The organism is Siccirubricoccus soli, assembly GCF_024178315.1.
Classification (GTDB): domain Bacteria; phylum Pseudomonadota; class Alphaproteobacteria; order Acetobacterales; family Acetobacteraceae; genus Siccirubricoccus; species Siccirubricoccus soli.
Window position 1 is genome coordinate 1 of sequence record NZ_JAMZIK010000057.1, and the last position, 54,829, is coordinate 54,829.

General features: G+C 71.0%; 55 protein-coding genes (1 of these 55 cut by a window edge). 30 read left to right on the plus strand and 25 right to left on the minus strand.

Features of this window, described 5'->3' with window-relative positions:
- The 3 genes from rpoD to NJ376_RS09400 all read right to left on the minus strand — a co-directional run.
- The coding region (gene rpoD, locus NJ376_RS09390) for an RNA polymerase sigma factor RpoD (RefSeq protein WP_252952986.1) at positions 1–1,815 on the minus strand (1,815 nt) is incomplete at its 3' end.
- A 101-nt stretch (positions 1,816–1,916) separates the two neighbouring features.
- On the minus strand, positions 1,917–3,713 hold the full coding sequence (gene dnaG, locus NJ376_RS09395; RefSeq protein WP_252952987.1) for a DNA primase: 1,797 nt from the start codon (positions 3,711–3,713) through the stop codon (positions 1,917–1,919).
- Positions 3,714–3,865: 152 nt separating this feature from the next.
- On the minus strand, positions 3,866–4,330 hold the full coding sequence (locus NJ376_RS09400; protein ID WP_252952988.1) for a GatB/YqeY domain-containing protein: 465 nt from the start codon (positions 4,328–4,330) through the stop codon (positions 3,866–3,868).
- 194 nt (positions 4,331–4,524) lie between these two features.
- Between NJ376_RS09400 and carA the strand changes: the two genes are divergently transcribed.
- From carA to NJ376_RS09435, 7 genes are all read left to right on the plus strand, one after another.
- Positions 4,525–5,904 carry a glutamine-hydrolyzing carbamoyl-phosphate synthase small subunit gene (gene carA / locus NJ376_RS09405; RefSeq protein WP_252952989.1) on the plus strand — a complete coding sequence of 460 codons (1,380 nt, stop codon included), beginning with the start codon at positions 4,525–4,527 and terminating at the stop codon, positions 5,902–5,904.
- A 3-nt stretch (positions 5,905–5,907) separates the two neighbouring features.
- On the plus strand, positions 5,908–6,666 hold the full coding sequence (locus NJ376_RS09410) for an SDR family NAD(P)-dependent oxidoreductase (RefSeq protein ID WP_252952990.1): 759 nt from the start codon (positions 5,908–5,910) through the stop codon (positions 6,664–6,666).
- Positions 6,667–6,668: 2 nt separating this feature from the next.
- Positions 6,669–7,304, plus strand: a complete 636-nt coding sequence (locus tag NJ376_RS09415) for a LysE family translocator (protein WP_252952991.1) — start codon at positions 6,669–6,671, stop codon at positions 7,302–7,304.
- Positions 7,301–7,561, plus strand: a complete 261-nt coding sequence (locus NJ376_RS09420) for a hypothetical protein (protein WP_252952992.1) — start codon at positions 7,301–7,303, stop codon at positions 7,559–7,561. The genes NJ376_RS09415 and NJ376_RS09420 overlap by 4 nt, the downstream gene beginning before the upstream one ends.
- Before the next feature lie 12 nt (positions 7,562–7,573).
- Positions 7,574–10,819, plus strand: coding sequence for a carbamoyl-phosphate synthase large subunit (gene carB / locus NJ376_RS09425; RefSeq protein WP_252952993.1), 3,246 nt, complete (start codon positions 7,574–7,576; stop codon positions 10,817–10,819).
- A gap of 177 nt (positions 10,820–10,996) precedes the next feature.
- Complete coding sequence (gene greA / locus NJ376_RS09430) at positions 10,997–11,470, plus strand: transcription elongation factor GreA (protein WP_252952994.1); 474 nt, start codon at positions 10,997–10,999, stop codon at positions 11,468–11,470.
- A gap of 7 nt (positions 11,471–11,477) precedes the next feature.
- Complete coding sequence (locus NJ376_RS09435) at positions 11,478–12,731, plus strand: threonine ammonia-lyase (protein WP_252952995.1); 1,254 nt, start codon at positions 11,478–11,480, stop codon at positions 12,729–12,731.
- An 84-nt stretch (positions 12,732–12,815) separates the two neighbouring features.
- Here NJ376_RS09435 and NJ376_RS09440 read toward each other — a convergent pair whose 3' ends face one another.
- Both NJ376_RS09440 and NJ376_RS09445 read right to left on the minus strand, forming a co-directional pair.
- Complete coding sequence (locus tag NJ376_RS09440) at positions 12,816–13,289, minus strand: DUF2171 domain-containing protein (protein ID WP_252952996.1); 474 nt, start codon at positions 13,287–13,289, stop codon at positions 12,816–12,818.
- Between the two features lie 137 nt (positions 13,290–13,426).
- Entirely contained in the window at positions 13,427–13,900 is a 474-nt protein-coding gene (locus tag NJ376_RS09445; protein ID WP_252952997.1) for an Lrp/AsnC family transcriptional regulator, read from the minus strand.
- 138 nt (positions 13,901–14,038) lie between these two features.
- Between NJ376_RS09445 and trxB the strand changes: the two genes are divergently transcribed.
- Together trxB and NJ376_RS09455 are read left to right on the plus strand one after the other, a co-directional pair.
- Positions 14,039–15,016 (plus strand): thioredoxin-disulfide reductase, encoded by a 978-nt coding sequence (gene trxB / locus NJ376_RS09450; RefSeq protein WP_252952998.1) that lies wholly within the window; start codon positions 14,039–14,041, stop codon positions 15,014–15,016.
- A gap of 7 nt (positions 15,017–15,023) precedes the next feature.
- On the plus strand, positions 15,024–15,914 hold the full coding sequence (locus NJ376_RS09455; RefSeq protein WP_252952999.1) for a LysR family transcriptional regulator: 891 nt from the start codon (positions 15,024–15,026) through the stop codon (positions 15,912–15,914).
- 363 nt (positions 15,915–16,277) lie between these two features.
- Here the strand turns inward: NJ376_RS09455 and NJ376_RS09460 are convergent, their stop codons facing one another.
- Positions 16,278–17,246 (minus strand): Bug family tripartite tricarboxylate transporter substrate binding protein, encoded by a 969-nt coding sequence (locus NJ376_RS09460; RefSeq protein ID WP_252953000.1) that lies wholly within the window; start codon positions 17,244–17,246, stop codon positions 16,278–16,280.
- A gap of 162 nt (positions 17,247–17,408) precedes the next feature.
- Positions 17,409–18,485, minus strand: a complete 1,077-nt coding sequence (locus NJ376_RS09465) for a tartrate dehydrogenase (RefSeq protein WP_252953001.1) — start codon at positions 18,483–18,485, stop codon at positions 17,409–17,411.
- Between the two features lie 141 nt (positions 18,486–18,626).
- On the opposite strand from NJ376_RS09465, the gene NJ376_RS09470 reads away from it, so the two are divergent.
- The 6 genes from NJ376_RS09470 (at position 18,627) to pdxA (ending at position 24,812) form a co-directional block, all read left to right on the plus strand.
- Positions 18,627–19,322 carry a GntR family transcriptional regulator gene (locus NJ376_RS09470; protein WP_252953002.1) on the plus strand — a complete coding sequence of 232 codons (696 nt, stop codon included), beginning with the start codon at positions 18,627–18,629 and terminating at the stop codon, positions 19,320–19,322.
- A gap of 163 nt (positions 19,323–19,485) precedes the next feature.
- The gene (locus NJ376_RS09475; protein ID WP_252953003.1) at positions 19,486–20,436 is read left to right on the plus strand and encodes an aspartate carbamoyltransferase catalytic subunit; all 951 of its coding nucleotides are present in this window, start codon (positions 19,486–19,488) and stop codon (positions 20,434–20,436) included.
- A gap of 4 nt (positions 20,437–20,440) precedes the next feature.
- Complete coding sequence (locus NJ376_RS09480) at positions 20,441–21,715, plus strand: dihydroorotase (RefSeq protein WP_252953004.1); 1,275 nt, start codon at positions 20,441–20,443, stop codon at positions 21,713–21,715.
- A 1-nt stretch (position 21,716) separates the two neighbouring features.
- A complete protein-coding gene (gene plsY, locus NJ376_RS09485) occupies positions 21,717–22,349 on the plus strand; it encodes a glycerol-3-phosphate 1-O-acyltransferase PlsY (RefSeq protein ID WP_252953005.1) in 633 nt (210 codons plus the stop codon).
- A 352-nt stretch (positions 22,350–22,701) separates the two neighbouring features.
- Positions 22,702–23,796 carry a four-carbon acid sugar kinase family protein gene (locus NJ376_RS09490; RefSeq protein ID WP_252953006.1) on the plus strand — a complete coding sequence of 365 codons (1,095 nt, stop codon included), beginning with the start codon at positions 22,702–22,704 and terminating at the stop codon, positions 23,794–23,796.
- Positions 23,793–24,812: a 4-hydroxythreonine-4-phosphate dehydrogenase PdxA gene (gene pdxA, locus NJ376_RS09495; protein WP_252953007.1), complete on the plus strand. Its 1,020-nt coding sequence runs from the start codon at positions 23,793–23,795 to the stop codon at positions 24,810–24,812. The genes NJ376_RS09490 and pdxA overlap by 4 nt, the downstream gene beginning before the upstream one ends.
- Positions 24,813–24,926: 114 nt before the next feature.
- Here the strand turns inward: pdxA and NJ376_RS29255 are convergent, their stop codons facing one another.
- From NJ376_RS29255 to NJ376_RS09510, 3 genes are all read right to left on the minus strand, one after another.
- Positions 24,927–25,223: an ATP-binding cassette domain-containing protein gene (locus NJ376_RS29255; RefSeq protein ID WP_370288132.1), complete on the minus strand. Its 297-nt coding sequence runs from the start codon at positions 25,221–25,223 to the stop codon at positions 24,927–24,929.
- A gap of 250 nt (positions 25,224–25,473) precedes the next feature.
- Positions 25,474–26,322, minus strand: coding sequence for a CmcJ/NvfI family oxidoreductase (locus tag NJ376_RS09505; protein WP_252953008.1), 849 nt, complete (start codon positions 26,320–26,322; stop codon positions 25,474–25,476).
- Between the two features lie 451 nt (positions 26,323–26,773).
- Positions 26,774–27,016, minus strand: a complete 243-nt coding sequence (locus NJ376_RS09510) for a DUF3072 domain-containing protein (RefSeq protein ID WP_252953009.1) — start codon at positions 27,014–27,016, stop codon at positions 26,774–26,776.
- Between the two features lie 176 nt (positions 27,017–27,192).
- Here NJ376_RS09510 and NJ376_RS09515 point away from each other — a divergent pair, with 176 nt between their 5' ends.
- The 5 genes from NJ376_RS09515 to NJ376_RS09535 all read left to right on the plus strand — a co-directional run bounded on the left by NJ376_RS09515 (position 27,193) and on the right by NJ376_RS09535 (position 31,505).
- On the plus strand, positions 27,193–28,140 hold the full coding sequence (locus NJ376_RS09515) for an aldo/keto reductase (RefSeq protein ID WP_252953010.1): 948 nt from the start codon (positions 27,193–27,195) through the stop codon (positions 28,138–28,140).
- A gap of 91 nt (positions 28,141–28,231) precedes the next feature.
- Positions 28,232–28,777, plus strand: a complete 546-nt coding sequence (locus NJ376_RS09520; RefSeq protein WP_252953011.1) for a YciE/YciF ferroxidase family protein — start codon at positions 28,232–28,234, stop codon at positions 28,775–28,777.
- Between the two features lie 120 nt (positions 28,778–28,897).
- Complete coding sequence (locus NJ376_RS09525; protein WP_252953012.1) at positions 28,898–29,770, plus strand: manganese catalase family protein; 873 nt, start codon at positions 28,898–28,900, stop codon at positions 29,768–29,770.
- Positions 29,771–29,866: 96 nt separating this feature from the next.
- Positions 29,867–31,024 carry an acyl-CoA dehydrogenase family protein gene (locus NJ376_RS09530; protein ID WP_252953013.1) on the plus strand — a complete coding sequence of 386 codons (1,158 nt, stop codon included), beginning with the start codon at positions 29,867–29,869 and terminating at the stop codon, positions 31,022–31,024.
- Between the two features lie 145 nt (positions 31,025–31,169).
- A complete protein-coding gene (locus NJ376_RS09535) occupies positions 31,170–31,505 on the plus strand; it encodes a hypothetical protein (RefSeq protein WP_252953014.1) in 336 nt (111 codons plus the stop codon).
- Positions 31,506–31,524: 19 nt separating this feature from the next.
- Here the strand turns inward: NJ376_RS09535 and NJ376_RS29260 are convergent, their stop codons facing one another.
- Both NJ376_RS29260 and NJ376_RS09545 read right to left on the minus strand, forming a co-directional pair.
- On the minus strand, positions 31,525–31,851 hold the full coding sequence (locus tag NJ376_RS29260) for a ribbon-helix-helix domain-containing protein (protein ID WP_370288135.1): 327 nt from the start codon (positions 31,849–31,851) through the stop codon (positions 31,525–31,527).
- A complete protein-coding gene (locus NJ376_RS09545) occupies positions 31,848–33,284 on the minus strand; it encodes a class II fumarate hydratase (protein WP_252953015.1) in 1,437 nt (478 codons plus the stop codon). The genes NJ376_RS29260 and NJ376_RS09545 overlap by 4 nt, the downstream gene beginning before the upstream one ends.
- Positions 33,285–33,396: 112 nt before the next feature.
- Here NJ376_RS09545 and NJ376_RS09550 point away from each other — a divergent pair, with 112 nt between their 5' ends.
- Positions 33,397–33,969, plus strand: a complete 573-nt coding sequence (locus NJ376_RS09550) for a carboxymuconolactone decarboxylase family protein (RefSeq protein WP_252953016.1) — start codon at positions 33,397–33,399, stop codon at positions 33,967–33,969.
- 127 nt (positions 33,970–34,096) lie between these two features.
- Here NJ376_RS09550 and NJ376_RS09555 read toward each other — a convergent pair whose 3' ends face one another.
- On the minus strand, positions 34,097–34,582 hold the full coding sequence (locus NJ376_RS09555) for an NAD(P)H-dependent oxidoreductase (protein WP_252953017.1): 486 nt from the start codon (positions 34,580–34,582) through the stop codon (positions 34,097–34,099).
- A 45-nt stretch (positions 34,583–34,627) separates the two neighbouring features.
- Between NJ376_RS09555 and NJ376_RS09560 the strand changes: the two genes are divergently transcribed.
- Positions 34,628–35,830, plus strand: a complete 1,203-nt coding sequence (locus tag NJ376_RS09560; RefSeq protein ID WP_252953018.1) for a CinA family nicotinamide mononucleotide deamidase-related protein — start codon at positions 34,628–34,630, stop codon at positions 35,828–35,830.
- 48 nt (positions 35,831–35,878) lie between these two features.
- On the opposite strand, the gene NJ376_RS09565 is transcribed toward NJ376_RS09560, so the two are convergent.
- The 3 genes from NJ376_RS09565 to NJ376_RS09575 all read right to left on the minus strand — a co-directional run bounded on the left by NJ376_RS09565 (position 35,879) and on the right by NJ376_RS09575 (position 39,573).
- The gene (locus tag NJ376_RS09565) at positions 35,879–36,781 is read right to left on the minus strand and encodes a dihydrodipicolinate synthase family protein (protein ID WP_252953045.1); all 903 of its coding nucleotides are present in this window, start codon (positions 36,779–36,781) and stop codon (positions 35,879–35,881) included.
- Positions 36,781–38,208: a M20 family metallopeptidase gene (locus tag NJ376_RS09570; RefSeq protein ID WP_252953019.1), complete on the minus strand. Its 1,428-nt coding sequence runs from the start codon at positions 38,206–38,208 to the stop codon at positions 36,781–36,783. Before NJ376_RS09570 ends, NJ376_RS09565 begins: the two co-directional genes overlap by 1 nt.
- Before the next feature lie 375 nt (positions 38,209–38,583).
- The gene (locus NJ376_RS09575) at positions 38,584–39,573 is read right to left on the minus strand and encodes a Bug family tripartite tricarboxylate transporter substrate binding protein (RefSeq protein WP_252953020.1); all 990 of its coding nucleotides are present in this window, start codon (positions 39,571–39,573) and stop codon (positions 38,584–38,586) included.
- Positions 39,574–39,704: 131 nt separating this feature from the next.
- On the opposite strand from NJ376_RS09575, the gene NJ376_RS09580 reads away from it, so the two are divergent.
- From NJ376_RS09580 to cysG, 3 genes are all read left to right on the plus strand, one after another.
- Entirely contained in the window at positions 39,705–40,295 is a 591-nt protein-coding gene (locus NJ376_RS09580) for an ANTAR domain-containing response regulator (RefSeq protein WP_252953021.1), read from the plus strand.
- A 218-nt stretch (positions 40,296–40,513) separates the two neighbouring features.
- The gene (locus tag NJ376_RS09585) at positions 40,514–41,629 is read left to right on the plus strand and encodes a CmpA/NrtA family ABC transporter substrate-binding protein (protein WP_252953022.1); all 1,116 of its coding nucleotides are present in this window, start codon (positions 40,514–40,516) and stop codon (positions 41,627–41,629) included.
- A 160-nt stretch (positions 41,630–41,789) separates the two neighbouring features.
- The gene (gene cysG, locus NJ376_RS09590; protein ID WP_252953023.1) at positions 41,790–43,070 is read left to right on the plus strand and encodes a siroheme synthase CysG; all 1,281 of its coding nucleotides are present in this window, start codon (positions 41,790–41,792) and stop codon (positions 43,068–43,070) included.
- On the opposite strand, the gene cnbZ is transcribed toward cysG, so the two are convergent.
- On the minus strand, positions 43,071–43,826 hold the full coding sequence (gene cnbZ, locus NJ376_RS09595; protein ID WP_252953024.1) for a 2-amino-5-chloromuconate deaminase CnbZ: 756 nt from the start codon (positions 43,824–43,826) through the stop codon (positions 43,071–43,073). It abuts the gene before it with no gap.
- Between the two features lie 390 nt (positions 43,827–44,216).
- Here cnbZ and NJ376_RS09600 point away from each other — a divergent pair, with 390 nt between their 5' ends.
- Both NJ376_RS09600 and NJ376_RS09605 read left to right on the plus strand, forming a co-directional pair.
- Positions 44,217–45,092 carry an MBL fold metallo-hydrolase gene (locus tag NJ376_RS09600; protein ID WP_252953025.1) on the plus strand — a complete coding sequence of 292 codons (876 nt, stop codon included), beginning with the start codon at positions 44,217–44,219 and terminating at the stop codon, positions 45,090–45,092.
- Between the two features lie 7 nt (positions 45,093–45,099).
- Complete coding sequence (locus NJ376_RS09605) at positions 45,100–45,861, plus strand: enoyl-CoA hydratase (protein WP_252953026.1); 762 nt, start codon at positions 45,100–45,102, stop codon at positions 45,859–45,861.
- Between the two features lie 150 nt (positions 45,862–46,011).
- Here the strand turns inward: NJ376_RS09605 and NJ376_RS09610 are convergent, their stop codons facing one another.
- Genes NJ376_RS09610 through pqqA form a run of 6 tightly spaced genes read right to left on the minus strand, consistent with a single transcriptional unit; the run spans position 46,012 to position 49,437 of the window.
- A complete protein-coding gene (locus NJ376_RS09610) occupies positions 46,012–46,242 on the minus strand; it encodes a hypothetical protein (RefSeq protein WP_252953027.1) in 231 nt (76 codons plus the stop codon).
- 5 nt (positions 46,243–46,247) lie between these two features.
- Positions 46,248–47,381, minus strand: a complete 1,134-nt coding sequence (gene pqqE, locus NJ376_RS09615) for a pyrroloquinoline quinone biosynthesis protein PqqE (protein WP_252953028.1) — start codon at positions 47,379–47,381, stop codon at positions 46,248–46,250.
- Complete coding sequence (pqqD, locus tag NJ376_RS09620) at positions 47,378–47,650, minus strand: pyrroloquinoline quinone biosynthesis peptide chaperone PqqD (RefSeq protein ID WP_252953029.1); 273 nt, start codon at positions 47,648–47,650, stop codon at positions 47,378–47,380. Before pqqD ends, pqqE begins: the two co-directional genes overlap by 4 nt.
- Positions 47,647–48,390: a pyrroloquinoline-quinone synthase PqqC gene (gene pqqC / locus NJ376_RS09625; RefSeq protein ID WP_252953030.1), complete on the minus strand. Its 744-nt coding sequence runs from the start codon at positions 48,388–48,390 to the stop codon at positions 47,647–47,649. The genes pqqD and pqqC overlap by 4 nt, the downstream gene beginning before the upstream one ends.
- Positions 48,387–49,316 (minus strand): pyrroloquinoline quinone biosynthesis protein PqqB, encoded by a 930-nt coding sequence (gene pqqB / locus NJ376_RS09630; RefSeq protein WP_252953031.1) that lies wholly within the window; start codon positions 49,314–49,316, stop codon positions 48,387–48,389. The genes pqqC and pqqB overlap by 4 nt, the downstream gene beginning before the upstream one ends.
- 40 nt (positions 49,317–49,356) lie before the next feature.
- On the minus strand, positions 49,357–49,437 hold the full coding sequence (gene pqqA, locus NJ376_RS29265) for a pyrroloquinoline quinone precursor peptide PqqA (protein ID WP_370288139.1): 81 nt from the start codon (positions 49,435–49,437) through the stop codon (positions 49,357–49,359).
- A gap of 224 nt (positions 49,438–49,661) precedes the next feature.
- Between pqqA and NJ376_RS09635 the strand changes: the two genes are divergently transcribed.
- The 3 genes from NJ376_RS09635 (at position 49,662) to NJ376_RS09645 (ending at position 52,630) form a co-directional block, all read left to right on the plus strand.
- Positions 49,662–50,696 carry an aspartate-semialdehyde dehydrogenase gene (locus NJ376_RS09635; RefSeq protein ID WP_252953032.1) on the plus strand — a complete coding sequence of 345 codons (1,035 nt, stop codon included), beginning with the start codon at positions 49,662–49,664 and terminating at the stop codon, positions 50,694–50,696.
- A 146-nt stretch (positions 50,697–50,842) separates the two neighbouring features.
- Complete coding sequence (locus tag NJ376_RS09640; RefSeq protein ID WP_252953033.1) at positions 50,843–52,060, plus strand: NADP-dependent isocitrate dehydrogenase; 1,218 nt, start codon at positions 50,843–50,845, stop codon at positions 52,058–52,060.
- A gap of 150 nt (positions 52,061–52,210) precedes the next feature.
- A complete protein-coding gene (locus tag NJ376_RS09645; protein WP_252953034.1) occupies positions 52,211–52,630 on the plus strand; it encodes a hypothetical protein in 420 nt (139 codons plus the stop codon).
- 109 nt (positions 52,631–52,739) lie between these two features.
- Here NJ376_RS09645 and NJ376_RS09650 read toward each other — a convergent pair whose 3' ends face one another.
- Both NJ376_RS09650 and NJ376_RS09655 read right to left on the minus strand, forming a co-directional pair.
- Positions 52,740–54,233, minus strand: coding sequence for a M81 family metallopeptidase (locus tag NJ376_RS09650; protein ID WP_252953035.1), 1,494 nt, complete (start codon positions 54,231–54,233; stop codon positions 52,740–52,742).
- A gap of 3 nt (positions 54,234–54,236) precedes the next feature.
- Positions 54,237–54,829, minus strand: partial view of an allantoate amidohydrolase gene (locus tag NJ376_RS09655; RefSeq protein WP_252953036.1) — the 3' portion only. Its footprint extends 649 nt past the window's final position; the window shows 593 of its 1,242 coding nt (coding positions 650–1,242); the start codon falls outside the window, past its right edge; its stop codon occupies positions 54,237–54,239.

Here is a 54,829-nt window from a genome sequence, read left to right on the forward strand (position 1 = left end):
TGTCACGTTGAACTGCTGCCCGACCTCCTCCAGCGTGTGGTCGGTGTTCATGCCGCTGCCGAAGCGCATGCGCAGCACCCGCTCCTCGCGCGGCGTGAGGGAGGAGAGCACCCGCGTCGTCGCCTCCCGCAGGTTGGACTGGATGGCGGCGTCCAGCGGGATGATGGCGGCCTTGTCCTCGATGAAGTCGCCGAGATGGCTGTCCTCCTCGTCGCCGATCGGCGTCTCGAGGGAGATCGGTTCCTTGGCGATCTTCAGCACCTTCTCGAGCGGCATGCCGAGCTTTTCCGCCAGCTCCTCCGGCGTCGGCTCGCGGCCGATCTCGTGCAGCATCTGGCGGGAGGTGCGGACCAGCTTGTTGATCGTCTCGATCATATGGACCGGGATGCGGATGGTCCGCGCCTGGTCCGCGATGGAGCGGGTGATCGCCTGGCGGATCCACCAAGTGGCGTAGGTGCTGAATTTGTAGCCGCGGCGGTACTCGAACTTATCCACCGCCTTCATCAGCCCGATATTCCCCTCCTGGATCAGGTCGAGGAATTGCAGGCCGCGATTGGTGTATTTCTTGGCGATGGAGATGACGAGGCGGAGGTTCGCCTCGATCATCTCCCGCTTCGCCTGGGTCATGTCCCGCTCCCCGCGGGAGACGGTGGCATAGACCCGGCGGAACTCGCCGATCGGCAGGCTGGTCTCGGTGGCGATGGTGGCCATCTGCGCCCGCACCGCCTCCACATCCTCGCGCGAGCGGGCGATAAAGGCCTTCCAGGATTTGTGCGTCAGCTTGGACAGGCGGTCGAACCAGGCGGGGTCCAGCTCATTGCCGCGCCAGTGCTGCAGGAAATCCTCCCGCTTCACCTTGGCGGCTTCCGCCATGCGCAGCACCTGGCCTTCCAGCGCCGTCAGCTTGCGGTTGATCTGCTTGAGCTGCTCGACCAGTTCCTCGATCCGGTTGTTGTGGAGATGCACTTTCTCCACCAGGGCCACCAGCTCGGTCCGCGCCTTCTCGTAGGTCTTCTCCGACCGGCCGGCGAAGTCCTCGCCCGCCGTATAGGCCTCCATGCGCTTCTGCTGCAGCTTCTGCAGCTTGGCATAGGCGGCCTCGATCGCCTCGAAGGCGGCCAGTGCCTCCGGCTTCAGCTTCTCCTCGAGCGCCGAGAGGGAGAGGCCCATGCCCTCGCCTTCCTCGCCCTCCTCGAACTCCTCGTTCGGGTCCGGTGCGGCGGCATCCGGGTTGTCCCCGGCATTGGTCGCCTCCAGATCGATCACGTCGCGCAGCAGCATGCGGCCTTCCTTCACCGCATCATGCCAGGCGATGATCGCCTTGAAGGTCTGCGGGCTCTCGCAGAGCCCGCCGATCATCATGTCCCGCCCCGCCTCGATCCGCTTGGCGATGGCGATCTCGCCCTCGCGGGAGAGCAGCTCGACGCTGCCCATCTCCCGCAGATACATCCGGACGGGGTCGTCGGTGCGGCCGAGATTCTCCTCGTCCACATTGCCGCCGCCCTCCTCGTCCTCCTTCTCCTCCTTGTCCTCGGCGGCGGGCTTGGCGGCGACCTCGCCCTCATCGGCCTCCTCGCCCTCGACGACGGTGATGCCGATCTCGGAGAGGTTCGCGAGCGTGTCCTCGATGAGCTCCGAGGAGACCTGGTCCTGCGGCAGTGCCGCATTCACCTCGTCATAGGTGACGTAGCCGCGCTCCTTGCCCCGGGCGATCAGCTTCTTCACCGAGGCCGTCATGGTGTCGAGCAGCACACCATCGACCGCCTCGTCGCGGCTTTCGACCGTATCCGTGCCGTTCGCGACCTTGCTCGCCATGCCGTACGCTCCGTTCCGGCGCCATGGCCCCACCGGGGCTGGCGCGACTCCCCTACCCTATGTCGGTGCCCGCGCCGCCCCTGGGGGGCAACGGCCGGGCACTACACCCTCAGCCCCTGCTCGGGGTCGCCGCCGCGGAGCGCGGCCAGCGCCTCGGTCAACCGGATCAGCCGCGCCTGCGCGGTGGCATCGTTGGTTTCCGCGAGCAAAAGCTGGGCCGCATCACGATCCGCGACCAATTCCGCCTCGCCCCGCAGCAAACCGAAGAAGTGCCACCACCCGTCCAGCGCCTCCGCCGGTTGTGCCTCCTGCAGGGAGGCGGCCGAGAGTCCCTGGGGCCGCAACGCCCAGGCCATGGCCGCACCAAGCCCATATTGATCGAGTTGGTCCATTAACGCGGCGGAGTCAAGCAGGGGCGCCTCCGCCAGGAAGCGCAGCATGCCGGCCCGCAAAGCCGTGCAATCGCCCTCCGGCAGGTCCAGCGCGGCGAAGGGCTCCTCCACCTCCGGCAGCAGGGCGGGGTGGCGCAGCAGGATGGCCAGCAGGTTGCGCGCGCGCTCCAGCCGGATGGCCTCGGGGTCGACCGGCGACCGGCGCGGCGGCGCCGCGCCGGGGCGGGCGGGACCGCCGCGGCGGCTGCCGGCGAAGAGCCGGTCCAGCAGGGCGCGGCGATACTCGGCGGCCAGCGCCTTGTCCGGGATGGCGCGCGCCGCGGCTTCCAGCCGGTGCCGCAGCGCAGCCCGCTGCTCCGGCGTCTCCAGGCGCCTGCCCTCGGCCAGCAGGTCGTAGAGCGCGACGGAGAGCGGCCGCGCCGCCTCCAGCACCGCCGCGAAGGCGCGGCTGCCGCCCTTCAGGATCAGCGTGTCCGGGTCCTCGCCGCCGGCCAGCATCGCCAGCTTCAGGCTGCGCTCCGGTGCCAGCAGGGGCAACGCCAGCTCCGCCGCCCGCGCCGCGGCCCGGGCGCCGGCGGCATCGCCGTCGAAGCTCAGCACCGGCTCGGGCGAGATCTGCCACAGCGCCTCGAGCTGCTCGGCGGTCAGCGCCGTGCCGAGCGGCGCGACGGCCCCGGTGAAGCCCGCCTGGTGCAGCGCGATCACGTCCATATAGCCCTCGACCACCAGCAGCACGGCGCCGCGGAACACCCCTTCCCGCGCCTGGTCCAGGCCGTAAAGGCTGCGGCGCTTCTGGAACAGCGCGGTCTCCGGACCATTGACGTATTTCGGCTGGCCGTCGCCCAGGATGCGGCCGCCGAAGGAGATGGTGCGGCCGCGGCGGTCGCGGATCGGGAACATCACCCGGCCGAAGAACATGTCCGAAAGCCCGGCCTCCGGCCGGTCCGGGTCGCGCGGCTTCATCAGCCCGGCCTCGACGAGCTGGGCGGGCTCGATGCCCTCCGCCCGCAGCTCGGCCGCCAGCGCCCCCCGCCCCTCCCCGGACCAGCCGAGGCCGAAGCGCTCGATCGTCTCCTCGGTCAGGCCGCGGCGGCGCAGATAGTCCAGGGCGGCGCGGCCCTCGGGTTGGCGGAGACGGCGGCGATAGGCGGCCTCGGCGGCGGCCAGCACGGCATGGAGGTCCCGCGTCCGGCGCTCCCGCGCTGCCGCCTCGGGCGTCGGCTTCGGCACCTCCAGCCCGGCCTCGCGGGCCAGGCGCTCCACCGCTTCCGGGAAGCTCGCCCCCTCCCCGCGCATGAGGAAGGTGATGGCATCGCCATGCGCGCCACAGCCGAAGCAGTGGAAATGGTCGTCATAGACATAGAAGGAGGGCGTCTTCTCGTTGTGGAAGGGGCAGCAACCCTTCCATTGCCGGCCATTCCGGGCCAGCCGCGTCTTGCGGCCGATGAGCTGGGCCAGCGGGGTGCGGGCACGAAGCTCTTCAAGAAAGGCAGGGGGGAGAGCCATGGCGTGGGGTCAGCATAGCGCCGGCGGGCGTGATTCCGAGGGGGACTTTGTCCCCCTCGGGCTCCCCCTACCGAAGGCCGAAGGGCCTTTGGAGACCATGAATCTGGGAGCCGGCGGGCGAAACTGCCGGCTCAAGGGGCCAGGGCGTTCTGTCAGCTGCCCAGCGCCGCCTTCACCAGCGGCCCGGCCTTGGCCATGTCCAGCGCCGCGGCGTGCTTCGCCTTCAGCGCCGCCATCACCTTGCCCATCTCCTTCACGCTGGTGGCGCCGGTCTCCGCCACCGCCGCGGCCACCGCCGCGCGCATCGCCGCCTCGTCCATCTGCTGCGGCAGGAAGCTCTCGATGACGGCGATCTCCGCCTCCTCCTTCTCCGCCAGCTCCGGTCGGTTGCCCTGGCGGTAGAGCTCGACGCTCTCGCGGCGGGACTTCGCCATGCCGCGCAGCATGGCAAGGATCTGCTCATCCGGGACCTTGTCCACGCCGGAAGGGCGGGCGGCGATGTCCACATCCTTCAACTTCGCCGTGATCATGCGAAGGGTGGAGGTGCGGGCGGTATCCTTGGCCAGCATCGCTTCCTTCAGGGCTGCCGTGAAACGGCTGCGCAGATCCTCGGCCATGGCGGTCTCCTCTGAGCGCGACGGATGGCGGCCAACCGGGCCGGGGCATCCGGATCACGCATCCAAATCACCGGCGGGAGGTAGCATGCGGCGCCTGGGAGGCAAGGCAGGCGGGACATGGCCCGGGCGGGAAAATAGTTCCCAGCCACTCCGTCAGCCTTGAGATGGGAAATGTCTTCCCACATAATGGCGCCATGCGCACCGTCGAAGACATCATCGCCCAGCTCGGCGGCCCGGAAGCCGCGGCGCGGCATTGCGGCATCGGCACCGAAGCGGTGCGCAAATGGCGCCAGACCAAGGCCATTCCGGCCCGGCACTGGCCGGCCATCCTGGCCGCCACCGGCCTTGCCCTGGGCGACCTGCCCGGCGCCCCCGAACCCCGCGCGGAGACTCCGATGAAAGATGACCTCCCCCCCGAGGGCGCGACAGCCTGCCTGGTCCTGGGGGATGGCAGCGTCTTCTGGGGCCGCGGCTTTGGCGCCCATAGCCCCTCCGGCGGCCCCATGCCCGCCGAGATCTGCTTCAATACCGGCATGACCGGCTATCAGGAGACGCTGACCGACCCCTCCTATGCCGGGCAGATCATCACCTTCACCTTCCCGCATATCGGCAATGTCGGCGCCAACCCCGAGGATATCGAGGCGGTGACGCCCGCCGCCCGCGGGCTGGTGGTGAAGCAGGAGGTGACGGAGCCGGCCAATTACCGGGCGACGCGGCACCTGGAGGATTGGCTGAAATCCCATGGCGTGCCGGGCATCGCCGGGGTGGACACGCGGGCGCTGACCGCCCGCATCCGGGATGGCGGGCCGCCCAACGGCCTCATCGCCTACCCGGCCGACGGCCAGTTCGACCTCGCCGCCCTGCGCGCCGCCGCCGCCGCCTGGCCGGGGCTGCAGGGCATGGACCTCGCCAAGGAGGTCTCCTGCCGCCAGGCCTATCACTGGGACGAGACGGTCTGGGCCTGGCCGGAGGGCTTCGGTCGCCAGGCGGCGCCGAAACACAAGGTCGTCGCCGTGGATTACGGCGCCAAGCGCAACATCCTGCGCTGCTTGGCCTCGGCCGGCCTCGACGTAACCGTGGTGCCGGCGACCGCGACGGCGGAGGAGATCCTGCGACACAAGCCCGATGGCGTCTTCCTCTCCAACGGCCCCGGCGACCCGGCGGCGACCGGCGAATACGCCGTGCCCGCCATCCGCGCGGTGCTGGAGAAGAAGGTGCCGGTCTTCGGCATCTGCCTCGGCCACCAGCTCCTCGGCCTCGCCCTCGGCGGGAAGACCTACAAGCTGGAGCGCGGGCACCGCGGCGCCAACCAGCCGGTGAAGGACCTGACCACCGGCAAGGTGGAGATCACCAGCCAGAACCATGGCTTCGCGGTGGACGAGAAGAGCCTGCCGGGCAACGTCAAGGTGACCCATATCTCGCTCTTCGACGGCTCGAATGAAGGGCTGATGGCAACCGACCTGCCGGCCTTCTCCGTGCAGTATCATCCGGAAGCCAGCCCGGGGCCGACGGACAGCCACTACCTGTTCCACCGCTTCGTGGCGCTGATCGAGAAGCACAAGACGGGAGGATAACGGATGTTCGAGCTGAAGGGCCGGGTCGGCCTCGTCACCGGCGGCAATGGCGGCATCGGCCTCGGCTTCGCCCGCGGCCTGGCCCGCGCCGGCGCCGCGGTGATGGTGGCGGGGCGCAACGCCGCGAAGAACGAGGCGGCGGTGGCGGAGCTGCGGGCCCTGGGCGCCACGGCCGAGGCCGTGGTGGTGGACGTGACCGACGAGGCCAGCATCAACGCCATGGTCGCGGCGACGGTCGCGCGCTTCGGCCGGCTCGACATCCTGGTGAACAATGCCGGCATCAACATCCGCAACCGGCCGGAGGTCTACGAGCTGGCCGATTGGCACCAGGTGATCGCCACCAACCTGACCAGCACCATGCTGGCCAGCAAGGCGGCGCATCCGCATCTGAAGGCGGGCGGCCATGGCCGTGTCATCAACAACGGCTCCATGCTCTCCATCTTCGGCCTGCCGCTGCACGCCGCCTACGGCGCCAGCAAGGGCGGGGTGGTGCAGCTCACCAAGAGCCTCGCTGTCGCCTGGGCGCCGGATGGCATCACGGTGAACTGCATCCTGCCCGGCTGGATCGACACCGACCTGACGCGCAAGGCGCGGGCCGACATGCCGAAGCTGAACGACAACGTCCTCTCCCGCACGCCCAGCCTGCGCTGGGGCACTCCGGCGGATTTCGAGGGCGTGGCAGCCTTCCTCGGCTCGGATGCCAGCGCCTTCATCACCGGCGTCGCGATCCCGGTGGATGGCGGGTTCTCGGTGAACGGCTAGCCTTGCCCTCGCTCCACACCCTCCTCGTTTTCGCGGCGCTGTCGCTCGGCCTGGCGCTCACACCCGGGCCGAACATGCTCTACCTCGTCTCGCGCTCCCTCGCGCAGGGCACGGCGGCGGGGATGGTCTCGCTGCTCGGCTGCCAGGCCGGGTCGCTCGCCATCATGCTGACGGCCGCCGCCGGCATCACCGCGGCGCTGCTGGCCATACCCTATGCCTGGGACGTGCTGCGCCTCGGCGGCGCCGCCTATCTCGCCTGGCTGGCCTGGCAGAGCCTGCGGCCGGGCGGCCAGCCCCTCTTCGCCCCGCGGCCCATGCCGAGGGACCCGGGCTGGCGGCTGTTCGGCGTCGGCGCCGCCACCGCGGCGCTGAACCCGAAGGTCGCGCTGTTCTACATGGCGGTGCTGCCGCCCTTCATCGACCCGGCGCAGGGCCATGTCTTCCTGCAGGGCGCCGTGCTCGGCGCGGTGCAGATCGCGGTCTGCACCTTGTTCGATGCGGTGCTGGTCTGGGGCGCGGCGGCCACCGCCCGCTTCCTCGGCACCCGCCCGATGTGGATGGCGGCGCAGCGCTGGGTGCTGGGCGCCGCGCTCGGCCTGCTGGCGGTGAAGCTGGCGACGCAGCGCGGCGCAACATGACCCTCGCCCTGCTCGCCCTGCTGGCGCTGTCCTGGACCGGCCTCTCGCTCGCCCTGCTGGCCATGCTGTTCCGCCGCATGATGCCGCCGCGCCAGGCGGCCTGGCGGGCCTTCGGCATCGGCCTCGTGGTGAACGGCCTCAGCGCCTGGTACGCCGCGCCGGGCGAGCCCTTCGCCGCCCTCGCCCTCATCCTGCTCTGCCACCTGCTGCTGCTGCCGCCCCTGCTGCTGGCGGCACGGCGCGAACCCCTTGCCTGAACCGGACCCGCCATGCCGAAGCGCACCGACATCTCCTCCATCCTCATCATCGGCGCCGGCCCGATCGTCATCGGCCAAGCCTGCGAGTTCGACTATTCCGGCGCCCAGGCCTGCAAGGCGCTGCGGGCGGAGGGCTACCGCGTCATCCTGGTGAACTCCAACCCGGCGACGATCATGACCGATCCCGGGCTGGCGGATGCCACCTATATCGAGCCCATCACCGTGGAGATGGTCGAGAAGATCATCGCCAAGGAGCGTCCGGATGCGCTGCTGCCCACCATGGGCGGCCAGACCGCGCTGAACACCGCGCTGAAGCTGGCGGAAGCCGGGGTGCTGGCGAAGTATGGCTGCGAGTTGATCGGCGCCAAGGCCGAGGTGATCGACAAGGCCGAGGACCGGCAGAAATTCCGCGATGCCATGGCGAAGATCGGCATCGAGAGCCCGCGCAGCGCCATCGCCCACACCATGGAGGAAGCCCGCGCGGCGCTGGAGGAGGTGAAGCTGCCCTGCGTCATCCGCCCTTCCTTCACCCTGGGCGGCACCGGCGGCGGCATCGCCTACAACCGCGAGGAATTCGAGCAGATCGTCGCCGCCGGCCTCGACGCCTCCATGACCAGCGAGGTGCTGGTGGAGGAGAGCGTCCTCGGCTGGAAGGAGTATGAGATGGAGGTGGTCCGCGACAGCGCGGACAATTGCATCATCATCTGCTCCATCGAGAATCTGGACGCCATGGGCGTGCATACCGGGGACAGCGTGACCATCGCCCCGGCGCTGACGCTGACGGACCGCGAATATCAGCGCATGCGCGATGCCAGCATCGCATGCCTGCGGGAGATCGGCGTCGATACCGGCGGCTCCAACGTCCAGTTCGGCATCAACCCGGCGGATGGCCGCATGGTCATCATCGAGATGAACCCGCGCGTCTCGCGCAGCTCGGCGCTGGCCTCCAAGGCCACCGGCTTCCCCATCGCCAAGGTCGCGGCGAAGCTCGCCGTGGGCTACACGCTGGACGAGCTGGCGAACGACATCACCCGCGTCACCCCGGCCTCCTTCGAGCCGACCATCGACTATGTGGTGGTGAAGATCCCGCGCTTCACCTTCGAGAAATTCCCCGGCACGCCGGCGACGCTGACCACCAGCATGAAGTCGGTCGGCGAGGCGATGGCGATCGGCCGCAGCTTCGCCGAGGCGCTGCAGAAGGGGCTGCGCAGCCTGGAGACCGGCTTCTCCGGCCTCGACGAGGTGGCCGCGCCCGGCGATGGCAGCTTCGGCGCCTATCACGCCGCGCTGGCGACGCCGCGGCCGGACCGCATCCTGATGGCGGCGCAGGCGATGCGTGCCGGCATGCCGCTCGAGGAGATCGCCGAGGCGAGCAAATTCGACTCCTGGTTCCTGCGCGAGGTGGAGAAGATCGTGCGGGCGGAGGCCGAGATCCGCGCCCATGGCCTGCCGAAGAGCGCGACCGCGCTGCGCCGGGTGAAGGCGCTCGGCTTCTCCGACAAGCGCCTCGCGCAACTCACCGGCCAGACGGAGGCGGCGGTGGCGCAGGCGCGGCACGCCCTCGGCGTCACCCCGGTCTACAAGCGCATCGACACCTGCGCGGCCGAGTTCACTTCCGAAACGCCCTATATGTATTCCACCTATGAGGGCGGCTACGGCACGCCGGTCTGCGAGAGCCGGCCGACCGACAAGCGGAAGGTGGTGATCCTCGGCGGCGGGCCGAACCGCATCGGCCAGGGCATTGAGTTCGACTATTGCTGCGTCCATGCCTGCTACGCGCTGCGCGAGGCGGGCTTCGAGACCATCATGGTGAACTGCAACCCGGAGACGGTCAGCACCGACTACGACACCTCCGACCGCCTGTATTTCGAGCCGCTGACGGCGGAGGACGTTATCTCCCTCATCCGCAAGGAGCAGGAGAGCGGCGAGCTGCTCGGCTGCATCGTGCAGTATGGCGGGCAGACGCCGCTCAAGCTCTCCCAGGCGCTGCACAAGGCGGGCATCCCGATCCTCGGCACCAGCGCGGAGGCGATCGACATCGCCGAGGACCGCGAGCGCTTCCAGCACCTGCTGAAGGGCCTCGGCCTGAAGCAGCCGCAGAACGGCACGGCGCGCACGCTGGAAGAAGCGGTGACCGAGGCCGAGCGCATCGGCTACCCGGTCGTCGTCCGCCCCTCCTACGTCCTTGGCGGCCGCGCCATGGAGATCGCCTATAACCGCGAGCAGCTCCTGCGTTTCGGGCAGGAGGCGGTGAAGGTCTCGGGCGAGAACCCGATCCTCATCGACCAGTACCTGCAGGACGCGATCGAGGTGGATGTGGACTGCATCGCGGACAGCGCGGGCGAGGTCTATGTCGCCGGCGTCATGGAGCATATCGAGGAAGCCGGCATCCACTCCGGCGACAGCGCCTGCTCCCTGCCTCCCTATTCCCTGCCGCCCGCCATCGTCACCGAGCTGAAGGCCGAGACGGAGGCGATGGCCAAGGCGCTGAAGGTGCAGGGGCTGATGAACGTCCAGTACGCGGTGAAGGACGGGGAGATCTACGTGCTGGAGGTCAATCCCCGCGCCTCCCGCACCGTGCCCTTCGTCGCCAAGGCCACCGGCGTGCCGGTGGCGAAGATCGGCGCGCGGGTCATGGCCGGCACGTCGCTCCGGGAATTCGCGCTGGATGACGAGGCGATCAACCGCCATGTCGCGGTGAAGGAAGCGGTCTTCCCCTTCAACCGCTTCCCCAATGTCGATGTCATCCTCGGCCCGGAAATGAAATCCACCGGCGAGGTGATGGGGCTGGATGCCAGCTTCGAGCGCGCCTTTGCCAAATCCCAGCTCGGCGCCGGGGTGAAGCTGCCGGTCGCCGGCACCGCCTTCATCTCGGTGAAGGACGGGGACAAGGCGGCGGCGGTGGTGCTGGCCAGGCGTCTGACCGATATGGGCTTCGCCGTCATGGCTACGCGCGGCACCGCGGCGCGGATCCGGGACGCCGGCCTCGCCTGCCAAGTGGTGAACAAGGTGCTGGAAGGCCGGCCGCATTGCGTCGATGCGATCAAGTCGGGCGAGATCCAGCTCGTCATCAACACCACCGGCGGTGGGCAGAGCGTGGCGGACAGCTTCGACATCCGCCGCTCCGCCCTGACCCATGGGGTGCCGCACTACACGACGGCAGCGGGAGCGCGGGCGGCGGTGCATGCCATTGCCGCGCTGAAGGCCGGAACCCTTGATGTAGCCCCCCTTCAGTCCTACTTTAGTCACTCTTTCTGAGCGCGACGGGTGCGGCAGGTCCGCGGCCCCGCTTGGTCATGCCCTGGCATGGGCAGCCGGCGGGGAGGACCCAGGTATCCGGCGCCGGAGTTCCCCCTTGCCGCAGAAATTCGCTTGGCCGGCTCAGCCGGGCCTCTGCGATAGTCAGGCAGGGTTTGTGCGAAGGAAGGGCTTGCCGTGCAGAAATTCCCCATGACCGCGGAAGGTCTGGCGAAGCTGGAGGAGGAGCTGAAGGTCCTGAAGTCCGAGGAGCGGCCGGCGGTCATCCGCGCGATCGCCGAGGCGCGGGCCCATGGCGATCTTTCGGAAAACGCCGAGTACCATGCGGCGCGGGAGAAGCAGTCCTTCATCGAGGGCCGGATCGCCGAGCTTGAAACCATCATCCCGGCCGCGGAGGTCATCGACGTCTCCAAGCTGTCCGGCGACCAAGTGAAGTTCGGCGCCCGCGTCACCGTCGTCGATGAGGAGACGGAGGAGGAGAAGACCTACCGCATCGTCGGCCAGCATGAGGCCGACATGAAGGTGAACTCCATCTCCATCTCCTCGCCCCTGGCCAAGGCGCTGATCGGCAAGAAGGTCGGCGACAGCGTGGAAGTGCCCGCCCCCGGCGGCGCCCGCGCCTACGAGATCACCAACGTCGCCTTCCGCTGAGGCGACCATGCCCCTGCGGAACCTGACGGGCGCCACCGCGGCGCCGATCCCCGCGCTCGTGCCGCTCGGCCTGGAGGAAATCCGGGCCGCGGCGGCGCGCATCCAGGGCAGCGTCATCCGCACGCCTACTCTCTACTCGGATGCGGTGAGCCGCGCGACCGGCGCCAAGGTCTGGCTGAAGCTCGACAATCTCCAGGCCACCGGCGCCTTCAAGGAGCGCGGCGCCGCCAACCGCATCGCCCTGCTCTCGGCGCGGGAGCGGGCGGCGGGCGTCATTGCCATGTCCGCCGGCAACCATGCCCAGGCGGTGGCGCGGCATGCCGCGCTGGCCGGGATCCGCGCCACCATCGTCATGCCGAGATTCACCCCGGCGACCAAGGTGGTGCGCACCGAGGGCTGGGGCGCCCATGTGGTGCTGCATGGCGAGAGCCTGGCCGAAGCCGCCGCCCATGCGCATGACCTGGCGCTGCGCGAGGGGCTGACCTTCATCCATCCCTATGACGATCCCGGCGTCATCGCCGGCCAGGGCACGCTGGCGCTGGAGATGCTGGAGGATGCGCCGGAGATCTCCGTGCTGGCCGTGCCGGTGGGCGGCGGCGGGCTGCTGACCGGCTGCGCCGCCGCGGCGCTGGAGCTGCACCCGGGCATGACGGTGTTCGGGGTGGAGGTGGAGGCCTATGGCGCCATGGCGCAGCGCCTGGGCGGCCAGCCGGTGGCGGTCGGCGGGCCGACCGTCGCCGAGGGCATCGCCGTGCGCGATGTGGGCGAGCTGCCCTTCGCCTGGCTGAAGCGCCAGGGGGTCGAGGTGCTGGTGGTGCCGGAGCGCGCGGTGGAGGAAGCCATCGCCCTGCTGGCCGAGGGTGCCAAGGTGGTGGCGGAAGGCGCCGGCGCTGCCGCCCTGGCCGCGGTGCTGACTTATCCGGAACGCTTCGCCGGCCGCGCCGTCGGCCTGCCGGTGACCGGCGGCAATATCGATGCCCGCGCGCTCTCCAACGTACTGCTGCGGCAATTGCTGCGGGATGGCCGCATCCTGCGGCTGCATTTCGACATTCCGGACCGCCCCGGCATGCTGGCGGATATCTCCGCCCGCATCTCGGCGCTGGGTGGCAATGTCATCGAGGTCCAGCACCAGCAGCTCTTCGGCGCGCCGACGGTGCAGAGCACCGAGCTGCACCTGATGGTGGAAGTGCGCGACGCCGCCCAAGGCCAAGCCATCATCGCGGCCCTGGAGGCGGGGAATTACGTGGTGCGGCGCGGCTGACCAGGCCGCGGCTCACCGGCCCGGAGGCGGGCCTCCTGGCCGGGATAGCTGGGCGGGTAGCCCCCTCGGCCGGCCCGCCGGGCCTCAGCGCGTCGGGTCGCTGCCGCCATGCCGGTCCATGTTCGGGTCGTCCGGGAAGCCCGGGCCGGCCGTGCGCTGGCCGGTGCCCCAGCCGGGCAGGCTGCCGGGCCCGGTGGTGCCGCCGCCATGGATCGTGCCGGTACCGGCCTGATCCTCCATGGCGGAGCTCTGGGCGCCGCCCGCATTCTCCCCCGGCTCGTCGTCGCTTGGCACCCCGTCCTGGACATCCTGCGGCCGCAGCCCGCCCACGGCCATGGCCCGGGCCTGCTGCGCCGGCATGGTCAACCGCACCTGCCCCGCCTCCACCCGGTCGATCGCGCTGAGCGGGATATGGTGGTGATGCGCCCCGCTGCCATCCGGGTCGTCCCGGCGGGTGAGGCGGATATGGCCGAGTTCCATCCGGTCCACCGTGCCGACATGGCCGCCATCCGAGCCGACCACCTCCATATGTTCGCGGATCTGTTCCGATTCGGCCATGCGCCTGCTCCCTGCCCTGGCCGCGCGTGGCGACCCGGAGCTGAGAACGGGGGGCGCCGGGCTTCGTTCACGCGCCCCGCGCCTGGGCTTCGTCCAGGGAAGCGGTGCGGGGCAGGCGGCGCCGCCGCGGCCTGGGCCTAGACCGGCACCCCCGCCGCGTCCTTCGCCGTGCGGATGGTCTGCAGGGTCTGCACCCGCGCCACCTCCGGCGCCGCGGTCAGGCGGGAGGTCAGCGCATTCTCATGCGCCGTGTCCCGCGCCACCAGCCGCAGCAGGAAATCCCCGCCGCCGCGGATCATGTGGCACTCCCGCACCTCCGGCCATTCCCTCACCATTCCCTCGAAGGCGGAAAGCACCGCCTCCTTCTGGCTCTCCAGCCCGACCAGGGCGAAGAAGGTGATCTCATAGCCCAGCGCCACCGGGTCCAGCTCCGCATGGTAGCCGCGGATGATCCCTTCCTCCTCCAGCCGCCGCACCCGGCGGAGGCAGGGCGGGGCGGAGAGGCCGACTCGGCGGGCCAGCTCCACATTCGTCATCCGGCCATCCTGCTGGAGCTCGGCCAGGATCTGGCGGTCCACCTCATCGAGGGAAAAGTCCGGGTCCGTCTGCATGCTCTCGGGTTTCGTTGCCGGCGCTGGGCTTGGCGCGCAATATCATTGCTCGACCCCGAAGCTGCAAGCCGGGTGCTTGTGGCGGAGCCATCCCCGACGAATATGCATGGCTGAACCGATTTGCCGGGAACCCTTCGCGTGCCAGAGACCCACCGCACCCGCCTGCTCATCCTCGGCGCCGGCCCGGCCGGCTACACGGCGGCGATCTATGCTGCCCGCGCAGGGCTCAAACCGCTGGTGGTGGCGGGCCTGCAGCCGGGCGGCCAGCTCACCATCACCACCGATGTCGAGAATTATCCGGGCTTCGCCGAGCCGATCCAGGGCCCCTGGCTGATGGAGCAGTTCCGCGCCCAGGCCGCGCATGTCGGCGCCGGCATCATCCAGGACGTCATCACCGGGATCGACCTCTCGGCCCGACCGATCCGGGCGACGGGCGATTCGGGCGACACCTACCTGGCCGAGTCGCTCGTCATCGCCACCGGCGCGCAGGCGCGCTGGCTCGGCGTGCCGGGGGAGGCGGCGCTGTCGGGCTTCGGCGTCTCCGCCTGCGCCACCTGCGACGGCTTCTTCTTCCGCGGCAAGTCGGTGGCGGTCATCGGCGGCGGCAACAGCGCGGTGGAGGAGGCGCTCTACCTGTCCAACCTCGCCGCCAATGTTACGGTCATCCATCGCCGGGACGCCTTCCGGGCGGAGCGCATCCTGCAGGAGCGCCTCTTCGCCAGGCCGAATGTCCGCGTCCTGTGGAACCGGGTGGTGGAGGAGATGTTGGCGACCGAGGGCAAATTCCGCGCCCTCCGCGCCCTCCGCACCCGGGATGTGCGGAGCGGCGCCATCGAGGACCTGCCCTTCGACGGCGCCTTCGTCGCCATCGGCCATGACCCGGCGACCGCGCTCTTCCGCGGCCAGATCGGCATGGATGCGGATGGCTATATCCTGACCGAGCCGGGCAGCACCCGCACGAGCATCCCCGGCGTCTTCGCCGCGGGCGATGTGCAGGACCGCATCTACCGCCAGGCCGTCACCGCCGCCGGCACCGGCTGCATGGCGGCGCTGGAAGCGGAGAAGTGGCTCGCCCACCTGCCGGCCGAAGCGCCGGCCGTCGAAGCCTGGACCTGAGGCGCCCATGCCGCTCGACTGGGACAAGCTGCGCGTCTTCCACGCGGTCGCGGAAGCCGGCTCCTTCACCCATGCGGGGGAGACGCTGAACCTCAGCCAATCCGCCGTCTCCCGGCAGATCCAGGCGCTGGAGGAGGCGCTGCAGGTGCCGCTCTTCCACCGCCATGCGCGGGGGCTGATCCTGACCGAGCCGGGGGAGACGCTGAACCGCACGGTGCGGGAGGTCTTCGCCAAGCTGGCGATGACCGAAGCCCTGCTGACCGAGAGCCGGGAACGGCCGGCGGGCCGGCTGAAGGTGACCTGCACCACCGGCTTCGGCAGCACCTGGCTGGCGCCGCGGCTCTCGCGCTTTCTCACCCTCTACCCGGATGTCAGCGTGACGCTGCTGCTGGATGACAGCGACCTGGATCTGGCGATGCGGGAGGCGGACGTGGCCATCCGCATGCACCCGCCGCGGCAGCCGGATCTGATTCAGCGGCACCTGACCAGCTTCGGCTGGCGGGTCTGCGGCGCGCCGAGCTACCTGAAGGCCGTGGGCATTCCGCAGCGGGCAGAGGATCTGGACGCCCACCGGCTGATCGTCTGGGGCGACCACCGGCCGCCGATCGACGAGGTGAATTGGCTGAGCGAGGCCGGCCGCCGCCCTGGCGCGCCGCGCCGCGCCGCGGTGGAGGTGAACAGCCTGACGGGCATGTTGCGGGCGGTGCAGAGCGGCCTCGGCCTGGCGGCCCTGCCCGACTACATGGGCGCCGAGCTGGACGACCTGCTGCAGGTGCTGCCGGACCTCAAGACCCCGCGGCTGGATGCCTATTTCGTCTATCCGGAGGAGATGCGGCATTCCAAGCGGGTGTCCGTCTTCCGCGACTTTCTGGTCGCGGAACTGACCGCCTCTGGGTGATATGCACACGCCGCATAGGTGATGGCAGCTTTCACCAAAGCTGCATGGCGAAACGAGGCGTAGGGTAGCTTCATTCCGATGGATGACATCGGAACAGGGTTTCGGGGTCTTTCCCGAACTCCTTCGTCTCCCAGACGTGAAGCCTCCCTGTTGACTTGGCCCGCCGCCCCAAGGGGTTGGCGGGCTTTCTTTTTGGCGGCCCATCGGCAGAGTTAGCGTTGCGGCGGCAGGGACCGCGCCGCCATTCCACGCGCTCCCGAGCCCGCCACGGCCGCGCATGGGCGACCGGTGCCACGGCGAGGCCCGCATCGGATGGCGCCGCCGCACCTGCCAGGGTCATGGGACGACCTCCCAGCGGCGCCGCTATTCCACCCGGATGCCGCCGGCGCGGGCGATGGCGCCGTATTCCGCCTTTTCCGCACGGATGAAGGCCAGCATCTCCTCCGGCGTCGAGACGCGGGGCGAGGCGCCCAGGTCGCGGATCCGGGTCGCGATCGGCGCCTCCTGCACCGCTTGGTTGATCGCCGCGTTCAGCCGCGCGATCGCCTCGGGCGGCGTGGCTTTCGGTGCCATGAAGGCGTACCAGGCCACCCATTCGCGCGTATCGAGCCCGGTCTCCATCGCCGTCGGCACCTCCGGCAGCCGGTCCGACCGGGTGCGGGAGGTGATGGCAAGCGGCCGCAGCCGCCCGGAGACCAGATGGCCATGGCTGGCGCCCAGGCTGTCCACCGTCACCGGCACCTCGCCGGCAATCACCGCCATCAGCGATTGCGGCGTGCTGCGATAGGGCACCGCCGGCAGGTCCAGCCGGTGGCGCCGCTTGAAATCCTCCGCCACCAGATGCGGGATGCTGCCGGAGGCGGGCAGTCCGTAGCGCCAGGCCCCCGGCTCCTCCTGCACCCGCGCCACCATCTCCGGCAGGGTGCGGAAGGGGGCGGCGGGATTGGCCGACCAGACCAGCGGCGAGGTTACGGCAACCGCGATGGAGGCCAGATCCTCCACCGGGTCCAGCGGCATGTTCGGATAGATGCTGGTGCCGATGGAGATGGCGCCGACATGGGCGAACATGAATGTGTAGCCATCGGGCGGGCTGCGCTGCAGCTCCTGCATGCCGATGGTGCCATTGGCGCCGGGCTTGTTGTCCACCACCACCGGCTGGCCGAGCAGCTCCGAAAGCCGCGGGGCCAGGATCCGGGCATAGACCTCATAGCCGCCGGCGGCGCTGGGCACGATGCAGCGCAGGGACCGGTTGGGCCAGGGGCGGGGCTGGGCATGGGCTGCCGTCGGCAATGCGGCGAGCAGCCCGAGCGCCGTGCGGCGCATCAGGGGCATGGACGTCTTCTCCCGTTTGCCCAATCGAAGCAGGAATGCTCGCGGTTGGGAACGGGGCTTGCGACGGCCGGCCTGGCACACGCGGCCGGCTGGCGCCGACGGGCAAGAGCCGCGGCGGCGCCAAACCCTGCGCCCCGGTGCCGGGTTCAGCGCCCGCCGCGCTCAGTCATTCGCCTGGCGCAGCGCCGCGCAGACCGCCCCCGTCACCTGCCGCGTCGTCGCCCTGCCGCCCAGATCCGGCGTGTGCAGGGCGGGGTCGGCCGTCACCCGCTCCACCGCCTTCATCAGCCGCGCGGCGGCCGGCGCCTCGCCCAGATGCTCCAGCATCATCACCGCGGTCCAGAAGGTGGCGATGGGGTTGGCAATGCCCTTCCCGGCGATGTCGAAGGCCGAGCCGTGGATCGGCTCGAACATCGAGGGGGCGTCGCGCTCCGGGTTGATATTGGCGGTGGGGGCGATGCCGAGGGAGCCGGCGAGCGCCGCGGCGAGATCCGAAAGGATGTCGGCGTGCAGGTTGCTGGCGACGATGGTGTCCAGGCTCTGCGGCCGCAGCACCATGCGCATGGTCATGGCGTCCACCAGCATCTTGTCCCAGGTAACATCGGGGAATTCCCCGGCGACCTCCACCGCCACCTCGTCCCACATCACCATGGCGTGGCGCTGGGCGTTGCTTTTCGTCACCACGGTCAGCAGCTTCCGCGGCCGCGACTGCGCCAGGCGGAAGGCATAGCGCATGATGCGCTCGACGCCGGCGCGGGTCATGATGGAGACGTCGGTCGCCACCTCGATCGACAGGCCCCGATGGGCGCGGCCGCCGACGCCGGAATACTCCCCTTCCGAGTTCTCCCGCACGATCACCCAGTCCAGCTCCGGGCCGGAGACGTTGCGCAAAGGGCTGGTGATGCCGGACAGGATACGCGTCGGGCGCACATTCGCGTACTGGTCGAGCGGCTGGCAGATGGCGAGCCGCAACCCCCAGAGGCTCAGATGGTCCGGGATGTCCGGCGCACCGACCGAGCCGAACAGGATGGCGTCATAGGCGCGGAGCTGCGCCACGCCGTCCGCCGGCATGAAGACGCCATGCTTGCGGTAGTAGTCGGAACCCCAGTCGAAATCGGTGAATTCCAGGGTGAAGCCGCCATCGCGCTCGGCGCAGACCTTGAGGGCCTCGACCCCCGCCGCGACCACTTCCGGCCCGATGCCGTCGCCGCCCATGGCGGCGATCCGATAGCTGCGCATCGCGTTCTCCTATCCCCTGGCCGCTCTGGCGCACCAGCTTCCATGCAAGTTGCCATCGCACTGAACCGAAGCCGCGCCACAGCGTCAAGGCTTGGAATTTCATCTTGCATGGAAGACGGCGCCCGCAGATTCTGCCCGGGCATGATCGGCCCCCTCCCTGCCCCGACCGAGCGCAGCCCCACCCCCTCCCTGGTCGAGAGCGCCTATGCCGCGCTGAAGCACGCCATCCGCACCAATGTCTTCGCCCCCGGCTACCAGGGCTCGGAGCAGGAGATCGCGGCCCAGCTCGGCATGAGCCGCACCCCGGTGCACGAGGCCATCATCCGGCTGCAGGAGGAAGGGCTGGTCCGCGTCCTGCCCCGCCGCGGCGTGGTGGTCTGTGCCCTCTCGCCCGAGGATATGCGGGAGATCTACGAGGTCGTCATCGCGCTCGAGAGCGCCTCCGCCGGACTCATCGCCGCCCGGGAGGATCGGGAGGCCGCCGCGGCGACGCTGGAGGCAGCGAATGCCGAGATGGCCTCGGCCCTGGCGCGGGAGGATCTGGTGGCCTGGGCCGAGGCGGATGAGCGCTTCCACCAGCGCCTGGTGGAAGGCAGCGGCAATCGGCGCCTGGCCCGGATATTCGAGACGGTCATGGACCAGTCGCACCGGGCGCGGCTGCTGACCCTGCGGCTGCGCCCGAAGCCGGTGCTCTCGGTGGAGGAGCACAAGGGCATCGTGGCGGCGATCCGGACGGGAGAGGTGGCGGCGGCGGAGGGGTTGGCCAGGGCGCACCGGGCGCGGGCGCGGGACCAATTGCTGCCCCTGCTGCGGCAGCTTGGGATGCGGCACCTGTAGTCGAGAGGGGCGCCGCCCCTCTCGCGCTCTCCCCGCCAAAGGCCGAAGGGCCTTTGGAAACCGGGGGTCTGGGCTTCGCGGGGCCCAGCCGCGCATCTTCCGGGATGCAGCCCGCGGCCGCTGGCGCTACACCCTTCCGCCACCCGGCCGGACGATTCGCAGCATGTCCTTTTCCTTCCCCATCCTCCCCGACGGCCACCTCCTGGCGATCGAGGGTCTGGAGCCGCCGCATATCGGCGCGCTGCTCGACCTCGCCGAGAGCTATGCCCTGCTCAACCGTTCCGGCAAGACGCAGCGGGACCTGCTGAAGGGGCGGACCCTCATCAACCTCTTCTTCGAGGATTCGACCCGCACCCGGACCAGTTTCGAGCTGGCCGGCAAGCGGCTCGGCGCCGATGTCATCAACATGTCCGTCTCCACCTCCTCGGTGAACAAGGGGGAGACGCTGATCGACACGGCGCAGACGCTGAACGCCATGCACTGCGACCTGCTGGTGGTCCGCCACGCGCAATCCGGCGCGCCGGCCCTGCTGGCGCAAAAGGTTTCTGCAAGTGTCATCAATGCGGGGGATGGAACCCACGAACATCCCACCCAGGCGCTGCTGGACGCGCTGACCATCCGCCGCCGCAAGGGCCGGCTGGAAGGGCTGACGGTGGCCATCTGCGGCGACGTGCTGCACAGCCGCGTCGCCCGCTCCAACATCCATCTGCTGACGGCCATGAATTGCCGCGTGCGGGTCGTCGGCCCCCCCACCCTGCTGCCGGCGGAGGCGACGCGGCTGGGCGTGGAGGTCTTCCACGACATGAGGGCCGGCCTCGCCGGCGCCGATGTGGTGATGATGCTGCGGCTGCAGAAGGAGCGCATGACCGGCGGCCTCGTCCCCTCCTCCCGCGAGTTCTTCCGCTTCTACGGGCTGGATCGCGAGAAGCTGGCCTGGGCCAAGCCGGATGCCATCGTCATGCATCCCGGCCCGATGAATCGCGGCATCGAGATCGACAGCGCCATCGCCGACGACCCGGAGCGCAGCGTGATCGGCGAGCAGGTGGAAATGGGCGTCGCCTGCCGCATGGCAGTGCTGGACGTGTTGGCGCGGGATCTGCGGCGGAATGTCTGAGCCCATGACCGATCTTCTCTTCGCCGGCGCCCGGCTGCTCGACCCGGCCACCGGCCTCGACACCACCGCCGACCTGCTCGTGCGGGACGGGCTGATCCTCGACCACGGCGCCAATCTCGGTCGGCCGGAAGGCGCCACGGTGATCGCGGCGGAGGGGCTCTGCCTCGCCCCCGGCCTCGTCGACCTCCGCGCCGATATCGGCGAGCCGGGGCACGAGCACCGCGAGACCATCGCCTCCGCCGCCCTCGCCGCCGCCGCCGGCGGCATCACCACCTTCTGCGCCCTGCCGGATACCGACCCGGCGCTGGACGACCCGGCCCTGGTGCAATTCGTGCTGCGGAAGGGGGAGGCGACGGGCGGCCTCACCCTCCTCCCCTATGGCGCCGCCACCAAGGGCTGCACGGGGAAGGAGCTGGCCGAGTACGGGTTGTTGCGGGAGGCCGGGGCCATCGCCTTCACCGACGGAAGGCGGCCCATCGCCAATGCCCGCACCATGCGCCTGGCGCTGAGCTATGCCCGCGCCTTCGGCAGCTTCGTGGTGCAGCACCCGGAGGAGCCGAGCCTCGCCCAGGGCGGCGCCGCGACGGAAGGCGAGCTGGCGACGCGCCTTGGCCTCCCCGGCATCCCGCCCGCCGCCGAGAGCATGATGGTGCAGCGGGACATCGCGCTCGCCCGGCTGACCGGCGGCCATGTGCATTTCGCCCATGTCTCCACCGGCGCGGCGCTGGCACTGATCCGCGCGGCGAAGGCGGAGGGGCTCCGCGTCACCTGCGACACCGCCCCGCCCTATTTTGACCTGAACGAGACCGCGATCGGCGACTACCGCACCTATGCCAAGCTCTCCCCGCCGCTGCGGCCGGAAGCCGACCGGCAGGCGGTGGTAGCGGCGCTGGCCGACGGCACCATTGATGCCATCGCCTCCGACCACCAGCCGCGCGACGCCGACGACAAGCGCCTGCCCTTCGCCCAGGCGGAGGCGGGCGGGGCCGGGTTGGCCACGCTGCTCGGCATCACCCTCGCCCGCTTCCATGGCGGCGACCTGAAGCTGCTGGACGCGCTGGCCCTGCTGACGGTGAAGCCGGCGACGCTGCTCGGCCTGCCGGTGGGGCGGCTGGCCAAGGGGGCGGCGGCCGACCTCGTGCTGTTCGACCTTGAGCGCGGCTGGCAGGTGAAGGCCGGCCAGTTGCCGGGCAAGGCGCAGAACTCGCCCTTCGATGGCCGCGCCCTGGAAGGCCGCGTGGTCGGCACCTGGAAGGCCGGTCGGCGGGTCTTCGGCTGAGATGGACGCGCTGCACCTCACCCTGCCGACCCTGCTGGCCGGCTACCTGCTGGGCAGCATCCCCTTCGGCCTGCTGCTGACGCGGCTGGCCGGGCTGGGCGATCTGCGGCAGATCGGCTCCGGCAATATCGGCGCCACCAATGTGCTGCGCACCGGCCATAAGGGGCTGGCGGCGGCGACGCTGATCCTGGACCTGCTGAAGGGCGTGGCGGCGGTGTGGCTGGGCGATCTCGGCGGGCCCTTCGGCCTGTTCGCCGGGGCCGGCGCGACCACCCTGCCCTATCTCGGCCTCATCGGCGGCTTCGGCGCCATGCTCGGCCATGCCTTTCCGGTCTGGCTCGGCTTCAAGGGCGGCAAGGGCGTGGCGACGGGCGGCGGCGTGCTGCTGGCCGGCGCCTGGTGGCTGGGCCTCGGCAGCTCGCTGGTCTGGCTGGCCACGGTGGTGCTGACGCGCATCTCCTCCGCCGGCGCCATCGCCGCCTGCGCCGCGGCGCCGCTCATCGCCCTGGCGGCGGGGCGCTGGGACCTGGCGCTGTTCAGCGCCGGCATCGCGGCGCTGGTGATCTACCGGCACAAGGGGAATATCCAGCGGCTGCTGGCGGGGACGGAGCCGAAGGTCGGGCGGAAGGGTTGAGGGGGACGCCGTCCCCCTCAAGCTCCCCTTCCAAAACCCGAAGGGCCTTTGGAAACCTTGAGTTTTTGAGCCGGCTGTACGGCCACCGCCACAAGGGCAGCAAGCAGGCACGGGCTTGTTGACTTTCTCCCGCTCGCGGCCGCAGCACATGGGCGGATCCGGTCAAAGGGCGTGACGTGGGAAAGGCACAAGCAGAACGCCCCATCGATGCCCTGAGGGGCCACCCGCAGTCGGGTGCGATCGGCACTCGCCTGGGCCCTAGCGCCAGCCCTGTTGCGAACCGCATCCTGCTTGCCCTTCTCCGCCCCGCCATCCACGGCCAGAGCACCATCGGCGCCGAGGAGATTGAGGGATGATCCGCCCGATGCTGCGCCTGCTGGCGGATGACCTGACCGGCGCGCTGGACACGGCGGCGGAGTTCTCCGCCCTTTGCGGTCCGGTGCCGGTGCGGTGGGACGGCGCCGCCCCGGCGGGCAGCCTCGCCCTCTCCTCCGCCACGCGGGAAGCCTCACGGGAGGCGGCCGTCGCCGCGGTGCAGGCCCTCGCCCCGGCGCTCGCCGGCGCGGATATCGCCTATCGCAAGCTGGACAGCCTGCTGCGCGGCAAGGTGGCGGCGGAGCTGGCCGCCTGCTGGGCGACCGGCGCCTGGCGCCATGCCATCATCGCCCCCGCCTTTCCGGCGCAGCGACGCATCGCCCGCGGCTGTCAGGTCTTCGCCGGCACCGCTGGGGGCGGCTGGGCGCCGGTCGCCATGCCGAACTGGGCGGCAGAGGGGCTGGAGCTGCGCCCCGGCCGGCTGGACGCCCCCCTACCCCCTGGCCTCGCCTGGTTCGACGCGGAGAGCGAGGCGGAGATGGAGTGCATCGCGGTACTCGGCCGTGCCGCCGCCGGCCCGGTGCTCTGGTGCGGCAGCGGCGGCCTGGCCCGCGCCCTGGCCGGCGAGGCCCGCGTGACGCCGGCGCCCGGCTTGGAGCCTCCGGTGCTCGGCCTCTTCGGCTCTAACCAGGCGGTGACGGCACGGCAACTCGCCGCCTGCGGCGCGGCCTGGATGCCGATCCGGGATGCCGGGGAGGCACCGCGCGTCGCGCGGCAACTGGAACGCCTCGGCGTTGCCCTGGTCAGCCTCGACCTGCCCACGGGCCTTGCACGGGCGGCAGCCGCGGCGCGCATCGCCGAGGTGTTCACTGCGCTGCTGGCCGCCCTGCCCCGCCCCGGCACGCTCCTCGTGGCGGGCGGGGAGACGCTGGGCGCGGTCTGCGCCGCGCTCGGCGCCGAGGCGCTGCTCGCCCATGGCTTGGTGCAGCCCGGCGTGCCACGCTCCCGGCTGCAAGGCGGAAGCTGGGACGGGCTGCCCGTCATCTCCAAATCCGGCGCCTTCGGCGGAGATGCGCTGTGGTGCGACCTGCTGGCCGCCAACACTCTGCTGCCCGGGAGCATCGAGGCATGACTCGGCATCTGGCCATCACCATGGGCGACCCCGCCGGGATCGGGCCCGAGATCATCGTCAAGGCCTGCCGCGCCCTGGCGCCGCGCCTCGCCAGCGGGACGCTGAAGCTGCTGGTCATCGGCCATGGCACGGCGCTGGAGACGGCCCGCGCCGGCTTCGCGCCGGCGGTCACGATTCCGGCCGTCACGCCGGAGGGCGAGTGGCCGAACCTCGCCTTCCTGCCGGCCGGGGAGGAGCAGGCGCCCATCGCGCTCGGCCAATTGTCGCCCGAGGCCGGCCGCTTCGCCTATCTCGCCATCGAACGCGGGGTGCGGCTGGCGGAGGCCGGCCGCGTCGCCGCGCTGGTAACCGCGCCGCTGAACAAGGAGGCGCTGAACGCCGCAGGCTACCACTATGCCGGCCATACCGAGCTGCTGGCCGAGCTGACCGGCCGCCGCGGCAGCGTGATGATGCTGGCCCATGGCAACATGCGCGTCAGCCATGTGACGACCCATGTGGCGCTGGAAGACGTGCCGAAGCGCGTCACGCCGGAGCGCATCCGGCTGGTGCTGGAGCTGACGCAGGAGGCGTTGCGGCGCCTCGGCATCGCCCGCCCGCAGATCGCCGTCGCCGCGCTGAACCCGCATGCCGGCGAGGGCGGGCTGTTCGGCCGGCAGGATATCGAGGTGGTGGCGCCGACCATCGCGCAGGCCAATGCCGACGGGATGCGCGTCACCGGCCCGGTCCCGGGCGACACCGTCTTCGTCAAGCTCCGCGCCGGCCAGTTCGACGCGGTGGTGGCGATGTATCACGACCAGGGCCACATCCCGGTGAAGCTGCTCGGCTTCCAGGTGGATCCGCAGACCGGGAAGTGGGAGGCGCTCTCTGGCGTGAACATCACGCTGGGGCTGCCGGTGATCCGCACCTCGGTCGATCACGGCACGGCCTTCGACATCGCGGGTCAGGGCATCGCCAGCGAGACCAGCCTGATCGAGGCGATCGAATACGCCGAACGGCTCGCCGCAGGCCCGACCTAGAGCATTCTCGGTTCACATGCGTTCACCGCAGGCGCTCTACGCCTTGGTTTGTAGAGCAGATTCACGCCTTCGGTCGATGCCGCCCTACGACGATCTGCTCTAGAGTTGGCAGCTTCAACCCACGGGACCAGACTCAGACCGGGGTCCGGGGCCAGGTCCTGGCCCCGGCGGGGTGCAGGGGCAGAGCCCCTGCCAGTTGAAACGCTGGACACCATGCCGATGCCGCGCTTGGCGCAACCCCGCCTCCTCCAGCGCCAGCAGATCCTGGCCGAGCACCCGCACCTGGCCTTCATCCGGCCGTTCCAGCAGGTTCACGCAACGGATCAGGGTGGATTTGCCGGCACCGGAACGGCCGACGATGCCGAAGATCTTGCCCGTCTCGACGCGCAGCGACACGCCGTCGAGCGCCACCGCCCCGCCCGCGGCGAAGCGCTTGCGAAGGCCGGTCTGGCGACGGCGGGCGGGGCAGCGGGATCGGTCATGGCCTCGGGGCGAAAGGGCGCGGCCCGGTAGCCGGCTGCTTCCGCACCGCAATCGCGGTCACGCGCGGGTCGCCCCTTCGGTCACGGCATGGCCAGGCCGCTCAGCCGCAGCAGCGCAACCAGCGCCGCGCCGGCCAGCGCCAGGCGGAGCAGCTGCCCCGCCAGGCTGGAGGCCGGCCTCACGCGCGGGGCGCGTGGAAGACCAGGCTGCGGATCTCGATGCTCTCCCGCGGCGGGGCATCTTTTGGCGCCGCCGGGTTCTCGAAGGCGGTGTGCGCCACGAAGCGGGCGCGGCCATCCGTCGCGCTGTCATAGCATTTGATCAGCAGCGCTTCCTCGCGCCGCATCTCCGGCACGTAGTACCAGCGATGCGCCGGGTTGTAGCGCACCGAATAGATCTCCCCGACGCGGTCCGGATAGACAAGGTCGGTCGGCACGTAATCCTCGAAGGGGAAGTAGCGCGCATCGGCGAAGGCCAGCGGGCTGTCCAGCACCGGGCCGCGGATCGGCCGCCAGAGATTGACCACCTGCACCCGCCCCTGCAGCAGCGCCTCCGCCTCCTCCGGCAGCAGGTCGCGGACGCGCTGCGGACCGGACCGCTCGGTCTGGTCCACATGGATGCGGGTGGCGGGCTGGCGCGGGCCGCCGCCGCGATCCTCCGCGCCGGTGACGCGGCGGCGGACAGTGTGGTCGAAGATGAAGACCCGGTCGGCGCCGGTGGCGCGGCGGATGATCTCGGCGCTCTCCGGGTAGTAGGTCTCGCGGATCGCCGCCTCGTCGCCGAAATCCACGATGGCGGTGGGGGCTTCCAGCCAGGCGAAGCCCTGGCGGTCCAGGCTGAATTGCTCGCCGGCCTTGCGGGCGTCATGGATCGTCACCGCATGCGGCTCCGGCAGCGCCGTGCTGCGGGGCTCGCCGGCGGGCGGGCCGTAAGTGTAGGTGCGGGGGCGGCCCTGGACGGGTGCCAGATAGTTCAGCACCGCGGTCACGGTGCGGTCGGCGATGGGGCGGTCGAGGGTGATGCTCATGGCGTTGGCTCCTCCATCCCAGTCAGGAGGGGATGCAAACACCCATTTCCAATAGGGCAAAGAAAAATATGGCGCGGGTTATGCACGATCCGTCATGTGCTTTACGCATGGCTTCGCGGCGGCTTTTCCTGCCAGCCGCGACGCAGCGCCCCGGGGACCGGCGCCCTGCCGCGCAGGCAAGGCGCTGGCCGGCGCCGTGCCCGGCTCCGACGCCGCCGGGCCCGACCCTGACCTTGAGCGGGGCCCTGCCCGGACCTCCGCCATCGGCGGCGTCGCCGGCCGGATGGGCGGGGCCTGACGCTCTCCCAAACTACGCCGCCCGGTGCCCTGGTCCCGAAGTCCCGCGGGCCTCGCTCTCGGCCCATCGGGTTTGCCGTCAGCGGTCCGCGTGTCCGCTCACCCGACCAGCTCCAGCGGATATCGCGGGCGGGAGGCTGCTCTGGATCCTGCTCTAGCGCCCCCGCCCGGTCCTGGCCTGCAATTCGTCGATCCGGCGCGACGCCTCGGCCTTGCTCAGCTTCGGGTCGAGCTCCTCCCCTGCCTCCTCCGAGAGGGTCTTCAGATAGCTGGCCTGGGCCCCCGTCATCGCCTCGTCCCCGGTGGTCCAATCCTCCGGATCCTTGATGGTGTTGGAGCCCGGCTCCGGGTTGAGCTTCGGATTCTCCGCCTGGTGGTCGTCCTGCCGCTTGGCCATGAGGCGCTGCTCCCTGAGGTGAGTTCGCTAAACGTTCATCCCCGCCCGCCGTTGCGCCCTGGCCCGCCCGATCCGGGGAGGAAGGCCCGGGTGCGGCCGACGCCCCCGATCCATCCCCCCTCGACGGCCCCACCGCCGCCCGGCATCCTTCCCGCACGAACAGGGGAGAAATCCGGATGGAACAGCGCCAGCTCGGCCGCTCCGGCATCGCGGTGCCGCCCATCGTCTTCGGCGGCAACATCTTCGGCTGGACGGCGGACGAGGCCGCCTCCCACCGCCTCCTCGACCGGCTGGTAGAGGTCGGCCTCAACGCCATCGACACGGCGGATGTCTATTCCTACTGGGTGCCCGGCCACCAGGGCGGGGAGAGCGAGGCGATCATCGGCTCCTGGCTCGCCAAGCGCGGCAACCGGGACAAGGTGAAGATCTTCACCAAGGTCGGCATGCGGATGGGCAATGGCCGCTCCGGACTCTCCCGCGCCTGGATCGAGGAGGAGATCGACGCCTCCCTCAAGCGCCTCAACACCGACCATGTCGATCTCTACCAGGCGCACAAGGACGACCCCGACACCCCGCTGGAGGAGACGCTCGAAACCTTCGCCCGGCTGATCAAGGCCGGGAAGGTGCGCGCCATCGGCGCCTCCAACTACTCGGCGCCGCGCCTGGCCGAGGCGCTGGCGGTCAGCGCGAAGCTCGGCCTGCCGCGCTACGAGACGCTGCAGCCGCTCTACAACCTGATGGACCGCGCCGAATTCGAGGCCGGGCTCGGCCCGCTCTGCGAGAAGGAGCAGATCGGCGTCATCAACTACTACGCGCTGGCCTCCGGCTTCCTGTCCGGCAAGTACCGGTCGGAGGCGGATTTCGGCAAAAGCAAGCGCGGCGCCGGCATGGCCAAGTACCTGACACCGCGCGGCCACAAGGTGCTGGATGCGCTCGACGCCGTGGCGCGGGCGCGCGGCGCGACCCCGGCCCAGGTGGCGGTCGCCTGGCTGCTGGCCAAGCCGGCGGTGACGGCGCCGATCGCCAGCGCCACCAGCGAGGCGCAGATCGACGATCTTGTGAAGGCGGCCTCCCTGAAGCTCGGCGCCGCGGAGGTCGCGGCGCTCGACGCCGCCAGCGCATAACCGGGATGGCAACGAGCAACCCGGGGCGGATCCGTCGCTTAGAGGGGCGTGGTGCGCGGCCATCCCGGCCGCGCCGGCGAGGAATGCCCCGATGGACGAGATCATGAAGCTGATGATCGAGCAGCTCCGCGACGCCTACAGCGCGGAGAAGCAGGCGTTGCGCGCCATGGCGCGGCTGCAGAAGAAGGCCAGCACCCAGTCGCTGCGCGACGCCGTGCAGATGCATATCGACCAGACCGAGACCCAGGTGGAGCGGCTGGAGAAGGGGCTGGAGATGCTCGGTGGCCGGCCGGGCCGCAAGGTCTGCGAGGGCATGCGCGGCATCATCGAGGAAGCCCAGACCGAGCTGGAGGACCATGACAAGGGCCCGCTGATGGATGCGCTGATCATCGCCGGGCTGCAGCGCGTGGAGCATTACGAGATCGCCGCCTACGGCACCATGGCCGCGCTGGCCAAGGCCGCCGGCCAGCAGGAGCTGGCCGACCTGCTGGCGGAGACGCTGGCGGAGGAGAAGGCGACCGACGAGAAGCTCAGCCAGCTCGCGGAAAGCGAGGTGAACCCCGCGGCGATCCAGGGCGCGCAGGCCGAGGAGCCGGCGAATGACCGGCGCGGCGGGCGCCGCGGCACGGCGGCCTGAGCGGGAGACCGGACGGCTCCGGCATCACGGCGCGGTGAGGGAGCCGCCTCGTTCTCGCCCCGCGCCCGAACCGGGGCGGGGCAGGCGGGTTCCTCCCGCACCGCCAACCGGGAGGCCCCGATGTTCTATACCGACGGCAAGCTGCAATACCCTGTCCGCGTCGAGACTCCGAACCCGATCTTCGCCCGCGCCCTGCAACAGGCCATCGGCGGCGTCGAAGGCGAGATCCGCGTCATGATGCAGTACCTCTTCCAGGGCTGGGGCAGCCGCGGGCCGAAGAAGTACCGCGACATGCTGATCAACACCGGCACGGAGGAGATCGGCCATATCGAGATGCTCGCCACCGCCGTCGCGCTGAACCTCGAGGGCGCGCCGCTCTCGCTGCAGGAGGATGTGGCGCGGGACGGCGTCGCCGGCGCCGTGCTGGGCGGCATGAACCTGCGGCACATCCTCTCCACCGGCCTCGGCGCGACGCCGGAGAACGCCAATGGCGTGCCCTTCAACGCCAGCCACGTCTATGCCAGCGGCAACCTCGCCGCCGACATGCTCGCCAATGCGACGGCGGAGGCGACCGGCCGGGCGCTGGCGGTGCGGCTCTACGGCATGACGGACGACCCGGGCATGAAGGACATGCTCTCCTTCCTCATCGCGCGGGACACCATGCATCAGCAGCAATGGCTGGCGGTGATCGAGGAGCTGGGCGGCATGGAGAAGGTGCTGCCGATCCCGAACAGCTTCCCGCAGGAGATGGAGGCGAACCGCTTCTCCTACGCCTATTTCGGCCACCGGACGGACAAGCAGATCCCGATGGGCCGCTGGACGGAGGGCCCGTCCCTCGATGGCAACGGCACCTTCCAGCCGATGATCAGCGAGCCGCTGGGCGGCGAGCCGGTGCTGGCGCCGCCGCGGCCGGATGGCGGGGCGCAGCAGGAGCAGACCATGGCCGGCCCCGCTGCCAACGATCCCACCGGCACCACGCCCAACGTGGCCTGACGGCCTGCCGGCGGGGCACCGCGCTGCGGCGCTCCGCCGGTCCCGCCCGTGGCAAGCCCCCGCCCCGCTGGTATGCTGGCGGGAGGAGGATTGCCGATGATCGCCGATGCCGCTTTCGCCCTGCCCGAGGCCACCGAGGCGCTGCGTGAGACGGCGCTGGCCTTCGCCGCCGAACACTTGGCGCCGCACGCCCTGGCCTGGGACGCCGAGCGCTACTTCCCGGTGGAGGCGATGCGGGAAGCCGCCGCCCTCGGCATGGCCGCGCTCTATGTGCGGGAAGAAAGCGGCGGCGCCGGCCTCACCCGGCTGGACGCCGCGGTGGTGTTCGAGGCGCTGTCCACCGGCTGCCCGACGACGGCCGCCTACCTTTCCATCCACAACATGGTCGCCTGGATGATCGACCGCTTCGGCAGCGACGCCCAGCGGGCGGAATGGCTGCCGCATCTCATCCCGATGACCAAGGTCGCCTCCTACGCCCTGACCGAGCCCGGATCGGGCTCCGACGCCGCCGCGCTGCGGACGCGGGCGCGGCGGGAGGGCGACCATTATGTGCTGGACGGGACCAAGCAATTCATCTCCGGTGCCGGCGCCTCGGATCTTTATCTGACCATGGTCCGGACCGGCGGCGAGGGGCCGGGCGGCATCTCCGCCTTGTTGATTTCAAAGGAGACGCCGGGCCTTTCCTTCGGCGCCAACGAGAAGAAGATGGGCTGGAACGCCCAGCCGACCCGGCAGGTGATCTTCGACGGCGCCCGCGTGCCGGTCAGCGCCCTCCTGGGCGAGGAGGGCCAGGGTTTCCGCTTCGCCATGGCGGGCCTTGATGGCGGGCGGCTGAACATCGCCGCCTGCGCGCTGGGCGGCGCCCAGGCGGCGCTGGACAAGGCGCTCGCCTATGTCCAGGAGCGCCGGGCCTTCGGCAAGGCGATCGCCGATTTCCAGAACACCCAATTCCGCCTGGCGGACATGCAGACGGAGCTGGAAGCGGCCCGCAGCCTGCTGTGGCGTGCCTGCGCCAAGCTGGATGCGAAGGCCCCGGACGCCACCGCCTTCTGCGCCATGGCCAAGCGCTTCGTGACGGATACCAGCCACCGCGTGGCGGATGAGGCGCTGCAGCTCCTCGGCGGCTACGGCTACCTGGCGGAATACGGGATCGAGAAGCTGGTCCGCGACTTGCGGGTGCACCGCATCCTGGAAGGCACCAATGAGGTCATGCGGCTGATCGTGGCGCGGCAGATGCTGGGGCGGCGGGGCTAGAGCAATATCCAGAGCAGCTTATCTCCGAGCTGATGGATCACGCCATGCTCCATCAGCTCGGAGGCTGCTCTAGGCGAGGACGGCGTCGCCGGGCGACATCAGGTATTCCTTGCAACCATCAGGTGCATTCCGCCACACTATCGGAATGTTACGATTATTCTCCAGCCTGCTCCTCGCCTGCGGCCTCGCCCTGCCGGCGGCGGCACAACGGGCCGTGGTGGTGGGGCCTCAGGACCAGGTGGTGATCGCACCGCGCGGTGCGCCGCAGCAGCAGCGGCCGGAGCCGGCCGCGCCAGCCACCGCCCGCATCCGGCTGGCGCCGAACGGGCCCGTGCCGATGAGAGGGCTCGGGCTGAACTGGTCCACCCTCGGGCCCCTGGCCGCGGCTGCGGCCCTGGCCATCCTGCTGCCGACGAGCAGCGGCGGTGGCGCGGCGGCCGGGGGCGGCCTTGGCGCCCCGACCGGCACCGTCGCCCGCTGAGCGCAGCCCGATCGGAAACTCAGACCGGGGTCCGGGGCCAGGTCCTGGCCCCGGCGGGAGCGCAGAGGGCAGAGCCTTCTGCCGGGGGTTCGGGGGCAGCGCCCCCGATCCTTTCCCCCGGCGCCCCCTGCCCCACCTCCCGCAACGCGAAAACCCGCAACGCGCTGGCCAGAGGCTGCGCCCTCTCCCGGTCCACCGCCGTCACCAGCCCCGCCAGGCTCTGACGGCGCCCGCGCGCCACCGCCTCCAGCGCCGCCCAGAATTCCGGCTCCAGCGCCACGGAGGTGCGGTGGCCGGCAAGCTGGAAGCTGCGCTTCCTGAGATGCCGCTCCGCCGCCTCGCTCACCCGCCGCCATCCAGCGTCGCGCCCGGCTCCACCATTTCCTCCGGCCGTACCCAGCGATCGAAATCCTCCGGCGAGACATGGCCGAGGCGCTGTGCCGCCTCCTTCAAGGTCAGGTTCTCCGCCAGCGCCTTCTTGCCGATCTGCACCGCCTTGTCATAGCCGATCCGCGGGTTCAGCGCCGTCACCAGCATCAGCGACCGCGCCAAGTTCTCGGCGATCCGCTCGCGGTTCGGCTCCAGCTTCAGCACCATGTGCTCGGCGAAGCTCTCTGCCGCGTCGGAGAGCAGCGTGGCGGATTGCAGCACGGCCTGGATGATGACCGGCTTGAAGACGTTCAGCTCCAGATGCCCCTGGGCGCCGGCCACGCTGACCGTGGTGGTGTTCCCCAACACCTGGGCGCAGACCATGGTCAGCGCCTCGGACTGGGTCGGGTTGGTCTTGCCTGGCATGATGGAGGAGGAGAGGCCATCCGCCGGGATCACCAGCTCCGAGAGGCCGGAGCGCGGGCCGCTGCCGAGCAGGCGGATGTCATTGGCGATCTTGTTCAGCGAGACGGCGATGGTGTTCATCGCCCCCTGCAGCTCGACGAAGGCGTCATGCGCTCCCATGCCCTCGAATTTGTTCGGGTTGGGGGTGAAGGCGAGGCCGCTGCGGTTGGCCAGGATCTCGCAGAACACCCGGTCGAAGTCGCGGTGGCGGTTGAGCCCGGTGCCGACCGCGGTGCCACCCTGGGGCAGGCTCAGCAGCCGCGGCATCACGGCACGCAGCCTCTCCTGCCCCAGCTCCACCTGGCGGGCCCAGGCCGCGGCCTCCTGGCCCAGAGTCATCGGCACCGCATCCATCATGTGGGTGCGGCCGAGCTTGATGATCTCCCCCCATTCCTCGGCCCGCTGCCAGAGCGCCGCATGCAGCCGCCCGAGCGCCGGCAGCAGCCGGCCCTCCACCGCCTCCACCGCCGCGATGTGCATCATGGTGGGGAAATTATCGTTGGAGGACTGGCCGCGATTCACATGGTCATTCGGGTGCACCGGCTTCCGCGTGCCGAGGGGCTGGCCGAGGATCTCGTTGGCGCGGTTCGAGATGACCTCGTTGGCGTTCATGTTGGTCTGGGTGCCGGAACCCGTCTGCCAGACGGGCAGCGGGAAATCGGCGTCGCGGTCGCCGTCGATGATCTCCTCCGCCGCCTGGCGGATGGCCTGGGCCAGTTCCGGCGCCAGCTCGCCCAGCCGCTCATTGGCCTCGGCGCAGGCCCATTTGTGCAGGCCGACGGCGCGGATGAGGCCGGGGGGAAAATGCTCGCTGCCGATGCGGAACAGCCGGCGGGCGCGCTCCGTCTGCGGTCCCCAGTAGCGGTCGGCGGGGATGTCGATGCTGCCGAGGCTGTCGGTCTCGGTACGGGTGGCGCGGGCGGACTCGGTCTGGCTATCGGGCATGGCGGGTGCCTCCTCGGACCTCAGATGGGGCAGGTCGATCGCCCTCGCCACCTCCCGCGGCAGCATTCGCCGCTTTGCGGCGTTGCAGCAAAAGGCCACCAAGGAGCCAGACATGCGTCTCCCCCTGCTCGACCCCGCCGGCCTCAGCCCGGAGCAACAGCCGCTCTATGCCGATATGCGCCAGGGCATCGAGACCAATTTCAAGGGCTTCGCCACGATCGATGGGCAGGGCAGGCTGCTCGGCCCGTGGAATCCCTGGCTGCATGCACCGCATCTCGGCGGCCCGATCTGGGAGTTGGTGAAGGCGGTCTCCATCAATCCCCGGCTTCCGAAGCCGGTGCGGGAGGTGGCGATCCTCGTCACCGGCGCGCATTTCCGCGCAGCCTATGAGATCTACGCGCATGTGATCGCGGCGGAGGCGAAGGGGCTGTCGGACGCCAAGCTGGCGACGCTGGTGGCCGGGCAGCGCCCGCCGGAGCTGACGCGGGAGGAGGCCTGCGCCTATGACGTGGCGGCGGCGCTGAACCGCGGCGGGGTGCTGCCGGAGCTGACCTGGCGGGTGGCGGTGGAGTGCTTCGGGCAGGACGGGGCGATGGAGCTGGTCCATCTGGTCGGGGTCTACGCGCTGGTCTCGATGACGCTGAACGGCTTCGACGTGCCGGTGCCGGAGGAAGAGCGGGGGTAGCGGGCTGCCGCCCCCCCCCTTGCGAGGGCCGGGCGGTAGGGCGAGGCGGCGGCGGCCGGAACACCCAGTTCCGGCCGCCCGGCCCCGGCGGTCCGGCCGAAGGCGCCGGCAACCGGGACGGCGCGGATCAGTAGATCCCCATGGCCAGGCCCGCGGCGAAGGCGGCGCCCAGTTCCTCGCAGCGCACCAGCTCGGACGCCGGGATGGTCTTCGGCGCCAGGATCGCCTCCGGTGTCTGAGCCCGGGTGCAGACCAGAATAGGCGCGGCGATCGCCCGGAGCCGCCAGCCCGTGGCGATGCGCCGCATCTGGCGGATGGCGTTCTGCCCATCGCTGCCGGCGCAGACCAGCAGCGCATAGGGCCGCCCCTCGATCCGGCCCAGCACGGGGTAGTAGCAGCGGTCGAAGAACGCCTTCATCGGGCCGGAGATCGCCGCCAGCGTCTCCGGCGAGGCAAAGAGATAGCCATCGGCCGCCAGCACATCCTCCGGCGCCGCCTCGGCGGCGTGGCGCAGCACCACCCTCCCCTCACCCGCCGCCGCGCGGGCCGCCGCCTCCGCCATCTGCCGGGTGCCGCCGGTATTGGAATGGTACACCACCAGCAGCGTCTTCATCGCCGCCGCGCCCGCGCTATCCTGCGGCCGAGGGAAGGGAATTCCATGCGCATCGAGATCCTCTGCACCGGCGACGAGATCCTCACCGGCAAGACCATCAACACCAATTACAGCCACATGGCGCGCCGGCTGGTCGAGGTCGATCTCGGCGTCACCTGGGGCACGGTGGTGGGCGACGACCGCGAGGCGCTGCGGGCCGCCTTCCGCGAGGCCGCGCGACGGGCCGATGTCGTCATCGTCAATGGCGGGCTCGGCCCCACGGTGGACGACCTCTCCCAGGAGATGGCGGCAGAGGCGGCCGGCGTGCCCCTGGTGCTGCACGAGCCCTGGCTGGCCCGGATGGAAGCCTTCTACGCCAGCCGCAACCGCCCCATGCCGCCCAACAACCGCAAGCAGGCCATGCTGCCGCAGGGGGCGGAGTTCATCGACAACCCGATCGGCACCGCCTGCGGCTTCGCGGTGACCATCGGCGACGCCCGCTTCTACTTCACCCCCGGCGTGCCGCGGGAGATGCACCGTATGCTGGATGAGCAGATCATCCCCCGCCTGCTGGCGATGGAGGGCCGCGCCGGCGTCACCCGCCTCAAGCGCTTCCACTCCTTCGGCATCGGCGAGAGCCGGGCCGACCAGATGCTGGACGGGCTTGAGGCGATGGCGCCGGAGGGCGCGGTGAAGCTCGGCTTCCAGGCGCATTACCCGCAGCTCGAGACCAAGCTGGCGGCCCGTGCGGCGGACAGCGCGGCGCTGGAGGCGATCCTGGCCCCGCTGGAAGCCGAGGTGCGGCGGCGCCTCGGCAATTTCATCGTCGCGGAGGATGCGCAGAGCCTGGAAGGCGCAGTGATCGCCGCGCTGGGCGAGGGCACGCTGGCGGTGGCCGAGACGCTGACCGGCGGCGGCATCGCGGCGCGGCTGGTGCAGGTGCCGGGGGCGGAGACGCGCTTCCGCCGCGGCCTGGTCCTGCCGCCGATGGAGACGAATGGCGCCACGGCCCTGGCCCAGGCGGCGAAGCTGCGGGCGGAAAGCGGCGCCAGCCATGCGCTGGCCGTGCTGGCGGCGGTGGAGAAGGGCGGCGGCCGCATCGCCATCGGGCTGGTGGATGGCGGTGGCGAGGTGACGCGGGAGGCGCTGCTGGTGGGCGACCGGGAGCGGGTCCGGCTGGGCGCGGCGGAGATGGGGCTGGACGTGCTGCGGCGCCGCCTGCAGGGCCTGCCGGTGGATGAGGCGGTGGATTTCGAGCGGAAGGCCTGAGCGCCCTCTTCCGCCACCGGGCAGCGGCGCGGGAGGGGGGAGGCCCTCCTACCCCAGCCTTGCCAGCAGGAAATCCACCTCCGCCCTCGTCTCCGGCGAGAGCTTCGGCCCCGGCGCGCGCAGCGCCGCGCTGGCGATGAGGCTGCGCTTCTGCAGCACGTATTTCCGGACGGCGAGGCCGAGCCCGGGCTGCAGCTCCGTGCGGATGAGCGGCAGGTGGCGGTCGAAGGCATCCTGCGCCCCCGCGCGCTGCCCCTCCGCCATCAGCCGGCAGACCTCCACCAGCATTTCCGGGAAGGCATAGCCGGTCATGATGCCGTCGGCGCCGCGCGCCAGCTCCTCCGGCAGGAACTGCCCGCCATTGCCGCCGAGGATGGCGATGCGCCGCATCTTCCCCTCGGCAGAAAGCCGCCGCAGCGCGGTCAGCTTGTCGAGTCCCGGCCAATCCTCCGCCTTCAGCATCACCAGGCGCGGATCCGCCGCCAGCCGCCGGATCATCTCGACGGAGAGGAAGGTGCCGGTCGCCTGCGGGAAATCCTGCAGCACCCAGGGCGCCGGCGCGACCGCCGCCGCGGCCTGCACCAGATAGGCCACCGCCGCATCATCGCCGCGCAGCCCGCCGGGCGGGGCGATCATCACCCCCGCCGCGCCTTCCGCCATCGCGCCCTTGGCCAGCGCCTCCATGGTGGCGAAGCCGGGGGAGGAGACGCCGACGACCACCGGCACGCGGCCATCGACGCGCTTCAGCACGCGGCGGGTGAAGTCCAGCGCCTCGGCCGGGGTCAGCTTCGGCGCCTCCCCCATGATGCCAAGGATGGTGAAGCCATGCACCCCCATGGCCAGGAAGCCGTCGATCATCCGGTCGGTGCTGGCGAGGTCGAGCGCGCCGGACTCGGTGAAGGGCGTCGGCGTGATGACGAAGACGCCGCGCGCATTCTCATCCAGCCGCATCACGCGGCGCTCCGCGACATGTCGAAGGGCGGCTGCACATCGGGCGAGAGCACCGGCTCATAGGGGCTGCCGGCGGTACGCTCGGCCAAATCCGCCTTTGCGGCCTCGATCAGCGCCGGGTCCAGCAGGCAGTCCACCGCGGTGCCCGCCATCACCTTCGCCACATGCACCATGCCCTTATGCGCCGCCGGCAGCTTGCCCTGTGCCGTCAACTGCCAGGAGTGGCCCGGCGTGCCGATGGCATAGGTGGCGCCGCGCGCCTGCACCGTCGGCACCACCCAGGAAACGTCGCCGACATCGGTGCTGCCCACCATGGGCGCGCCCTTCACCTCCAGCGGCACGATGACGTCGCAGAGCGACACGCCCTTCCGCACCGGCAGCCCCATCTTCCGCCAGGCGGAAGCGATGTCCTCCTCGCTCAGCGTCGCCTGGAATTCGGCGGCGCGGGCGCGGTCCAGATCGTCGAAGGGCGGCGGCCCGAGGCGATCGAGATTGTTCTGCATGGCACGCTCGAGCGGGGTGTTGCCGAGCAGGTTGGAAACGCCGGAGATGATCTTCGCCTCGACCTTCGTCTCGGTCATCAGCGCCGCGCCCTCGGCGATCTTCCGCACCCGGCCGATCAGGCCGCGCAGCTCCACCAGGTCCCGCGCCCGGATCAGGTAGCGGACCTTGGCGGTGGGCTGCACCACATTGGGCGCGACGCCGCCAGCATCCAGATAGGCGTAGTGGATGCGGGCGTCGCTCGGCATGTGTTCCCGCATGTAGTTCACGCCGACATTCATCAGCTCCACCGCATCCAGCGCGGAGCGGCCGAGATGCGGCGCCGCCGCGGCATGGCTGGCGCGGCCCAGGAAGGTGAAATCGATGCGGGTATTGGCGAGGCTGACCGGCTCGTTCACCGCGCAGAAGGCCGCCGGGTGCCAGGAGATGGCGATGTCCACATCCTGGAAGGCGCCGTCCCGCACCATGAAGCCCTTGGCGGCGCCGCCTTCCTCGGCCGGGCAGCCATAGTAGCGGACGCGGCCGGGCAGGTTGTTCGCCGCCAGCCAGTCCTTCACCGCCGTCGCCGCGAGCAGGGAGGCGGCGCCGAGCAGGTTGTGCCCGCAGCCATGGCCGAAGCCGGGGCCGGGCAGCGGCTTCGGCTCCGCCACCCCGGCCTCCTGGGAGAGGCCCGGCAGCGCGTCATACTCGCCGAGGATGGCGATGACCGGCCCGCCCTCCCCCGCCTCGCCCATCACCGCCGTTGGGATGTTCGCGACATTCTCCGTCACCCGGAAGCCCTGCGCCCGCAGCATCGCCGCATGCTCGGCGCAGGAGCGGGCTTCGGTATAGGCCAGTTCCGGCATCTCCCAGACGCGGTCGGAGAGCTCCTGGAAGGGCTCCCGCTTGGCGTCCACCAGATGCCAGATCTCCTCGGTGTTCTGCATGCTGCTCAGCCCCGTGCCTTCAGGGTTTCCGGATCATAGCCGGCGACGCGCTCGTCGCCGCTGGTGACGGCCAGCTTTCCGCCCGCGACATCACAACCCCAATGCGCGCCAAGGGGCGGTCGCCGCTGCATTCGAAAACCTCCCGCAGGGTACCCTGCAGCGGGCTGTCCCGGTGCTGCGCCAGCAGATCCGCCAGGCAGCGCACATCCGGGATGGACCGCCACGCGCCGTGGGAGCCCCGCACCCAACCTCTCACCATCCCTGGAGCAGCCTCCGAGCCACGCCGATGGATCGCATCGCGGTCCGCCGGCGCGGGGACAGGCCGCTCCGGCCATCATGTCCTGCCGCAGTCTGGCGGCCAGCGGAGGGCGGCTGTCAATCGGGCTTGATGCGCGCCGCCGCCACCACCTCCCGCATCTCCGCGACCTGCCGCCGCAGGAACTCGGCGAAGGCGGCGGGCGACAGCGGCGCCGGCAGGGCGCCCTCGGCGGCCAGGTGCCGGGCATAGGCGGGCTCCGCCACCACCTCGTTCGCCGCCGCGTTCAAGCGGGCCAGCAGCTCGGGCGGCAGGCCGCGCGGGGCGAACAGCCCCCACCAGATCCCGGCCTCGTACTCGATGCCGGCCACCTTCACCGAAGGCGCGGGCGGCGCCTCACCCGGCCGGTCATCCCCGGTATAAGCCAGGATGCGCAGCAGCCCGGCGCGGATCTGCCCGGCTGCAGAGGCCATGGTGGTGAACATCACATCCACCCGCCCGGCGACCAGGTCGGTCAGCGCCGGGGCGGTGCCGCGATAGGGCACGTGCTGCAGCTTCGTCCCCGCCCGCAGGTTGAACAGCTCCGCCGCGATATGGGTGGTGCTGCCGGGGCCGGAGCTGGCGAAGTGCAGGCTGCCGGGCCGCGCCCTCTCCGCCGCCACCAGCCCGGCCATGTCCTTCAGGGGCGAGGCGGCGGGCACCAGCACCACCAGCGGCGAGCGGGCCAGCAGCGCCACCGCGTCAAGCTCCTCCGCCGGATCGAAGCCGGTGCCCTGCACCGCCCCGATGGCGGCGACGGAGGAGGTGGTGACCAGCAGCGTATGGCCATCCGGCGCCGCCTGGGCGGTGAGCGTCACCCCCACCGCGCTGCCGGCGCCCGGCCGGTTCTCCAGCACGAAGGGCTGGCCGAGCCTGGCGTGCAGCCGTTCCGCCAGGGGCCGGGCGATGACGTCGTTGCTGCCACCCGGGGTGAAGGGGATGATGATGCGCACCGGCCGGCTGGGCCAGGCTGGGGCCTGGGCCAGGCCTGGCGAAGCCCGGCCCGTCGGCGCCAGGCCGATCGCTGCCAGGCCGGCGGGCAACAGGCGGCGCGGGATGCCGTTCCGCATGGCGTTTCCTGGTTCCGTTCCTCGCCGCGAAGCCTGCCCGAGCGGCCGGCCCGAGGCAATCCGTGCCGCGGCAGGGGTCCATGCCTGCCGTGCCGTGGCACGATCCATGCTTGGGCCAGGCCATGTCGGACATGGAGCGAAGGACCACCACGCTGCGGGTTCTGCTTGTGGACAGCGACGGGGAGAGGGCGGCGGCCGTCACGCAAGGCCTGGCCATGGCCGGCTGTACGGTGGTGGCGGTGTCCGCCGGCATCGACGATCTGGTGCAGCGGGTCCGGGACACCGGCGCCGAGGTGATCGTCTGCAGACTCGACGACCCTTCCCGCGACGAGCTGGAAGGCATGCGTGCCCTGCACCGGGACGAGCCGCGGCCGGTGGTGCTGTTCACCGAGAAGGCGGTGCCGGAGCAGATCGAGGCGGCGCTCGAGGCCGGCGTCGCGGCCTATGTGGTGGAGGGCATGGCGCCCGCCCGGGTGCGGCCGGTGATGGAGGTGGCGATCCGCCGCTTCCGCGCGCACCGGAAGCTGCAGCAGGAGCTGGCGGCGGCGCGCAACGACCTGGCGGAGCGGAAACTGGTGGACCGCGCCAAGGCACTGCTGATGCGACGGGACCGGCTGAGCGAGCCGGAAGCCTATCGGCGGCTGCGGCGCATGGCGATGGACGGCCGCAAGCGCCTGGGGGTGGTGGCGGCCAGCCTGCTGCAGGAAAATCGGGCCAGTTGACTATATTTTATGCCGCATCCCGCTCCCTTCATCGTAGTGCCTATATGCCGTGCGTTTCCTTGACCCGTCGCGCCGGGCACCCACAGGAACTCCCCAGGCGGCGGCGCGCAACGGCGCGTGCCACGCGGTGGGCATGATTTGGCGCCACGCGGCCCCGCTTCCCCCGTCTGCGGTCCAATGGCGGCCCGCATCGGCCTTCCGGCCGGAGGTCCGCCCATATGCCCTTGGACAGCGACTCCCCGCTTCGCCCGGCCCTGAAGCGCCCCGTGCTGCGCACGCTGCGCATCGGCTGCATGCCGCTGACGGATGCCGCCCCGCTGCTGGTCGCGGAGGAGCTTGGGCTGTTCGATTCGGTCGGGCTCCGGGTCACGCTCTCCCTCGAAGCCTCCTGGGCCGCCATCCGGGACAAGCTCGCCTTCGGCGCGCTCGATGCGGCGCATCTCCTGGCCCCCCTGCCGCTCGCGCTGGCCGCCGGGCTGGACGGGGTGCAGGCGAAGCTGACCGTCGCTGCCGGCATCGGTGCCAATGGCAACACCATCACCCTCTCCCGCGCGCTGGCCCAGGCGCTCGGCCGCTTCGCCCCGCCGCTCGCCGCCGGGGCCTTCGCCCGGCTTGTGCGGCAGCGCGCCGCGGCCGGAGAAAAGGCGCTGATCCTCGCCGTCGCCTTCCCCTATTCCTCGGACCATTACCTGCTGCGCCACTGGCTCGCCGCCGGCGGGCTGGACCCGGACCGCGACCTCCGCCTCGTCACCGTGCCGCCGCCCATGATGGCGCAGCGGCTGCAGGATGGGCTGATCGACGGCTTCTGTGCCGGCGAGCCCTGGGGCAGCCAGGCCGCTGCGCTCGGCCTCGGCACCATCGCCCTTTCCTCCGGCGATATCTGGCCGAATCATCCGGAAAAGGTGCTGGCCTTCGATGCGGGTTACGCGGCGCAGGACCCGGAAAGCGCCATCGCCTGCACCGCCGCCCTGATCGCCGCGGCGCGCTGGCTGGAGGAGCCGGCGAACCAGGCGGCGGCGGTGCGCATCCTGCAGCGCCGCGCCTTCCCGGGCTTCGCCGCACCCACCATCGCCGCCGCCTTCGACGGCACGGCCCAGGGCCTGCCCCAGGCCGCGCCGCTACGCTTCCGCACCGCCACTCTGCCACGGCGAGAGCAGGCCGCCTGGTTCCTGCGGCAGATGCGCCGCTGGGGCCATGTGCCCGCCGAGCTTGCGAACAGCGCCGCCCTCGCCCCCTGGCGCCCGGACATCTGGCGCGCCGCCGCCACCCGCCTGCGGGAGGTCGAGCCGCCCATCGCCTCCCGGCCGCCCGCCGATCTGCCGGGGACCGCCTGACCACAAGCCAGCCTGCCCTCGGCGGTATTGGAAGGATGCCGCCAGAGTCGGCCATTACACCCATCGGGCCTGAAACTCACACCGGGGTCCGGGGAGGAGTATCCTCCCCGGCGGGGCATGGGGGCAGAGCCCCCTTTTCTCTCCCTGACGGACCATCGCCATGCAGCATTTCCCCGTCTTCCTCGACCTCGCCGGCCGCCTCGCCCTGGTGCTCGGCGAGGGCGAGGTCGCCGCGCGCAAGGCCGCCCTGCTGCGCCAGGCCGGCGCCGAGCTCCGCCTCGCCCCCCGCTTCTCGCCGGAGCTGCTGGACGGCGTCGCCCTGGCGATCGGCGCCAATGCGCCCGAGGCGGAGCTGCAGGCCCTGGCCGAAGCCGCCCGCGCCCGCGGCGTGCCGGTGAACATCGTGGATCGGCCGGCTCTCTGCACCGCCATCCTGCCCGCCATCATCGACCGCGCCCCGGTCACCATCGCCATCTCCAGCGGCGGCGCCGCGCCGGTCCTCGCCCGGCTGCTGCGACAGCGGGTGGAGGCGGTGCTGCCGCCAGGCATCGGCCGCGTCGCCGCCCTGGCGGGGCGCTTCCGGGAAGCGGTGCGCCGGCGCCTGCCGGAGCTCGGCGCCCGCCGCCGCTTCCTCGAGGCCGTGCTGGCCGGGCCGCCGGCGGCGCTGGCGGAGGCCGGGCGGAAGGAGGAAGCCGACCGCGCCTTCGCCGCCGCGCTGGAGCAGGCGGAAACGGTGCCGCAGGGCATGGTGCACATCGTCGGCGCCGGCCCCGGAGCGGGCGATCTCCTCACCCTCCGCGCCCTGCGCCTGCTGGGGGAGGCGGATGTCATCCTGCACGACCGGCTGGGCACCGCGGCGGCGCTGGAGATGGCGCGGCGGGATGCGGAGCGCCTCTGCGTCGGCCCGACCGCCGAGACCGGCGCGCTGATGGTGCGGCTGGCGCGGGAGGGCAAGCGGGTGGTGCGGCTGAAGGGCGGGGATCCGCTGGTCTTCGGCCATGGCACGGAGGAGATGGCGGCGCTGACCGAGGCCGGCATTCCCTGGGCGATCGTGCCGGGCATCACCGCCGCCCTGGCCTGCGCCGCCGGCGCCCGGATTCCGCTGACCGACCGGGAGACGACCCACGCCCTCACCCTGGTCACCGGCCACCGGCGGGTGGTGGGGCCGGCGCTGCACGGGCTGGCCCAGCCGGGCCAGACCCTGGCGATCTACATGCCGATGACGGCGCTGGCGGAGATCTCCGCCGGGCTGGTAGCGGAGGGGCTGGACCCCGCCACCCCCGCCGCGCTGGTGGAGCGCGGCGGCACCCCGGAGCAGCGCGCACTGCACGGCACCCTGCGCAGCTTGGCGGCGGAGGCGCCCCTCTGGGTCACCGAGGGGCCCTGCCTGCTGCTGGTCGGCCCCTCCATCGGGCGCGCCCCGCGCCCGGCCGAGGAGTGATCAGGCCGGGATCACCCGCTCCACCGCCACGCCGCGGACATCCATCTCGTATTCCAGGTTGATCACCGGCGGGCGGCAGAACTGCCAAGTGACGCCATGCCGGCCGGCGCCGCGCCGCACCAGCTCATCGCCCAGGAAGGGGAAGATGTCGTGCACGGTATAGACCTGCACGCCGGTGGCGCTGGCCCAGCCGCCGCCGAGCGCCGCCATGCGCCGTTCCATCTCGCCCAGCACGAATTCCGCCTTGCGGCGCAGCCCCGCCGGGGAGAGGTCGCCGAGGGCGATGGTCTGCTCCTCGTAGCTGCCCTTGCCCTCGGTGCTCTCGCCGCTGCCGGCATTGACGAAGCTCGGCGCCGCGCCGGCTTCGGGCACGGTGTAGCTGAAGGCGTGGAAGCCGGGCTCGGCGGGCGGCATGAGCTCCGGGCAGACATTGCTGCGGGCGACCGGGTTCACGCTGCCCTCCAGGATGCCCCATTCGCCCAGCACCTTGGCGTAGCCGAGGTTGAACTGGCGAAAGCCTTCCTCGGTGAACTGGCCGGGCGAGCGCAGCTCGCAGGCGCAGAAGGCGGTCAGCGGCCGGCCGAGGGATTGGAGATAGGCGGCGATGCGGGCGAAGCCGGCCGCCATCGGCACCGGCTCGGTGAAGCGCACCCGCTCGATGCGGAAGCCGGGCAGCGCGGCGACGCCGGCGGAATACTGGAAGACGGCGGGGATGAAGCGGTAGCCATCCTCCGGCCGGTCCCTGGTCTCGTACATGGCAGCCTCCGCGATGCGATGGCGGCATGGTGCCATTGATTTGGTCCGGCGAAACCCCTGGAGCGCCGAGGCGGTTACACGCCGGCCGTGCTGGCCTGGAACCGTGCGAGCCTTCCGTTCTGCCGTATTTCCGGGGTCGCCGCGCGAGCCGGGGGTGTAGGGGGCCGACCGCCACCCCGGCGAGGAGATAGCCGAAGAGCGGCGGCAGCCGCAGTCACCGGGCCGCGACCCCCAGGGCAAGCGCCAGCGCCAATGCAGCGATCAGGGTTGCGAGCATGGAGGAGCGCGATCCATCCCCGCTTGTAACCCGCGATCGCCCGTTCCGTCAGTGGCTGGCGCTGCCCGCCGGCTTCGCTACCATGCCTCCCGTCCAAGGAGGAGACGGCAAGCATGGCGACCAGCTTCCAGCTCGGCGACCTCACCATCCACCGGATCATCGAGGAGGAACGGCCGCTCTTCGACCCGCTCGAATTCTTCCCGACCCTGACCAAGGAGGTGCTGGAGGAGAACCGGAGCTGGCTGGAGCCGACGAGCATCGACCCCGCCACCGGCAAGCTCATCCTCTGCATCCAGAGCTACATCGTGGAGACGCCGCATCACCGGATCCTCGTGGATACCTGCGTCGGCAACCACAAGGAGCGGCCGACCCGGCCCTTCTGGCACCAGAAGAACGACGCGACCTGGGAGCGCAACCTGGCCGGCGCGGGCTTCCGGCCGGAGGACATCGACTACGTGATGTGCACCCATCTGCATGTCGACCATGTCGGCTGGAACACGCAGCTCAAGGACGGGCGCTGGGTGCCGACCTTCCCGAAGGCGCGCTACATCTTCGGCGAAAGGGAATACGCCTATTGGGAAGCGGAGCATAGGAAGACGCCGAACCCGGTGATCGCCGACAGTGTGCTGCCCGTGGTGGAAGCCGGCCAAGTCGATCTGGTCGCCACCGACCATGCGATGAACGACCATGTGCGGCTGACGCCGACGCCGGGCCACACGCCGGACCACTATGCGGTGGAGCTGGGCAAGGGCGAGACCATCGCCGTGCTGACCGGCGACCTGATCCACTCCCCGCTCCAGGCGCGCTACCCGGAGCTCGGCATGCGGGCCGATGTCGATTCCGCCCAGGGTGCGGTGACGCGGCGGAAATTCCTGGAATGCCATTGCGACAGCGGACGGCTGATGTGCACCGGGCATTTCGCCTCGCCCTCCACCGGGCATTTCACCCGCTGGGGCGACGGCTTCCGCTTCATGCCGGCCTCGCCCTGAGGCGCGCATGGCAGGCGAGATCCGGGTGGCGCGCCAGGGCAACGTGGCGCGCATCACCATCGACCATGCGGCGAAGCTGAACACGCTGAACCCGCCGCTGATGCGGGAGTTCGTGGCCGCCATGGCGGCGCTCTCCGCCGAGGAGGGGCTGGCGGCGGCGGTGCTGACCGGCGCGGGCGAGAAGGCCTTCATCGGCGGCGCCGATATCAGCGTCATGGCCGGACTGGCGGATGGCGGGGCGGCGCGGGAGTTCATCACCCTGGTGCATGGCTGTTGCCAAGCGGTGCGGGACTGCCCGGTGCCGGTCATCGGCCGGCTGAATGGCTGGACTCTTGGCGCGGGGCTGGAGCTGGCCGCGGCCTGCGATCTGCGCATCGCCGCCGACACCGCCCGCTTCGGCATGCCGGAGGTGCGCGTCGGCATCCCCTCCGTGGTGGAGGCGGCGCTGCTGCCCGGGCTGATCGGCTGGGGAAGGACGCGGCGCCTGCTGTTGCTGGGCGAGACGATCGATGCCGCCGAGGCCGCCGAGTGGGGGCTGGTGGAGAAAGTGGTGCCGGGCGCCGCGTTGGATTCGGCGGTGGAGGACTGGCTGCATCTGCTGGGCGAGGCCGGGCCAAGATCGCTCCGGCTGCAGAAGGCGCTGATCCGGCGCTGGGAGGAGCTGCCGATGCGGGAGGCGATCGCCGCCGGCATCGACAGCTTCGCCAGCGCCTGGGAGAGCGAGGAGCCGCGGCGGATGCTCGGGGCCTTTGCCCAGAGGAAGCGTTGAGGGAGGGCTCTGCCCTCCCCCGCCAAGAGCCGAAAGGCTCTTTGGACCCTTAGGTCGGAGGGTTCAGCCGGCTGCTCCAAGCTCATGGTTTCCAAAGGCCCTTCGGCCTTTGGTAGGGGGAGCTCGAGGGGGACAACGTCCCCCTCGAACCTACATCGGCACCCCCTCATCCGGCATCGCCTCCGGCGGCGGCAGGTCGCTCGCCGGCTCGTCGCGCCATTCGCTGCGCTTCCTCATGGCCCGCCGCGCCAGGCAGGCCCCGCCCACGATCCCGGCGCCCACGCCGATTCCGGCCAGGAAGGGTCCTACGGCGGTCATCACAGCGAGGCCGCCCATGGCGGTGCCGGCCATGGCCAGCGGGTTGCAACGCGGCAGGAACATGCGTGTCATCCTTTCACTTTCGTGGCGGAGAATGGCGCAGCCGGCGCCTTCGGCAAGGGCAGGCGGCCCGGCTCGCGATAGGTGAAGCCTTCCGCCGCCCCGGCGGCCTCCGCCACCGCCGCCCCCAGCAACGCATGATGCGGCGAAAGGGCGCAGGCCGGATCGGCCGCGGCGGCGTCGCCGGCCAGGGCGAAAGCCTGGCAGCGGCAGCCGCCCCAGTCGATCTCCGCCCGGGCGCAGCCCCGGCAGGGCGGCGCCATCCAGCCGGTGCCGCGGAAGCGGTTGAAGGCCTCCGATCGCTCCCAGGCCGCCCGCAGGGAGGTCCGGCGCACATCCGGGAAACCGAAGCCCGGCAGGCTTTCCGCCGCATGGCAGGGCAGCACGAGTCCGGCGGGCGAGACCGCCAGGAAGCGCCGCCCCCAGCCGCCCATGCAGGGTTTCGGCCGCTTCGCATGGTAGTCCGGCACCACATAGTCGATGACCAGCCGCCCCTTGAGCGCCGCCCGCGCCGACTCGACCGTTGCTGTTGCGGCTTCGAGTTGCGCCCGGCTGGGCAGCAGCGCGGCGCGGTTGGCCAGGGCCCAGCCGTAATACTGGACATGCGCCACTTCCAGCCGCTGCGCGCCCAGCGCCAAGGCCAGCTCGATCAGCGCCGGCAGCCGGTCCAGGTTCTGGCGGTGGACCACGGCGTTCAGCGTCAGCGGCAGCCCGGCCGCCGTGACCAGCCGCGCCGCCGCCAGCTTCCTCGCATGCCCGCCGGCACAGCCGCCGATCCGGTCGGCGCTCCCGGCCTCGGCGTCCTGCACGGAGAGCTGCACATGGTCGAGTCCGGCGGCGGCCAGCGCCGCCAGCTTCGCCGCATCCAGCAGCACGCCGGCGGTGATGAGGTTGGTGTAGAGCCCCGCCCCGCTCGCCGCCGCCACCAGCGCGGCAATGTCGCGCCGCGCCATCGGCTCCCCGCCCGAGAGATGCACCTGCAGGCAGCCCAGCGCCGCCGCCTCCTCGAACACCCGCGCCCAGGTCGCGGTGTCCAGCTCCGCCCCCGGGCCGGTCAGCGCCACGGGGTTGGAGCAATAGGGGCAGCGCAGCGGGCAGCGATGCGTCAGCTCGGCCAGCAGGGCGAGCGGTGCGGGGATCATCCGCCCGTCACCACGCCCCGGCCATGCAGATCGGTGAAGAGGGCGAGCACATCCGTCTCGATCAGCCCCCGCTCGGCGTCGTAGCGGGCGGCGAGGTCATCGACGATGGCGGCGATGCTGCGCCTGCCGTCCACCAGGCGGAGGATCTCCAGCGCCGTCTCATCCGGCACGAACATGCGTTCGGGCCCCATCACCACCCATTGGCCGCGCGCCCTGTCCTCCCGCAGCTTCATGCCCGGGGCGAAGCGGGGGATGGCACCCGGCGTCATGGCACCGCCTCCGGCCGGAAGGCGCCGGGGGGCGGCAAGCCGGGCGCGACATAGGCGAAATGCAGCGCGTCGAGCTGCACCCAGAGCAGGTCGCATTTGAAGCGCAGCGCCGCCAGCACCTGCTCCTGCTCGGCCCGCATGCGTGCCTCCCGCTTCACATAATCCAGGGCGAAGGCGACATCCTGCGGCGCCTGGCTGAGACGCGGAGTGAAATAGGCCAGCGTCTCCGCCGTGACGAAATCATAGTTGCGCAGCATGCCGGAGACCCGCTCCGAGATGATGTTCGGCGAGAACATCTCGGTCAGGGAGGAGGCCACGGCTTCCAGCACGCTCCGCTCCCGTACGAAACGCACATAGGCATCGACCGCGAAGCGCGTCGCCGGCAACAGCCCCCGTAGGGAGGTGACGTAGTCGCGGTCCAGCCCGAGCCCGTCCGTCAGGCGCAGCCAGCGCTCGACGCCCCCCGGATGCACGCCGTCGCCATCATGGTCCACCAGCCGGCGGCGCCACTCGCGGCGCAGCTCAGGCGTCGGCAGCCGGGCGAGCAGGGAGGCATCCTTCGCGGGAATGCAGGCCTGGTAGTAGTAGCGGTTCAGCGCCCAGGCCTGCACCTGTCCCCGGTTCAGCTGCCCGCCATGCAGCAGGTGATGGAAGGGGTGGTGGATGTGGTAGCGCTCCGCGCCGATGGCACGGAGCCGGTCCTCCAGCTCCTCCGTGGAGAATGGCCGGGCTTCGGTCACAGCGCGATCTCCATCCCGTCCTCCGCCACCTCCCAGCCCGCCGCCTCCACCGCCGCGCGCTCCTCGCTGTCCGCCAGCAGGACGGGGTTGGTGTTGTTCAGATGGATCAGGATGCGGCGGCGGACGCCGAGGCGGGCGAAGGCCGCGAGCACCCCCTCCGGCCCGTCGATGCTCATATGGCCCATGCGCCGGCCGGTCTTCTGGCCGGCGCCGGTGCGGATCATCTCGTCATCCCGCCACAGCGTGCCGTCGAACAGCACGCAATCGGCGCCTTCCAGCCGGGCGGCGAGCGCCGGGGTCATCGCCCTGCAGCCTGGGATGAAGAACAAGGTGGCGCCGCCGGCGGAGAGCGCCAGCCCCACCGTCTCGCCCGCCTCCGCCCGGCCGGGATCGGCTCCGTCCCGCTCCTGGAAGAGGGGCACCTTGCCCGGCACGATGAAGGCTTCCAGCATCAGGCCGAGCGGCTCGCCCCCGCTGCCGACCAGCGCCTCCGCCCGGCCGAGCGGCAGGGTCAGACGCTTCACGAGAGCGCGGTCCAGGGCGCCGAAGATGGGGTTCTCCGCCAGCACCTGCAGCACGGGCGCGGCCGCGTAGAGACTGAAGGCGTGGCGCTCGCGCAGCGTCAGCAGGCCGGTGACGGTATCGATTTCCGCCCCGGTCAGGGCCACGGCGGCGATCGGCGAGTGCCGCAGCACGCCGGGTCCGGGCCGCGGATGCAGGGCCGGCGTCGCCTCGATCTGCGCCCGGAGATCGGGCGAGGCGTTCAGCAGGACCCAGCGCTCGCCATCGGCCGAGACCGCCACCGAGGCCTGAGTGCGCGGCCTCGCCGCCGGGTCGCCCAGCCGGGCGCGGCGACAGGCCGGGCCGGCCGAGTTCCATTGCGGGAACCCGCCGCCGGCCGCGGCGCCCAGGATGATGGCACGCATGGCTCCGCCCGTGGGTGGCCGGCCGGCCAGCCGGCCGGGCTCAGCCGAGTTCGGCGCAGGCGTAGGCGTTGATTTCGAGGGCGAGCGAAATCTCGATCACGCGCGGGGTCTTCCAGGCCATGTTTCCCTCCTCGGCTTTCGTATGCGGGCTCAGGTAATCTGGCCGGGCCGCCGGTCCCGTTCAAGCGGAACCGGCGGCCCGGCCTGGTCGCCGGCATGGGCGCCGGGCAGCCCGGCGCCCCGCTCCGCCGCAAAGCCGCGGAACGCTTGAACCCCGGCCGGGCAGCGCCTAGAGACGCGCCTCCAGCCGCCTCGCGGGCGGCTCCGGTCTTTGAGGAGCAGGTCATGGGCTACAGGGTCGCAGTCGTCGGCGCCACCGGGGCGGTGGGGCGCGAGATGCTGAAGACCCTCGCCGAGCGCGAATTCCCGGTGAGCGAGGTCATCGCCCTCGCCTCGGGCCGTTCGGCGGGGCTGGAGGTCTCCTTCGGCGAGAAATCCGTGCTCAAGGTGAAGAACCTCGAGACCTTCGACTTCAAGGGCGTGGATATCGGCCTGTTCTCCCCGGGCGCCTCGGTTTCCGCCGTGCATGCGCCGCGAGCCGCCGCCGCCGGCTGCGTCGTCATCGACAACACCAGCCAGTTCCGCATGGAGCCGGACATCCCCCTGGTGGTGCCGGAGGTGAACCCGCATCACCTGAAGCAGTTCAGCAAGCGCAACATCATCGCCAACCCGAATTGCTCGACCATCCAGATGGTGGTGGCGCTGAAGCCGCTGCACCTTCTTGCCCGCATCAAGCGGGTGGTGGTCGCCACCTACCAGTCGGTCTCCGGCGCGGGGAAGGAGGCGATGGACGAGCTCTTCAACCAGACCCGCGCGGTCTATGTGAACGACCCCTCGGTGCCGGAGCAGTTCACCAAGCCCATCGCCTTCAACTGCATCCCGCATATCGACAAGTTCATGGATGACGGCTTCACCAAGGAAGAGTGGAAGATGGCCGTCGAGACCCGGAAGATCCTCGACCCCGACATCCAGGTGGTGGCGAGCTGCGTCCGCGTGCCGGTCTTCATCGGCCATTCCGAAGCGGTGCATGTGGAGTTCGAGAGCGAGGTCACCGTGGAGCAGGCCTGGGACGCGCTGCGCGAGGCGCCGGGCGTGCAGCTTGTCGATAAGCGGGAGGATGGCGGCTACGTCACCCAGGTGGACGCCGCCGGCGAGGATTCGGTCTTCGTCAGCCGGCTGCGCCGCGACCCCACCGTGCCGCATGGCCTGGCCTTCTGGTGCGTCTCCGACAATCTGCGCAAGGGCGCGGCGCTGAACGCGGTGCAGATCGCCGAGGCGCTGGTGGAGCAGGGGCTGCTGCGGAAGCCGAAGGCGGCGTAAGCCTCACCCCCAGCGGCGGCGGCGCGAGGGGCAACGTTCCCTCCCCGCCCGGGCTTGCCGCCCATCCGCCCCGATGCGATGGTCCGGCCCCTGATCACCCTTTTCCACCCCCGGCCGCCTGGTCCGGGGCATCGCCGAGGACAGCCATGGCCGCGAAGATCAAGGTGAAGACCCCCGTCGTCGAAATGGACGGGGACGAGATGACCCGCATCATCTGGGGGTTCATCAAGGACAAGCTGATCCTGCCCTACCTTGATATCGACCTGAAGTATTACGACCTCGGCATCCAGAAGCGCGACGAGACCGACGACCAGATCACCGTCGATGCCGCCAACGCCACCAAGCAGTACGGCGTCGGCGTGAAATGCGCGACCATCACCCCGGACGAGGCGCGGGTGAAGGAATTCGGCCTGAAGAAGATGTGGAAGTCCCCGAACGGGACCATCCGCAACATCCTGGACGGCACCATCTTCCGCGAGCCGATCATCTGCCAGAACGTGCCGCGCCTGGTGCCGCACTGGTCGAAGCCGATCGTCGTCGGCCGCCACGCCTATGGCGACATCTACCGCTCGGTGGAGATGAAGGTGCCGGGCGCCGGCAAGGTCGTCATGACCTATGTGCCCGAGGGCGGCCAGCCGCAGGAGATCGGCGAGTTCGCCATGCCGGCGACCGGCGGCGTGGCGATGATGATCCATAACCTGAACAAGTCGATCGAGGGCTTCGCCCGCGCCTCCTTCAATTACGGGCTGCAGCGCAACTACTCGGTCTACTTCAGCCACAAGAACACCATCCTCAAGGCCTATGACGGCAACTTCAAGGACATCTTCCGCAAGATCTACGACGAGGAGTTCAAGGCGGAATACGAGAAGCGCGGCCTGACCTACGAGGACCGGCTGATCGACGACATGGTCGCTTCCGCCCTGAAGTGGGAAGGCGGCTATATCTGGGCCTGCAAGAACTACGATGGCGACGTGGAATCGGACATTGTGGCGCAGGGCTTCGGCTCGCTCGGCCTGATGACCTCCGTCCTGCTCTCCCCGGATGGCAGCACGGTGGAGTCGGAGGCTGCTCACGGCACCGTCACCCGCCACTACCGGGAACACCAGAAGGGCCGCGAGACCAGCACCAACCCGATCGCCTCCATCTTCGCCTGGACCCGCGGCCTCGCCTATCGCGGCAGGTTCGACGGCACGCCGGACGTCACCGCCTTCGCCGAGACGCTGGAGAAGGTCTGCGTGAGCACGGTGGAGAGCGGCCATATGACCAAGGACCTCGCCATCCTCATCAGCAAGGATCAGCCCTGGCTGAACACCCAGGCCTTCCTGGCAAAGCTGGATGAGAACCTGAAGAAGGCGATGGCCTGAGGCCGGTGCCAGGGCGGCGGCCGGACGGCCGCTGCCCGCCAGGGAACCCCCCGCCCGGCCCCGGCCGCGGCGGGGTTTTTCTTGCCGCTTTCGGGCGCGTTATCGCCGATTTAATCCGCCGCGCCGGGCAAAGGGTCTAGGGAGGGGCGCATGCGCCGCCTTCTCCTCGGGCTCCTCCTGCTGCCGATGGCCTGCGCCGAAGCCCCGCCCCTGGATGCGGCGCGGCCGGCGGCCCGGCCACGCATGCTGGCCCGGGCCGCCGATATCGGCGCGCTGGTACGGGCGGCGATGGTCTGCGGCCGGTCCCTGCCCGTCTCCGCCCAGGACCGCGCCGCAAGGCTGGAAACCGCCGCCCTGGCCCTGCGCCAGGAGGAGGCGGGGACGGAAGGGCGCGACGCCTTCCTGCGCAGCATGGAGCCGCCGGCCTTCACCTCCCGCCAGGGCAGCCGCGATCGCCGCGCCTGGTGCAGCGCGCGGGAGGCGGAGATCGCCCGGCTGGAGGCGATGCTGGCGGGGCCGGAGGGCGAGGCGCTGACAGCCGAGGCAGAGCGGTTGGCCCCGCCGGAATAGGTTGAGAGGGGCTTTGCCCCTCCTCACATCGGACGCGGTGCGTCCGGTCCCACCAAAGGCCGAACGGCCTTTGGAAACCATGAGCCCGCTGGCACGAACAGCCGGCCCGCTACCGGTTGGCGCCGGGGCGCAGGCGCAGGCCGGGGCGGAGCTTGGTGAAGGGAAGCACGGCCGGATCGGCCACCACCGGGCCAGGGGCGGCCACGACGATCACCTTCTCCGCGATCGGCTGGAAATGCGCGCGGAAATGCACGCTGCTCTTCAGCGCCAGGATTTTCTGCGCCGCGGGCTCCACGCCGATATGGGTGAACAGCGCCTGGTCCAGCGCCTGCACCTTCCGCGTCACCACGATGACGCGGACGCCGGAGGACACCCGGATCAGCGCCGTCGGGCCGAGATCGATCGGGTTGCCCTTGGACATGGGGCCGGTGCCGGTGAAGCGGCCATCCGTCAGCGCCTCCACCACGGCCGTCACCGCCAGCGGCACGCCATCGCTCTTGCCACCCAAGGAAAGCTGCACAGTGGCGCCCACCCCCGCCGCATGGCAGGCGGCGGCGCTCTCGGCGTCGTTGATCAGGCCGAGCACCGCCCCCTGGGCATCCTGCCGGATCAGCTCCGCCAGCAGGCCCGTGGTGTCGCCATGGCCGCCGCCGCCGGGATTGTCCTGGGTATCGGCCATGACGATGGGACGGCTGGCGCCGCGGGCCAGGGCGATGGCTTCCGCCACCCCTTCCTCCGCGCTGGCGACGCCGCCGGCGAAATCCGGCTCCCGCGCATCCATCCACGTCTTCAGCCCGGCGACGGCCAGCTGCGCCGCCTCCGGCGTCTCGGCATAGGCGGCGATGGCGACGCCGCAGCCGGGGAAATCCGCATAGGGGAAGCCGAAGCAGAAGGCGAGCTCGGCGCAGCCATGCAGCTTTTCCAGCCGCGCCCGCTCCGCCAGCACGTCGGCCATGGGCGAGACCAGGGTGCATTGCATGGTCAGCGGGATGAGGAAGTCGATCTCCGCGAAAGCGCGCGCCCAGGGCCTGCCGCGCTTGATCCGCTCCAGCAGCAGCCGCGAGGCCTGGGCGCCGGCGGGCTTCATGTCCACATGCGGATAGGTGCGGTAGGGCACCAGCGCATCCGCCAGCTCCACCATCCGCCGCGTCATATTGGCATGCGGGTCGAGGCTGACGGTAATGGGCAGCTCCTCCCCCACCACGGCGCGGATGCGGCGCAGCAGCTCGCCCTCGGCATCGTCATGCCCCACCGCCACCATGGCGCCGTGCAGTTCCAGATAGATGCCGTCCAGCGGCGCCTGCTCCAGCGCGTCCGACAGCTCCGCCACCAGCAGCGCGGCGATGCGCTCGAAGGCCTCGGCGGTGACCGGGCCGGCCGGGTTGGCGAAGCACCAGGTCAGCGGCACCAGCTCGGCGCCGGCCGCCTCCAGCACCTCGATGGCGCCGGCGGTGGGGACGCTGGTCGGGCGGATGGTCTCGATCAGCGTCGCGCCGCGCTGCAGCCCGGGGAAGCCGCCGGGTTTGAGGAACTCCCGCCAGCCGGTCGGCAGCGGGGCGAAGGAATGGCTCTCGTGCTGGAAGCCGGCAATGGCGATGCGCATGAATCAACTCGCGGCGTTGGCAGTTTCGATCACGGCCTCCGCCAGCACCCTGAGGCCGATCTCCGCCCAATCGCGGGAGATGGATTCGGTCGGGTGGTGGCTGATGCCGCCATGGCAGGGGATGAAGAGCATGACGGCCGGCATGCGGGACGCTGCGTGATAGGCGTCATGCCCCGCGCCGGAGAGCATGTCGCGGTGCTTCGCGCCATGCCGCGCGGCCGCCGCGCGCAGCCTGGCGGCCAGGGCGGCGTCAAACTCCACCCGCGGGAAGGCCCAGTAGGTCTCGCGCGAGACGGTGACGCGACGGCGCGTGGCAATGGCAGCCCACTCTTCTTCCGCCATGGCCCATAGCGCCTGCAAGGTCCCGGTCAAGGGGTGCCGATAATCCATGGCGAAGCGGGCGCCGCCCGGCACCACGCCATCCGCGCCCGGCTCCACGATCAGGCGGTTGACCGTGCAGCGGCCCTCCGGCGCACGGGCGAGCAGGATGCGCTCGGCGGCGACCATCATCTCGGCCGCCGCCAGCAGCGCGTCCTGGCGCATCTCCATCGGCGTGGTGCCGGCATGGCTGTCCTTGCCGCGCACGCTCACCATGG

Bases quoted from the DNA above. Each gene is read 5' to 3' on its own strand.
- NJ376_RS09640 (WP_252953033.1), top strand. From the start codon at position 50,843: ATGGCCGCGAAGATCAAGGTGAAGACCCCCGTCGTCGAAATGGACGGG.
- NJ376_RS09635 (WP_252953032.1), top strand. From the start codon at position 49,662: ATGGGCTACAGGGTCGCAGTCGTCGGCGCCACCGGGGCGGTGGGGCGC.
- NJ376_RS09465 (WP_252953001.1), bottom strand. From the start codon at position 18,485: ATGCGCAGCTATCGGATCGCCGCCATGGGCGGCGACGGCATCGGGCCG.
- NJ376_RS09475 (WP_252953003.1), top strand. From the start codon at position 19,486: ATGTCCTTTTCCTTCCCCATCCTCCCCGACGGCCACCTCCTGGCGATC.
- carA (WP_252952989.1), top strand. From the start codon at position 4,525: ATGCGCACCGTCGAAGACATCATCGCCCAGCTCGGCGGCCCGGAAGCC.
- NJ376_RS09490 (WP_252953006.1), top strand. From the start codon at position 22,702: ATGATCCGCCCGATGCTGCGCCTGCTGGCGGATGACCTGACCGGCGCG.
- NJ376_RS09605 (WP_252953026.1), top strand. From the start codon at position 45,100: ATGGCAGGCGAGATCCGGGTGGCGCGCCAGGGCAACGTGGCGCGCATC.
- NJ376_RS09520 (WP_252953011.1), top strand. From the start codon at position 28,232: ATGGACGAGATCATGAAGCTGATGATCGAGCAGCTCCGCGACGCCTAC.
- NJ376_RS09420 (WP_252952992.1), top strand. From the start codon at position 7,301: ATGACCCTCGCCCTGCTCGCCCTGCTGGCGCTGTCCTGGACCGGCCTC.
- cnbZ (WP_252953024.1), bottom strand. From the start codon at position 43,826: ATGTACGAGACCAGGGACCGGCCGGAGGATGGCTACCGCTTCATCCCC.
- cysG (WP_252953023.1), top strand. From the start codon at position 41,790: ATGCAGCATTTCCCCGTCTTCCTCGACCTCGCCGGCCGCCTCGCCCTG.
- pdxA (WP_252953007.1), top strand. From the start codon at position 23,793: ATGACTCGGCATCTGGCCATCACCATGGGCGACCCCGCCGGGATCGGG.
- NJ376_RS09565 (WP_252953045.1), bottom strand. From the start codon at position 36,781: ATGCGGCTGGATGAGAATGCGCGCGGCGTCTTCGTCATCACGCCGACG.
- NJ376_RS09555 (WP_252953017.1), bottom strand. From the start codon at position 34,582: ATGAAGACGCTGCTGGTGGTGTACCATTCCAATACCGGCGGCACCCGG.
- NJ376_RS09480 (WP_252953004.1), top strand. From the start codon at position 20,441: ATGACCGATCTTCTCTTCGCCGGCGCCCGGCTGCTCGACCCGGCCACC.
- pqqD (WP_252953029.1), bottom strand. From the start codon at position 47,650: ATGACGCCGGGTGCCATCCCCCGCTTCGCCCCGGGCATGAAGCTGCGG.
- NJ376_RS09645 (WP_252953034.1), top strand. From the start codon at position 52,211: ATGCGCCGCCTTCTCCTCGGGCTCCTCCTGCTGCCGATGGCCTGCGCC.
- NJ376_RS09650 (WP_252953035.1), bottom strand. From the start codon at position 54,233: ATGCGCATCGCCATTGCCGGCTTCCAGCACGAGAGCCATTCCTTCGCC.
- NJ376_RS09470 (WP_252953002.1), top strand. From the start codon at position 18,627: ATGATCGGCCCCCTCCCTGCCCCGACCGAGCGCAGCCCCACCCCCTCC.
- NJ376_RS09535 (WP_252953014.1), top strand. From the start codon at position 31,170: ATGTTACGATTATTCTCCAGCCTGCTCCTCGCCTGCGGCCTCGCCCTG.
- plsY (WP_252953005.1), top strand. From the start codon at position 21,717: ATGGACGCGCTGCACCTCACCCTGCCGACCCTGCTGGCCGGCTACCTG.
- NJ376_RS09610 (WP_252953027.1), bottom strand. From the start codon at position 46,242: ATGTTCCTGCCGCGTTGCAACCCGCTGGCCATGGCCGGCACCGCCATG.
- NJ376_RS09515 (WP_252953010.1), top strand. From the start codon at position 27,193: ATGGAACAGCGCCAGCTCGGCCGCTCCGGCATCGCGGTGCCGCCCATC.
- NJ376_RS09410 (WP_252952990.1), top strand. From the start codon at position 5,908: ATGTTCGAGCTGAAGGGCCGGGTCGGCCTCGTCACCGGCGGCAATGGC.
- NJ376_RS09435 (WP_252952995.1), top strand. From the start codon at position 11,478: ATGCCCCTGCGGAACCTGACGGGCGCCACCGCGGCGCCGATCCCCGCG.
- NJ376_RS09545 (WP_252953015.1), bottom strand. From the start codon at position 33,284: ATGCCCGATAGCCAGACCGAGTCCGCCCGCGCCACCCGTACCGAGACC.
- NJ376_RS09525 (WP_252953012.1), top strand. From the start codon at position 28,898: ATGTTCTATACCGACGGCAAGCTGCAATACCCTGTCCGCGTCGAGACT.
- NJ376_RS09455 (WP_252952999.1), top strand. From the start codon at position 15,024: ATGCCGCTCGACTGGGACAAGCTGCGCGTCTTCCACGCGGTCGCGGAA.
- dnaG (WP_252952987.1), bottom strand. From the start codon at position 3,713: ATGGCTCTCCCCCCTGCCTTTCTTGAAGAGCTTCGTGCCCGCACCCCG.
- NJ376_RS09575 (WP_252953020.1), bottom strand. From the start codon at position 39,573: ATGCGGAACGGCATCCCGCGCCGCCTGTTGCCCGCCGGCCTGGCAGCG.
- NJ376_RS09530 (WP_252953013.1), top strand. From the start codon at position 29,867: ATGATCGCCGATGCCGCTTTCGCCCTGCCCGAGGCCACCGAGGCGCTG.
- NJ376_RS09560 (WP_252953018.1), top strand. From the start codon at position 34,628: ATGCGCATCGAGATCCTCTGCACCGGCGACGAGATCCTCACCGGCAAG.
- pqqE (WP_252953028.1), bottom strand. From the start codon at position 47,381: ATGATCCCCGCACCGCTCGCCCTGCTGGCCGAGCTGACGCATCGCTGC.
- NJ376_RS09440 (WP_252952996.1), bottom strand. From the start codon at position 13,289: ATGGCCGAATCGGAACAGATCCGCGAACATATGGAGGTGGTCGGCTCG.
- NJ376_RS09445 (WP_252952997.1), bottom strand. From the start codon at position 13,900: ATGCAGACGGACCCGGACTTTTCCCTCGATGAGGTGGACCGCCAGATC.
- NJ376_RS09400 (WP_252952988.1), bottom strand. From the start codon at position 4,330: ATGGCCGAGGATCTGCGCAGCCGTTTCACGGCAGCCCTGAAGGAAGCG.
- pqqA (WP_370288139.1), bottom strand. From the start codon at position 49,437: ATGGCCTGGAAGACCCCGCGCGTGATCGAGATTTCGCTCGCCCTCGAA.
- NJ376_RS09460 (WP_252953000.1), bottom strand. From the start codon at position 17,246: ATGCCCCTGATGCGCCGCACGGCGCTCGGGCTGCTCGCCGCATTGCCG.
- NJ376_RS09505 (WP_252953008.1), bottom strand. From the start codon at position 26,322: ATGAGCATCACCCTCGACCGCCCCATCGCCGACCGCACCGTGACCGCG.
- carB (WP_252952993.1), top strand. From the start codon at position 7,574: ATGCCGAAGCGCACCGACATCTCCTCCATCCTCATCATCGGCGCCGGC.
- NJ376_RS09585 (WP_252953022.1), top strand. From the start codon at position 40,514: ATGCCCTTGGACAGCGACTCCCCGCTTCGCCCGGCCCTGAAGCGCCCC.
- NJ376_RS09580 (WP_252953021.1), top strand. From the start codon at position 39,705: ATGGAGCGAAGGACCACCACGCTGCGGGTTCTGCTTGTGGACAGCGAC.
- NJ376_RS09600 (WP_252953025.1), top strand. From the start codon at position 44,217: ATGGCGACCAGCTTCCAGCTCGGCGACCTCACCATCCACCGGATCATC.
- pqqB (WP_252953031.1), bottom strand. From the start codon at position 49,316: ATGCGTGCCATCATCCTGGGCGCCGCGGCCGGCGGCGGGTTCCCGCAA.
- NJ376_RS09570 (WP_252953019.1), bottom strand. From the start codon at position 38,208: ATGCAGAACACCGAGGAGATCTGGCATCTGGTGGACGCCAAGCGGGAG.
- NJ376_RS09550 (WP_252953016.1), top strand. From the start codon at position 33,397: ATGCGTCTCCCCCTGCTCGACCCCGCCGGCCTCAGCCCGGAGCAACAG.
- NJ376_RS09510 (WP_252953009.1), bottom strand. From the start codon at position 27,016: ATGGCCAAGCGGCAGGACGACCACCAGGCGGAGAATCCGAAGCTCAAC.